This window comes from Bradyrhizobium sp. P3_C3 (assembly GCF_056402655.1).
Genome location: NZ_JBFUGY010000039.1, coordinates 1 through 57,504, shown reverse-complemented (window position 1 = coordinate 57,504; position 57,504 = coordinate 1). Strand labels below are relative to the sequence as shown.

52 protein-coding genes and 3 pseudogenes are annotated in these 57,504 nt (G+C 60.6%); 31 read left to right on the top strand and 24 right to left on the bottom strand.

Going from position 1 to position 57,504, the window contains the following annotated elements; translation table 11 throughout:
- Positions 1–143: 143 nt before the first annotated feature.
- The 14 genes from AC1DW2_RS33595 (at position 144) to eutC (ending at position 15,395) form a co-directional block, all read left to right on the top strand.
- Complete coding sequence (locus AC1DW2_RS33595) at positions 144–1,124, top strand: phosphotransferase (protein WP_477008104.1); 981 nt, start codon at positions 144–146, stop codon at positions 1,122–1,124.
- A gap of 9 nt (positions 1,125–1,133) precedes the next feature.
- A complete protein-coding gene (locus tag AC1DW2_RS33590; protein ID WP_477008103.1) occupies positions 1,134–2,063 on the top strand; it encodes a phosphotransferase in 930 nt (309 codons plus the stop codon).
- A 61-nt stretch (positions 2,064–2,124) separates the two neighbouring features.
- Positions 2,125–2,889 (top strand): DeoR/GlpR family DNA-binding transcription regulator, encoded by a 765-nt coding sequence (locus tag AC1DW2_RS33585; RefSeq protein ID WP_477008102.1) that lies wholly within the window; start codon positions 2,125–2,127, stop codon positions 2,887–2,889.
- Positions 2,890–3,080: 191 nt separating this feature from the next.
- On the top strand, positions 3,081–4,661 hold the full coding sequence (locus tag AC1DW2_RS33580) for an ABC transporter substrate-binding protein (protein WP_477008101.1): 1,581 nt from the start codon (positions 3,081–3,083) through the stop codon (positions 4,659–4,661).
- 60 nt (positions 4,662–4,721) lie between these two features.
- The gene (locus tag AC1DW2_RS33575; protein WP_477008100.1) at positions 4,722–5,702 is read left to right on the top strand and encodes an ABC transporter permease; all 981 of its coding nucleotides are present in this window, start codon (positions 4,722–4,724) and stop codon (positions 5,700–5,702) included.
- Between the two features lie 22 nt (positions 5,703–5,724).
- The gene (locus AC1DW2_RS33570; protein WP_477008099.1) at positions 5,725–6,642 is read left to right on the top strand and encodes an ABC transporter permease; all 918 of its coding nucleotides are present in this window, start codon (positions 5,725–5,727) and stop codon (positions 6,640–6,642) included.
- The gene (locus AC1DW2_RS33565) at positions 6,642–8,477 is read left to right on the top strand and encodes a dipeptide ABC transporter ATP-binding protein (RefSeq protein ID WP_477008098.1); all 1,836 of its coding nucleotides are present in this window, start codon (positions 6,642–6,644) and stop codon (positions 8,475–8,477) included. Before AC1DW2_RS33570 ends, AC1DW2_RS33565 begins: the two co-directional genes overlap by 1 nt.
- Positions 8,474–9,235 carry a DeoR/GlpR family DNA-binding transcription regulator gene (locus tag AC1DW2_RS33560; protein ID WP_477008097.1) on the top strand — a complete coding sequence of 254 codons (762 nt, stop codon included), beginning with the start codon at positions 8,474–8,476 and terminating at the stop codon, positions 9,233–9,235. The genes AC1DW2_RS33565 and AC1DW2_RS33560 overlap by 4 nt, the downstream gene beginning before the upstream one ends.
- On the top strand, positions 9,228–10,514 hold the full coding sequence (locus AC1DW2_RS33555) for an allantoate amidohydrolase (RefSeq protein WP_477008096.1): 1,287 nt from the start codon (positions 9,228–9,230) through the stop codon (positions 10,512–10,514). The genes AC1DW2_RS33560 and AC1DW2_RS33555 overlap by 8 nt, the downstream gene beginning before the upstream one ends.
- Positions 10,511–11,476 carry a phosphotransferase family protein gene (locus AC1DW2_RS33550; RefSeq protein ID WP_477008095.1) on the top strand — a complete coding sequence of 322 codons (966 nt, stop codon included), beginning with the start codon at positions 10,511–10,513 and terminating at the stop codon, positions 11,474–11,476. The genes AC1DW2_RS33555 and AC1DW2_RS33550 overlap by 4 nt, the downstream gene beginning before the upstream one ends.
- A gap of 13 nt (positions 11,477–11,489) precedes the next feature.
- Entirely contained in the window at positions 11,490–12,425 is a 936-nt protein-coding gene (locus AC1DW2_RS33545; protein WP_477008094.1) for a phosphotransferase, read from the top strand.
- Positions 12,425–13,213 carry a histidinol-phosphatase gene (gene hisN / locus AC1DW2_RS33540; RefSeq protein ID WP_477008093.1) on the top strand — a complete coding sequence of 263 codons (789 nt, stop codon included), beginning with the start codon at positions 12,425–12,427 and terminating at the stop codon, positions 13,211–13,213. Before AC1DW2_RS33545 ends, hisN begins: the two co-directional genes overlap by 1 nt.
- 8 nt (positions 13,214–13,221) lie before the next feature.
- Positions 13,222–14,622, top strand: a complete 1,401-nt coding sequence (locus tag AC1DW2_RS33535) for an ethanolamine ammonia-lyase subunit EutB (protein ID WP_477008092.1) — start codon at positions 13,222–13,224, stop codon at positions 14,620–14,622.
- Positions 14,619–15,395: an ethanolamine ammonia-lyase subunit EutC gene (eutC, locus tag AC1DW2_RS33530; protein ID WP_477008091.1), complete on the top strand. Its 777-nt coding sequence runs from the start codon at positions 14,619–14,621 to the stop codon at positions 15,393–15,395. The genes AC1DW2_RS33535 and eutC overlap by 4 nt, the downstream gene beginning before the upstream one ends.
- Before the next feature lie 468 nt (positions 15,396–15,863).
- On the opposite strand, the pseudogene AC1DW2_RS33525 reads toward eutC, so the two are convergent.
- The 4 genes and pseudogenes from AC1DW2_RS33525 to AC1DW2_RS33510 form a co-directional block, all read right to left on the bottom strand.
- Positions 15,864–16,064 (bottom strand): annotated as a pseudogene (locus tag AC1DW2_RS33525) (DSD1 family PLP-dependent enzyme); the annotation flags it as partial.
- Positions 16,065–16,187: 123 nt separating this feature from the next.
- Positions 16,188–16,313 (bottom strand): annotated as a pseudogene (locus AC1DW2_RS33520) (transposase); the annotation flags it as partial.
- Positions 16,314–16,444: 131 nt separating this feature from the next.
- On the bottom strand, positions 16,445–16,867 hold the full coding sequence (locus AC1DW2_RS33515; protein WP_477008090.1) for a PaaI family thioesterase: 423 nt from the start codon (positions 16,865–16,867) through the stop codon (positions 16,445–16,447).
- Between the two features lie 369 nt (positions 16,868–17,236).
- Positions 17,237–17,767, bottom strand: coding sequence for a MarR family winged helix-turn-helix transcriptional regulator (locus AC1DW2_RS33510; RefSeq protein ID WP_477008089.1), 531 nt, complete (start codon positions 17,765–17,767; stop codon positions 17,237–17,239).
- Positions 17,768–17,954: 187 nt separating this feature from the next.
- On the opposite strand from AC1DW2_RS33510, the gene AC1DW2_RS33505 reads away from it, so the two are divergent.
- The 3 genes from AC1DW2_RS33505 to AC1DW2_RS33495 all read left to right on the top strand — a co-directional run bounded on the left by AC1DW2_RS33505 (position 17,955) and on the right by AC1DW2_RS33495 (position 22,103).
- A complete protein-coding gene (locus AC1DW2_RS33505; protein ID WP_477008088.1) occupies positions 17,955–19,166 on the top strand; it encodes an ABC transporter substrate-binding protein in 1,212 nt (403 codons plus the stop codon).
- 65 nt (positions 19,167–19,231) lie between these two features.
- Positions 19,232–20,488 (top strand): thiolase family protein, encoded by a 1,257-nt coding sequence (locus AC1DW2_RS33500; RefSeq protein ID WP_477008087.1) that lies wholly within the window; start codon positions 19,232–19,234, stop codon positions 20,486–20,488.
- Between the two features lie 28 nt (positions 20,489–20,516).
- Positions 20,517–22,103: an AMP-binding protein gene (locus tag AC1DW2_RS33495; RefSeq protein WP_477008086.1), complete on the top strand. Its 1,587-nt coding sequence runs from the start codon at positions 20,517–20,519 to the stop codon at positions 22,101–22,103.
- 324 nt (positions 22,104–22,427) lie between these two features.
- Here AC1DW2_RS33495 and AC1DW2_RS33490 read toward each other — a convergent pair whose 3' ends face one another.
- Entirely contained in the window at positions 22,428–23,621 is a 1,194-nt protein-coding gene (locus AC1DW2_RS33490) for an iron-containing alcohol dehydrogenase (RefSeq protein ID WP_477008129.1), read from the bottom strand.
- A 328-nt stretch (positions 23,622–23,949) separates the two neighbouring features.
- Positions 23,950–24,225, bottom strand: a pseudogene (locus AC1DW2_RS33485) (helix-turn-helix domain-containing protein); the annotation flags it as partial.
- A 405-nt stretch (positions 24,226–24,630) separates the two neighbouring features.
- Here AC1DW2_RS33485 and AC1DW2_RS33480 point away from each other — a divergent pair.
- The 4 genes from AC1DW2_RS33480 to AC1DW2_RS33465 all read left to right on the top strand — a co-directional run bounded on the left by AC1DW2_RS33480 (position 24,631) and on the right by AC1DW2_RS33465 (position 29,123).
- Entirely contained in the window at positions 24,631–25,383 is a 753-nt protein-coding gene (locus tag AC1DW2_RS33480; protein ID WP_477008085.1) for an IclR family transcriptional regulator, read from the top strand.
- A 171-nt stretch (positions 25,384–25,554) separates the two neighbouring features.
- Positions 25,555–26,757: an ABC transporter substrate-binding protein gene (locus AC1DW2_RS33475; RefSeq protein ID WP_477008128.1), complete on the top strand. Its 1,203-nt coding sequence runs from the start codon at positions 25,555–25,557 to the stop codon at positions 26,755–26,757.
- Between the two features lie 61 nt (positions 26,758–26,818).
- Positions 26,819–28,015, top strand: coding sequence for a CaiB/BaiF CoA transferase family protein (locus AC1DW2_RS33470; protein WP_477008084.1), 1,197 nt, complete (start codon positions 26,819–26,821; stop codon positions 28,013–28,015).
- Positions 28,008–29,123: an iron-containing alcohol dehydrogenase gene (locus tag AC1DW2_RS33465; RefSeq protein WP_477008083.1), complete on the top strand. Its 1,116-nt coding sequence runs from the start codon at positions 28,008–28,010 to the stop codon at positions 29,121–29,123. The genes AC1DW2_RS33470 and AC1DW2_RS33465 overlap by 8 nt, the downstream gene beginning before the upstream one ends.
- A 166-nt stretch (positions 29,124–29,289) precedes the next feature.
- Here AC1DW2_RS33465 and AC1DW2_RS33460 read toward each other — a convergent pair whose 3' ends face one another.
- Both AC1DW2_RS33460 and AC1DW2_RS33455 read right to left on the bottom strand, forming a co-directional pair.
- Positions 29,290–30,159: an MBL fold metallo-hydrolase gene (locus AC1DW2_RS33460; protein ID WP_477008082.1), complete on the bottom strand. Its 870-nt coding sequence runs from the start codon at positions 30,157–30,159 to the stop codon at positions 29,290–29,292.
- Between the two features lie 721 nt (positions 30,160–30,880).
- Positions 30,881–31,756, bottom strand: coding sequence for an SDR family oxidoreductase (locus AC1DW2_RS33455; RefSeq protein WP_477008081.1), 876 nt, complete (start codon positions 31,754–31,756; stop codon positions 30,881–30,883).
- Here AC1DW2_RS33455 and AC1DW2_RS33450 point away from each other — a divergent pair.
- The gene (locus tag AC1DW2_RS33450) at positions 31,725–32,843 is read left to right on the top strand and encodes a LysR family transcriptional regulator (protein ID WP_477008080.1); all 1,119 of its coding nucleotides are present in this window, start codon (positions 31,725–31,727) and stop codon (positions 32,841–32,843) included. The genes AC1DW2_RS33455 and AC1DW2_RS33450 overlap by 32 nt on opposite strands.
- 260 nt (positions 32,844–33,103) lie before the next feature.
- On the opposite strand, the gene AC1DW2_RS33445 is transcribed toward AC1DW2_RS33450, so the two are convergent.
- The 5 genes from AC1DW2_RS33445 to AC1DW2_RS33425 all read right to left on the bottom strand — a co-directional run bounded on the left by AC1DW2_RS33445 (position 33,104) and on the right by AC1DW2_RS33425 (position 38,063).
- Complete coding sequence (locus AC1DW2_RS33445) at positions 33,104–33,367, bottom strand: helix-turn-helix domain-containing protein (RefSeq protein ID WP_477008079.1); 264 nt, start codon at positions 33,365–33,367, stop codon at positions 33,104–33,106.
- A 72-nt stretch (positions 33,368–33,439) separates the two neighbouring features.
- Positions 33,440–33,679 (bottom strand): DUF1612 domain-containing protein, encoded by a 240-nt coding sequence (locus AC1DW2_RS33440; RefSeq protein WP_477008127.1) that lies wholly within the window; start codon positions 33,677–33,679, stop codon positions 33,440–33,442.
- 716 nt (positions 33,680–34,395) lie between these two features.
- On the bottom strand, positions 34,396–35,436 hold the full coding sequence (locus tag AC1DW2_RS33435; RefSeq protein ID WP_477008078.1) for an esterase: 1,041 nt from the start codon (positions 35,434–35,436) through the stop codon (positions 34,396–34,398).
- A gap of 51 nt (positions 35,437–35,487) precedes the next feature.
- Positions 35,488–36,636, bottom strand: a complete 1,149-nt coding sequence (locus tag AC1DW2_RS33430; RefSeq protein ID WP_477008077.1) for a mandelate racemase/muconate lactonizing enzyme family protein — start codon at positions 36,634–36,636, stop codon at positions 35,488–35,490.
- A gap of 119 nt (positions 36,637–36,755) precedes the next feature.
- Positions 36,756–38,063 (bottom strand): MFS transporter, encoded by a 1,308-nt coding sequence (locus AC1DW2_RS33425; RefSeq protein ID WP_477008076.1) that lies wholly within the window; start codon positions 38,061–38,063, stop codon positions 36,756–36,758.
- A 301-nt stretch (positions 38,064–38,364) separates the two neighbouring features.
- Here AC1DW2_RS33425 and AC1DW2_RS33420 point away from each other — a divergent pair, with 301 nt between their 5' ends.
- The gene (locus AC1DW2_RS33420; protein ID WP_477008075.1) at positions 38,365–38,970 is read left to right on the top strand and encodes a glutathione S-transferase family protein; all 606 of its coding nucleotides are present in this window, start codon (positions 38,365–38,367) and stop codon (positions 38,968–38,970) included.
- Between the two features lie 8 nt (positions 38,971–38,978).
- On the opposite strand, the gene AC1DW2_RS33415 is transcribed toward AC1DW2_RS33420, so the two are convergent.
- Positions 38,979–39,923 (bottom strand): LysR substrate-binding domain-containing protein, encoded by a 945-nt coding sequence (locus AC1DW2_RS33415; protein ID WP_477008074.1) that lies wholly within the window; start codon positions 39,921–39,923, stop codon positions 38,979–38,981.
- Positions 39,924–40,028: 105 nt separating this feature from the next.
- A complete protein-coding gene (locus tag AC1DW2_RS33410) occupies positions 40,029–40,181 on the bottom strand; it encodes a hypothetical protein (RefSeq protein ID WP_477008073.1) in 153 nt (50 codons plus the stop codon).
- Here AC1DW2_RS33410 and AC1DW2_RS33405 point away from each other — a divergent pair.
- Entirely contained in the window at positions 40,180–40,926 is a 747-nt protein-coding gene (locus tag AC1DW2_RS33405; protein WP_477008072.1) for a TSUP family transporter, read from the top strand. The two genes, AC1DW2_RS33410 and AC1DW2_RS33405, sit on opposite strands and share 2 nt — an antisense overlap.
- 51 nt (positions 40,927–40,977) lie before the next feature.
- Positions 40,978–41,868, top strand: coding sequence for a LysR family transcriptional regulator (locus tag AC1DW2_RS33400; protein WP_477008071.1), 891 nt, complete (start codon positions 40,978–40,980; stop codon positions 41,866–41,868).
- A 129-nt stretch (positions 41,869–41,997) separates the two neighbouring features.
- Here the strand turns inward: AC1DW2_RS33400 and AC1DW2_RS33395 are convergent, their stop codons facing one another.
- Positions 41,998–42,486, bottom strand: a complete 489-nt coding sequence (locus tag AC1DW2_RS33395) for a cupin domain-containing protein (protein WP_477008070.1) — start codon at positions 42,484–42,486, stop codon at positions 41,998–42,000.
- A 393-nt stretch (positions 42,487–42,879) separates the two neighbouring features.
- Between AC1DW2_RS33395 and AC1DW2_RS33390 the strand changes: the two genes are divergently transcribed.
- Both AC1DW2_RS33390 and AC1DW2_RS33385 read left to right on the top strand, forming a co-directional pair.
- The gene (locus tag AC1DW2_RS33390; RefSeq protein ID WP_477008069.1) at positions 42,880–43,299 is read left to right on the top strand and encodes a VOC family protein; all 420 of its coding nucleotides are present in this window, start codon (positions 42,880–42,882) and stop codon (positions 43,297–43,299) included.
- A 184-nt stretch (positions 43,300–43,483) separates the two neighbouring features.
- Positions 43,484–44,374 (top strand): LysR family transcriptional regulator, encoded by an 891-nt coding sequence (locus tag AC1DW2_RS33385; RefSeq protein WP_477008068.1) that lies wholly within the window; start codon positions 43,484–43,486, stop codon positions 44,372–44,374.
- 141 nt (positions 44,375–44,515) lie between these two features.
- On the opposite strand, the gene AC1DW2_RS33380 is transcribed toward AC1DW2_RS33385, so the two are convergent.
- Positions 44,516–45,454 (bottom strand): RNA polymerase factor sigma-32, encoded by a 939-nt coding sequence (locus AC1DW2_RS33380; RefSeq protein ID WP_477008126.1) that lies wholly within the window; start codon positions 45,452–45,454, stop codon positions 44,516–44,518.
- 260 nt (positions 45,455–45,714) lie between these two features.
- Positions 45,715–47,214: a CoA-acylating methylmalonate-semialdehyde dehydrogenase gene (locus AC1DW2_RS33375; RefSeq protein ID WP_477008067.1), complete on the bottom strand. Its 1,500-nt coding sequence runs from the start codon at positions 47,212–47,214 to the stop codon at positions 45,715–45,717.
- A 103-nt stretch (positions 47,215–47,317) separates the two neighbouring features.
- Here AC1DW2_RS33375 and AC1DW2_RS33370 point away from each other — a divergent pair, with 103 nt between their 5' ends.
- The 4 genes from AC1DW2_RS33370 to AC1DW2_RS33355 all read left to right on the top strand — a co-directional run bounded on the left by AC1DW2_RS33370 (position 47,318) and on the right by AC1DW2_RS33355 (position 50,363).
- The gene (locus AC1DW2_RS33370; RefSeq protein ID WP_477008066.1) at positions 47,318–48,205 is read left to right on the top strand and encodes a LysR family transcriptional regulator; all 888 of its coding nucleotides are present in this window, start codon (positions 47,318–47,320) and stop codon (positions 48,203–48,205) included.
- A gap of 246 nt (positions 48,206–48,451) precedes the next feature.
- Positions 48,452–49,876, top strand: coding sequence for an MmgE/PrpD family protein (locus AC1DW2_RS33365; RefSeq protein WP_477008065.1), 1,425 nt, complete (start codon positions 48,452–48,454; stop codon positions 49,874–49,876).
- Entirely contained in the window at positions 49,860–50,132 is a 273-nt protein-coding gene (locus AC1DW2_RS33360) for a tautomerase family protein (RefSeq protein ID WP_477008125.1), read from the top strand. Before AC1DW2_RS33365 ends, AC1DW2_RS33360 begins: the two co-directional genes overlap by 17 nt.
- A gap of 18 nt (positions 50,133–50,150) precedes the next feature.
- Positions 50,151–50,363, top strand: a complete 213-nt coding sequence (locus tag AC1DW2_RS33355) for a tautomerase family protein (protein ID WP_477008064.1) — start codon at positions 50,151–50,153, stop codon at positions 50,361–50,363.
- Positions 50,364–50,505: 142 nt separating this feature from the next.
- On the opposite strand, the gene sdhA is transcribed toward AC1DW2_RS33355, so the two are convergent.
- The 6 genes from sdhA to AC1DW2_RS33325 all read right to left on the bottom strand — a co-directional run.
- Positions 50,506–52,302 carry a succinate dehydrogenase flavoprotein subunit gene (gene sdhA / locus AC1DW2_RS33350; protein WP_477008124.1) on the bottom strand — a complete coding sequence of 599 codons (1,797 nt, stop codon included), beginning with the start codon at positions 52,300–52,302 and terminating at the stop codon, positions 50,506–50,508.
- A 268-nt stretch (positions 52,303–52,570) separates the two neighbouring features.
- Positions 52,571–53,536, bottom strand: coding sequence for an efflux RND transporter periplasmic adaptor subunit (locus AC1DW2_RS33345; protein WP_477008063.1), 966 nt, complete (start codon positions 53,534–53,536; stop codon positions 52,571–52,573).
- An 8-nt stretch (positions 53,537–53,544) separates the two neighbouring features.
- Positions 53,545–53,748, bottom strand: coding sequence for a DUF1656 domain-containing protein (locus AC1DW2_RS33340; RefSeq protein WP_477008062.1), 204 nt, complete (start codon positions 53,746–53,748; stop codon positions 53,545–53,547).
- Entirely contained in the window at positions 53,745–55,799 is a 2,055-nt protein-coding gene (locus AC1DW2_RS33335; RefSeq protein WP_477008061.1) for an FUSC family protein, read from the bottom strand. The genes AC1DW2_RS33340 and AC1DW2_RS33335 overlap by 4 nt, the downstream gene beginning before the upstream one ends.
- Complete coding sequence (locus AC1DW2_RS33330) at positions 55,796–57,058, bottom strand: YbfB/YjiJ family MFS transporter (protein ID WP_477008060.1); 1,263 nt, start codon at positions 57,056–57,058, stop codon at positions 55,796–55,798. Before AC1DW2_RS33330 ends, AC1DW2_RS33335 begins: the two co-directional genes overlap by 4 nt.
- A gap of 121 nt (positions 57,059–57,179) precedes the next feature.
- Positions 57,180–57,504: hypothetical protein (locus AC1DW2_RS33325; protein ID WP_477008059.1), on the bottom strand; the 325-nt coding region annotated here is incomplete at its 5' end.

Sequence of the window (57,504 nt, the reverse complement as noted above, 5' to 3'; positions counted from 1 at the left end):
TGTATATTTGCGGCAAACTAGATCCGCATGAAGAATGCTGCAATTAGCGGATTGGCGATCTTTTATGCATGAGAGATCAAATTGTCGTCTTGTGCATTTGGGCGCTCTCAACAAAGGTTGGCCGTGTGAGGAACGGAGCGCGTATGCAGCTTGTTCAGAACATGGATCAGCGCAGAGCCGCAGCGCTCGACGTCCTCAGCGCGCGCAGGGGCGCGGTCCTGGCAGCAACGCGCGTCCTGCCGAGCATCGCCATGCCGCTGCATCTGGCTCTCGATGCCGAACCTTGCGCTGTCGCAGAGGGAGGCGAGAAGGAGCCATTTGGCTTTCTCAAGATCTACGAAGCCGAAGCCGCGCCGTTCATTGATTTCTCTGCCACCGTGGCGGCCAGCCAGCAGGCTGCAAAACTGCAATTGGCACCAACTCTCCTCGACAGCGATGAGGCCTCGGGCACGCTGCTCTATTCCTGGCTGCCCCCGGGCCAGTGGCGAATGGCCCGCCGGGAAGATCTGGACGCCGAGGATATTCTTTCCGCGATCGTCAGCGCGAAACGATCCTGGAACAGAAGTCCGAAGCTTGCGGTCACGCGTAGCCCGTTCGACGTGATTTCGAATTATCTTGTGGTGATGGCAGCCGTTCGTCTTCCGGATGGGCAAGCGCTCTCGGACATGCGTGTCGTGCGCGAGCTTCGGCCCTGGATTGATCGGATCGGGGCGGCATTCGTTGCTGCCGGTGCGGATCGTGGGCCCGTTCACGGTGAGGCCACGTTGTCCAACATCATGCTCGACGACGCGGGCCATGTGCAGCTGGTTGATTTCGATCGATCGGTGAATGCCGATCCTCACTACGATGTGGCCGGCTTCTGCCTCGAAGCCTGTGGCTTCAGGGAGGATGTCGATCGGATCGTCGAACTCTATCTCGGGGCGCCGGATGCCGCCGTCGCTGCGCGGGTTTGTCTCTATATGGCCGTCGACGATTTCCTGTGGGGCTGCTGGGCTGCCATAGGCCATTTTTCCTCGCCGCGGAGCGGCTCGGTCGAGTTCTATAAATATGCCCAGAATCGTTTCCTGCGCTGTCGATACTGGCTTTCGCGCTGGGACATCAATGCCCTGGCGCGGCAAATGTGAGTCCTCGTCATGAGCGCGCCATCTCCCGTGGGACCAGAAGCCGAGCTCGAACGTCACCTCGATGCGATACCCGCCTGGCAGGGCCGGGCCAAGACGTTCGACCGCATCCACGCAGGCATCACCAATCTCAACTGGTTCGTCAGGCTACAAGGTGAGGACAAGCGCTATTTCGCCAAGATGCCAGGGCCGAACACAGACGTCTTCATCGATCGGGCGCTCGCGCATGAGGCCGCCAGGAAGGCCGCCGACACTGGTTATGCCCCCGGGATCGTCTATCTTGCCGAGGATGGCGCCGTCGAAGTTCACGAAGTCCTGGAAGGATTCCGCAGCTGCAACGTCGGTGACCTGCTTGACGGCGAAGTAAGGCGGAACATCGCGACGGCCTATCGCGCCATTCATTCCACTCAGAGCCTGTCGCGAACCAAGACCGGTTTCGAGCAACTGCGGGAGCGGCTGGCTCAGGTGCGCCAATATGGCGGCCGGCTGCCACGGGATCTCGATTATCTGCTCTGGCAGGCCGATCGCGCCGAGCGGGCGGTCAACGCTGCCGGCATGAATCTGTGCATGTGCTTCAATGACGCCTATGTCACCAATTACATGATCGATTCCAGCCGTAACGTCAGGATCATCGACTGGGAGTATGCCTCGAACAACGACCCCTACTGGGATCTGGCGATGTTTGCCGGTGAGACGTTCCTCGATGGTCGGGCACTCCAGGAACTCGTCGAAGTCCATGACGGCGCGTGGACGCTCGAGGCCGGTGCGCGCATTTCGCTCTATGGCGGCGTGGGCCTTCTGACATGGGCATTTTGGGCGGCATTGCAGGCTAGGATTTCGGTCATTCCGTTCGACTTCGCCAAATATTCCGAACTCCTTTTGATGCGTGTTCGCGCGCACATGTCGTCGCCGCGATGGGAAGAGGCGCTGCTCGGATTGTAGGAGGGCGGCAGGTGCGCGTTGGGTCGCCTCGCGAGAGGCGTGTTTACCGGGGACGAAGACGATGCGGGCCAGGGATCGCCATCATCTGATTCTTGCAAAGCTCGCCGCGAGCGAACACGTCGATATCGAGACGCTTCCGAAGGAGCTCGGCGTATCGCGCGAGACCATCCGTCGCGACGTGCTCGAGCTGGAGGCCCAGAGCAAGCTGCGACGGCTGCACGGCGGCATCGCGCGGGTTGAGCCGAATGCAGAATCGCCCTTCGAGGACCGTCTCAGGGTCAACGCCACGCACAAGCGCCGCATTGCGCTTCGCGCGGCGCGCCTCGTACAGCCCGGCATGTTGATCGCCATCGATTCCGGAACGACGACGCTGGCCTTTGCGGCGGCGATCGCCGGGCTGCCGGACATCTGCGTCGTGACGAATTCCGTCGAGATCGCGCGCGTGCTGCTCGCGGCGCRGCGCGAGGCCGACGTGATCCTGCTGGGAGGCCGTGTCAGCGGTGACGTTCCCGGGACTTTCGGGGAGCTGGCGTTATCGCAGATGCGCCGCTTTTCGCCGGATCTCGGCGTATTCTCCCCGGTCGGCATCAGCGGCCGCGAGGGTGCGACGAATTTTCATCTGGTTGAAGCGGAATTCGCCGCGGTGATGATCGAGCGATCGCGTCACACCGTGTTGCTGGCGGACCATAGCAAGCTCGGCGTCACGAGCCGCGTGCATGTCTGCGACTGCACCCAGATCGACACGCTCGTGACTGACCGCGCGGCCCGGAAGGATGACCTGCGGGAGCTGAGCTCCGGCGGAATCCGCGACGTGATCACGGACTGAACTTCCCATCCTGTGGTCGCAGAAGAGGCGGTGTTTGCCCGGTCGGGCACCAATCGCCTGCAAATCGGTCAAAAACAACAGCCCTTGTCCGGATAGTTTTTGCTGAAAGAATTACATTTTTTGCGTTGGCACGTCCTCTGCATGACCGTTTTGACCGATTGTCGGTCTTGTTCGTAAAAAAGGGGATATCGATGCCTTCAGAACTCAGCCGCCGTCACTTGCTGCAAGGTGCCGCGGCGGCCGCCGCTGCGGGTTACATGCAGATCGATCCGGACTTTTTCATCTCCAAGGCTCATGCCCAGGCCGGAAAGACGCTGACGTTCCTGTCGGCGGAAAACATCACCGGCAACTGGGATCCGACCGCGCACACCACGCTGTCACAAGCCAACATTCAGGGCTTCGTGATGGGCTTCTTGTCCCGTACGCCCATGAAGCTCGATAAGCCGGACGAGGTGGTCTACGAGCTTGCGACCGAGATCAAGCTGCTCGATCCCAACCGTCTGCAGATCAAACTGCGCGAGGGCGTGCTGTTCCATGACGGCAAGCCGTTCAAGGCCGAGGACGTCAAGGCTACGTTCGAATACGGCTCGCGGCCAGATCGCCCCGCGCAATGGTATCCCGGCCCGACCGAGACACTGAAGATCGAGACGCCCGACGATTACACCGTCATCGTCGATACGTCCAAGGGCGGCTATCCCGCGCATCTCTTCATTTTCCTGGCGTCGTTCCTTCCGATCATGTCTGCGAAGGACATTGCCGCCGGCCCCGGCGGTGTGTTGTCCCAGCGCCTCAACGGCACCGGTCCGTTCAAGTTCGTCGAGCAGCGCGGCAATACCACGGTGATGACCGTCAACGACGGCTACTTCAAGGGCAAGCCGGTGATCGCCGGCATCAACTTCACTTTTGTCGGCGACTCGACCACGCGCATGCTGTCGCTGATGAACGGCCAGGCCTCGATCGTCGAGCGGCTCGAGCCCGAGCAGGTCGATACCGTCAAAGCCAACCCCAATATTCACATCAACCGGGTGGTTTCGGTCGAGAACAAATATCTGTGGTTCCGCTGCTCGAAGCCGCCCTTCAACGACGTGCGCGTCCGCATGGCGGCCTGCCACGCCATCAATCGCGACGTCATTCTCGAGGTCCTCGGAAGTGCCGGCCATCCCTCGGCCAACTTCATCTCGCCGGTGAAGTTTGGATATTTCGACCTGCCGAACTATCCGAAGTTCGACCCTGAGAAATGCCAGGCGCTTCTTGCGGAGGCCGGTTTTCCGAAGGGCAAGGGCTTGCCGCCGCTCGAATACATCACGTCTGTCGGCTTCTATCCGAAGACCAAGGAGTACGGCGAAATTCTCACCGCCATGCTCAACGAGCAGGGCTTCAACGTCAGCCTGACCGTGCTTGAGCCTGCGGCATGGAACGAGCGGCTGTATCATCGCCCCGGTGGCGGCCCGGGCCATATGGTGGACTGCGGATGGTCGACCGGTTCGCCGGAGCCGGATCTGATTCTGCGCACGCATTTCCATTCGACCTCGCACCGCATCTGCGGGATCGAGGACCCCGCGATCGACGCCTCACTCGACAAGGAACGCAGCGCGCCGACGCTGGAGGATCGCAAGAAGATCCTGCAGACCGAGACGATGCCGCTCATTGCGTCCAAGATGCCGGCCCTCGCACTCTTCACCTCGGTGATGATCCACGCCATGCAGAAGGACTTCGCGGGCCTGTTCATCTATCCGGACGGATCGATGGATGCCTCGAAGAGTGCGGCCTGACATACGCCAGCCTGCACCTCCCTACGGAGGTGCAGCTCCCTTCGACTGTAGAGCTAACGAATGTTCACGCTGAATTTCCTGATCCGCCGCCTCGCACAGGGGGTCGTCATCATCGGCCTCGTGTCGCTGCTCATCTTCACGCTGCTGCGCGTCGTGCCGGGCGATCCCGTGCGGCTGATGGCGGGCGGCATGGCGCCGGAAGCGCTGATCGAGAAGATCGCAAAGGATATGGGGCTGCGGGATCCGATCATCGTGCAATTCGGCCGCTACATGAGTTCGGTGGTGCGCGGAGATCTCGGTCAGTCGTTCGTTCGTCCCGCAAACGGCGCAGCGACCGGCGGTTCGAGCTTCAACGACTCGACCCGGGGTGAACGCGCGAAGGTCCTGACATTGATCTTCGAGGCGCTGCCGATGACGCTTCAGCTCGCGGGTGTCACGCTCGCGATCACGCTGGTCTTCTCCGGCATTGTCGGAATCGCCGGTGGCCTCTACCCGGGGCGCTGGCCGGACAAGGTCGCGTTCTATGTCTCGTCGGTCTTCATCTCGCTCCCGAACTTCTGGCTCGGGATCGTGTTGGCGCTGCTGTTGTCCGTCAAGCTCGGCTGGTTGCCGGCGATCGGTTACAACGGCTTTGCCTACACCATCCTGCCCGCCATCGTCCTGGCGGTGGAGCTGTCGCCGGTCCTGATCCGTACGCTGGTGGGCTCCGTCTCGGGGCAGATGACCGAAGCGTATGTGTCGGTCGGACGCGTGCGCGGCCTGGGGCGCACCCGCATCGTCGCCAACCATGTGCTGCGCAACGCATCCGTGCCACTTCTGAATTTGCTCGGCATCCAGTTCTCCAGCCTGCTCGGGGGCGTCATCATCGTCGAATACATCTTCGACTATCCGGGGCTGGGCCTGCTGACCATCAACGCGGTTCTGCAACGCGACTTTCCGCTCATCCAGGGAATCGCGATCGTCACGAGTGCGATCTTCGTCGTGATCAACATCATCGTCGATCTCGCCGCCACGACTATCGATCCCAGGCTCGAATACTGAGCCGCGACGAGGTTTCATTCCGATGTCGATCACGTCAGTCATACCTTCTCCGTCGGCGATGCCGCTCGCGTCCCGCTCGGTCGCGCGCCGCGTCTTCGACAGAGCTCTCGCGACGCCAGGTTTCCGCGTCGGTGCCGGCATATTCGTCATCCTGGCCATTGCGACGGCGCTTTATCCCGAACTGAGTGGCATCGATCCGACCAAGATGGACGTCAAGGCACGGCTGCTTCCTCCGCTGTTCGAAGGCGTCAAATGGAGCTGGGCACATCCGCTGGGGACCGATCAGATCGGTCGCGACATGCTGGTGCGGTCCCTGGTCGGTCTGCGATACTCCTTCCTGATCGGAGTGGCGTCCGTCGTCGTGATGCTCATCGTCGGTTGCGCGCTCGGCACGATTGCCGGCTATTTCGGCGGCCGGACGGATGCGATCATCATGCGCCTGACCGATGCGCAGCTCTCGATACCCATGATCATCCTGGCGATCGCCGTGCTCGGCGTATCGCGGCCGACAATCCCCGCGATCGTGCTGGTGCTCGGCATGTCGAACTGGCCGGTCTACGCCCGTGTCATGCGCAGCGTGGTCATGACGGAGCGGCAACGTGAATTCGTCAGGGCCGCCAAGATCGGCGGCTCCGGCGATTGGCGGATCATCGTCACGCTGCTGTTGCCCCTGCTGCTGCCGTCGGTGTTGTTCACGTCGGTCCTGGATGTGGCGCGGATGATGATTTTCGAGTCGACGCTCGGCTTTCTCGGCCTCGGCGTGCAGCCGCCGACACCGACATTCGGCAACATCATCGCCGACGGTCGAAAATATCTCCTCAATGCTTGGTGGATCGCGACCATGCCCGGGGTTTTTCTCGGCCTGACCCTGACCAGCATCAATCTGATGGGCGCCGCCCTCGAACGTGCGCGGGATACCGTTCACATGGGAGGCGAGTGATGGCGGCCCTTCTCGAACTGAGAAACATGACGGTCGCCGTCGGCCGCTCGGAATCCGCCAAAATCATCCTCGAAGACGTGTCGTTTTCGTTGGCACCGAGAGAAATCGTCGGTGTCGTCGGCGCCAGTGCCGCCGGCAAGACCGTTCTGTCCCGCGCCGCGGTGAACTGGCTCGAACCGCCGCTGGTGCGTCGTGCCGGAACGGTCCTGTTCGAGGGGCGCGACATCTATGCGATGAAGGAGGCCGACATGCGCGCGCTGCGTCAGCGCGTATCCTATGTCGGCGCAAACCCGATGGGCGCGCTGGATCCGACGATCCCCGTAGGGGCCCAGATCGTCGAGAAGATGCGCGCGGTGATGCCGGGAACGTCGCGCAAGCAAGCCCAGGCGCGCGTCATCGAGCTGCTGGATGCGGTGCGGATTCCATCTGCCCGGAACCGGTTTCACGACTATCCGTCGCAATTCTCAGGCGGCATGATGCAGCGCGCGCTCATCGTCGATGCGCTGGTGACCAACCCGGCGCTTCTGGTGGCGGACAACGTTACGCAACCGCTCGACGTGACCGTCGCGGCCCAGGTCATCCGCCTGATCAAGGAGCTGACGGATCAGTTCGATACCGCGGTGCTGTTCATCTCCTCGTCTCTCCCGATGGTCCGGGAGGCGAGTTCGCGGACGCTGGTCATCGATCGCGGCCGGATCGTGGAAGAACAGGGGACCGAAGCGCTGATAGATAGGCCGATCCATCCCTACACGCGGGAGCTCGTCTCGCAGACCCCGAAGATCTGGCGCAATACCCAGGCGTTGCCTTCATTGCCGGCCGAACGGGAGGTCGTGCTCAGCCTGCGCGACGCCTCGCAGACTTACAAGGTCAAGAAGAAAAGCGGGTTCGGCGGTGTCAATCTGGTGCGGGCGGTCCGCAACGTGACGTTCGACGTCCGCCGCGGCGACAGTTTTGCGATCGTCGGCGAATCCGGTTGCGGCAAATCGACGTTGATGCGGCTGCTGTCGCGGCTCGAACTGCCGAGCTCCGGTGCAATTCTCTGCGAAGGAAAGGACATCGCGCGGCTCAGGGGGCGCGAACTTCTTGCATTTCGAGCCCAGTTACAAATGGTGCTGCAGGACCCGTTTGGATCGTTGCCGCCGCGGACCGCGATCGGGCGGATGATCGAGGAGCCGCTCCGGACCCACGGTTGGCGCGACAAGGACAAGATGCGCGCCCGCGTCCTGAAAGTGATGGGGGAAGTCGGGCTCGCGGCAGACCTGTACAACGAGCTTCCATTGGGCCTGAGCGCCGGCCAGCGGCAGCGCGTCAACGTTGCGCGGGCGCTCGTGCTCGAGCCGACCATCCTGATCATGGACGAGACGCTGTCCGCGCTCGACCAAGCCGAACAATTCAAGCTTCTCGATCTCTTCCAGAAGTTGCAGAAGGAATATAACCTCACTTACATATTCATCTCGCATGACCTCGCCATGGTGAGAAAGGTCTGCAATCGGGTTGCTGTGATGTATCTGGGCGAAGTGTTCGAATTGGCGGAGAACGAGCGTCTTTTCTTCGATCCCGGGCATCCCTACACGATGGCGTTGCTGAGCGCGATGCCGACCCTGGAAGAGAAGCGATATCGGCCCGAGGATTGCCTGCTCGAAGGCGAGCCGCCGAGCCCGCTCTCCATCCCCAGCGGCTGCAGCTTCAAGTCGCGGTGCCCCCGGGCGATGGATATTTGCAACGGCGTGCACCCGACGCTGACCGTCCGCGACGACCAGGACTTCGCCGCCTGCCATCTCGTCGGCCGAGGGGCGTCGGAAGCTGCAGCGCCAGGCGAGAGCCGCTCGTCATGAGCTTCACCGAGAGCCGCCTGGAGATGATCCGGACGCTGCTGCGGCAGCAGCAGCGCGTGCATGTCAAGGAACTCGTGGACCAGCTCAAGGTCAGTCAGGAATCGATTCGGCGCGACCTGCGTGAATTGGAGACACAAGGTTTCGCCCGGCGCGTTTATGGCGGCGCGGTGCTCGATCGGCAGGAGAGCGATCAGCCCTTTGCCGAGCGCCTTCGTCTCAGCGGACGCGAGAAGATGCGTATCGGAGAAGCAGCGGGCGCCCTGGTCAAGGACGGCATGAAGATCTTCGTGGACGAAGGCACTACGGCGCTTGCCTGCCTGAAGTACATCGAGCCGCGCAAGGACGTCACCATCGTCACCAACTCGCTCGCTGTGGCCTCCCACTTCTTCTATCAGGGGACTGTCAATGTCCGGGTCTTGGGAGGGCGACTGCGCCCCGTCTACCAGGCGACGTTCGGTCCCGAGGCCGTTGCCGCGATCAAGGAACATTTCTTCGATCTGGCCATCATCGCCATCAGCGCCGTCCATGCCGAACGCGGCTTCATGGACTACGGCGAGGACGAGGCCATTCTGCGCCGTGCCGCGCGCGCGCAGGCTAAGCGCTCCGTCATCGTGGCCGACAGCTCCAAGTTCGGCAGGCTCGGCTCGATCCATACTTTCGGGCTCGGCGATATCGATGCCGTGATCACAGGCGGCACGCTCGCGCCCGAGTTCGTCAACCAATTCCGTGATTTGAAAGTGGACGTGATTCATGCCTGAAGCCGTGTCGCCCGACGCCCCCATCAATCCAACCCGCCTGCAGGCCATGATGGAGAAAGTATCGACGTTTGGTGGCAAGCCGAACGGCGCCATGAACCGGCTGACGTTGTCGAAGACCGACGGCCAGGCGCGCGACTGGCTTGGAGAATGGTTCAGGGGTCATCAATTCGAGCAGCAGGTCGATGCGATCGGCAATCAATTCGGCAAGCTATCGCTCGCGGGTGCCAATGCGCCTACGGTGATGGTCGGATCGCACATTGACAGCCAGCCGAACGGCGGCCGGTTTGACGGTGCGCTTGGCGTGATATCGGCATGTGAAGCCGTACTCGCTGTCTCCGAGCGGCTCAGGGCGGAAGGGCGCCTGGCCGCCTGCAATTTTCAGGTCGTGAACTGGACCAACGAGGAAGGGGCGCGGTTTCAACCGAGCCTGCTCGGGAGCAGCGTGTTTGCCGGAACGGCGGAGCTGGAATGGGCGCTTGATCGGAGGGATGGCGACGGCATCACGGTGCGCCAGTCGCTTGCCGAGATCGGCTACGCCGGCACCGCCAAGGTCGCGCGTCCCGACGCGCTGATCGAGCTACATATCGAAGGCGATGGCAAGCTGTTCGGCGCCGGAGAGAAGTTCGGCGTCTTCACGCGTTTCTGGGGAGCGACGAAGTACCGGCTCGCCTTCCTCGGCGAGCAGGCCCACACCGGCCCGACACCGATGGCGCAACGCAAGGATGCCTTGCTCGCCGCCGCCTATCTGATGGCGGATCTCAGGCAACTCGCGGGCGAATACGGGCTTGACCTTCACACATCGGTCGGCCGGCTCGAGGTGTTTCCGAACTCGCCGAATACGGTGCCCTCGGAAGCCGTGCTGTTCATCGAACTGCGATCGGGCTCGCCCGACATCCTTGCGCAGGCGGAAAGCAGGATGAAGGCGGATATCGAGGCCGCCGCAAGCCGGGCGGCCGTCGGCTATGAGGTGCGATCGATCGATCGCCGCCGGGCCGGCGGTTTTGCGTCMGGCCTTGTCAAGCTGGCCGAGCGGGTCGCAGCGAGACGGGGCGAGACGGCACGTCATCTCGATACGATCGGCGGCCACGATGCCGTCGCGATGTCGGAAGTTTGCCCGTCAGTGGTCATGGCGGTCAGGTCGAAGGACGGCGTGATCCACCATCCCACGGAGTACACCAGCCCCGAAGACCACGCCGCCGGCACGCAGATCCTGGCAGACATGCTGTACGCGCTTGCACGCGATGGGCTCAAGGTCATTTCGGAGGATGCAGCCGAATGAAGACTCTGGGCAAGCCCGAGAACGGCGGCGAGCTTCGCGCCGAACGCGCGCTGCGAAGCCTGCTGCCAGGTGAGGTAAGCCGTGTTGTCTACGAGCCGGCCATGTTCCCGGTCGCTTCGCCGTCCTACCAGGCCGTGGAATCGATCTCGTATCACGTCGCCCCTGATTGCACCGACATGACGCTTTTTCTTCGCCTCGGCGTGCCTGAAGTGGCGGAGCTGGTCGACGACGAGATCGCGCGCGCGGCGGCGCGCCGGGCCGCGGCTCTCGGCCTTGGCCCGGAGCTTGTTGCAAGCGATGCGACCGAGCGGGCGATGCTGTTCATGCGCCTTGGTGCAGGCTGGAAAGTCGCCAAGATCGACGATCTCATCGGCCTGGACGCAGCGTCGCGCCTCGTCACGATGCAGAAGACGATGGCGGCGGGGGATGCGCTGGGGAAGAAATGGTCTGTGTTCGATGGCATCGAAGTGATCTGGTCTCTCCTGTCGCAAACCGGTGCACCATTGCCCGGCGATGCCGGTTGGATGCGCGGTTGGACGCTGAAGATGTCCGCGGCCATCATGGCCGCCGGCATCGACTATCGGCCGGCCCATGGCGACCCCCATTCTTCGAATGTCATGCTGGGACCCAATGGCGCGATGGCGCTGGTCGATTTCGACATGGCGGGCGATATCGACCCCTATTATCAGCTCGGGGCGCAGATGAACGAGCTCTATCAGTTCGAGAGCCAAATGAAGCCCCTGCTCGAGATGCATGATGGTCGCTTCGATGAAGCCGCGTTCAGTCGCTGCCGAATCTATGCCGCGGCGGACGATTTCTACTGGGCGCTGCGAAGTCTGCTGCTCGCTGCCCGTTCGCAATTGCAGGGCGTCGAATTCCTCAAATATGCAGCGTGGCGGTTCCTGAGATGCCGGATGTTGCTCGGGCAGCCGGGCTTCGAAGAGCGCTTGCGCACACTCTAGGGCGGGCTCGCACATGAAGGAAATGGGAACGGCTCGGAACGAAGCGGAGCGCCTGCTGGAAGATGCGATTGTCCAGGTCGAGGCCTGGACGGGTCGGAGCATGCGCTATCGTCCGGTCTCGGGCGGCATCAGCAACACGAATTTTCGCGTCGAGGTGCAGGGGTCCTCGCACGACTTCTTCGTCAAGATCCCTGGTCGTGGAACCGAGAGGTTCATCGATCGCAACGCCGCCCGCGCCGCAAGCCGGCAGGCGGAGGTGATCGGCGTCGGGCCGAAGACGTTCGACTACCTGGATCACGCCGGTATCGAGATCGCGGAATTTGTCGAGGACCGGCGCGCCTCCACTCATCTGGACTTCATCGATCCGGCGGTCCGGGCCGAGACGGTTCGCCTCTACCGGATGTTTCACCAGGCGCCGCCTTTGCCGCTGACCAAGACCGTGTTCGACATGATCGACGAGCATTACGACCAGGTCAGACAGCTCAACGGCTTTCTCCCGGAAGACCACGATTGGCTGACATGGCAGTACCAGCAGGCCCGGGCGGCGCTTGAAGCGGCTGGGCTTGATCTCGTGCCCTGCTTCAACGATCCGATGCCCGGCAATTTTCTCCTGGGTGAAGACAAATCGATCATGCTGATCGATTTCGAATATGCTTCCAATAACGACCGTCTCTATGACCTCGCGATCTGGAGCAGCGAGCACTTCTTCTCCGAGGAGGTCGAACGGGAAATCATCGAGGAATATCTCGGTCGCTACGACCTGCGCGCCCACGCCCGCTTCATCGTCCACAAGGCCCTGGCGGACATCAAATGGAGCACCTGGGCGATGGTGCAGAACCGGATCTCGACGCTCGATTTCGATTTCTACAAGTACGGGATCTGGAAACATATGCGAGCGCGCTCGATCATCTACGATCCGCGCTGGCCACTTTTTCTGAAGGCGTTGTGATGGCTGTTTCCAGTATCGGAGCCGATGAAGCAGATGCGTATCTGTCGTTCGCGGCCGAGCTTGCGGACGAAGTGCGTCCGATCGCACTGTCGTATTTCCGCACCCCGATGGAGATTGCCGCGAAGCAGGACGAGAGCCCCGTCACCGTGGCCGACCGCCTGATCGAGGCACGGCTGCGAGAGCGGATTTCGGCCCGTTTTCCCACGCATGGAATCTATGGCGAGGAGATGGGTATCAAGGCCGGAGATGCCTTCACCTGGGTCATCGACCCCATTGACGGCACCAAGAGCTTCATCACAGGCTTTCCCCTTTTTGGCACGCTGATCGGCCTGACTCACGAACAGCGGCCATTCTGCGGGCTCATCGACGTCCCGGTGACAGGCGAGCGGTGGATGGCGCGTCCGGGTGTCTCGACGTTCGCAGGCCGGCAAGCCCGTGCCAGCGATTGCCGGCGTCTGGGCGATGCCCGGTTCTACACGACGTCGCCCGATACGTTCGCGACTGCCGATCGCGATCGGTTCGAGCGTCTGTCACGCGCGGCGCGATTGCGCAGGTTTGGCGGCGACTGCTATATCTACGGGCTGTTGGCATCCGGGCATTGCGATCTGGTCCTCGAGGCCGGTCTCCAACCCTATGACTACATGGCCCTGGTGCCGATCATCGAGGAAGCCGGTGGCCGGATCACGGATTGGCGTGGGGCACCCTTGTCGGCGGATTCGGACGGGCAGGTTCTGGCATCGGCAACGCCGGCCCTGCACGACGAGGCGCTGACCCTCATCGGCAGCTAGGCGGGACCATGGCGTACAGCAGAACTGTCGAACAGACAGTCTATCGCTTCTCGGACCTGAAGGAACTGATGGCCAAGGCGACGCCGCAGCGGTCCGGCGATGAGCTCGCGGGCCTTGCCGCCGACGGTCCCGTCGAACGGCTGGCGGCACAGATGGCGCTTGCCGACGTGCCATTGAAGACCTTCCTGTCCGAGGAACTCATTCCGTCGGACGAAGACGAGGTGTCGCGCCTGATCGCAGAGCGCCATGATGCGCAGGCATTTGCGGCGATCGCCTCGCAGACGGTCGGCGAGTTTCGCGAATGGCTGCTGAGGCCCGAGACGGGGCAGGTGGAACTCGACGCAATAACCTTCGGGCTCACGCCGGAAATGGTTGCGGCCGTCTCGAAGATCATGCGGCTGCAGGATCTCATTGCAGTCTCCGCAAAGCGCGAGGTCGTGACGCGGTTTCGCTCGACCATCGGGCTGCGCGGGCGGCTTTCGACACGAAACCAGCCGAACCACCCGACCGACGATTCCGTGGGAATTTTTGCGTCCGCTGTCGATGGGCTGCTCCTGGGGTCGGGGGATGCGGTCATCGGAGTCAACCCCGCCACGGACAGTGTCGCCGATTACATCCGGATCGTGGAACTGCTCGACGATCTCAGAGCGCGGCTCGCAATTCCGACGCAGACCTGCTGCCTCGGCCATGTAACGACGGCGATTGCAGCCATTGCCGCGCGCGCCCCCGTCGATCTGGTTTTTCAATCGATCGCCGGATCAGAGAAGGCCAACGCAGGCTTCGGTGTCAGTCTTGCGCTGCTGGAAGAGGCGCACGACGCCGTTCGCAGTCTGGGGCGCGGTCCGCTCGGGGCAAACCTGATGTATTTCGAGACGGGCCAGGGCGCAGCTCTTTCGGCGGATGCTCATTTCGGTGTTGATCAGCAGACGATGGAAGCGCGCGCCTATGCCGTTGCAAGAGAGTTCAGGCCGCTGCTCGTGAACACGGTGGTCGGCTTCATCGGGCCGGAATATCTGTTCAACGGCAAGCAGATCATTCGTGCCGGGCTCGAGGATCATTTCTGCGGCAAGCTGCTCGGCTTACCGATGGGCGTCGACGTCTGCTACACAAATCATGCCGATGCCGACCAGGAGGACATGGACGCGCTGCTGACGCTGCTCTGCGCGGCCAACGTCAACTTTGTCATCACGGTGCCCGGCTCGGACGATATCATGCTGAATTATCAGTCCCTGGCGCATCATGACGCGGTCTTCTGCCGGGAGACCCTGGGCCGGCCGCCAGCCCCGGAATTTGAGCAATGGCTGACGGAGGTCGGCCTGACCGACCGGTCGGGCAAGCTGCTGCCACCGCCTCCGCAACTCGTCAACGGCATGGCGAGCGTCCCGTTGCTGCAGGGAGCGGCGCATTGAGCGATATCGACCGTGATCGCTCCAGGCGCGAACTGCCGGATCTCCGCGAACTGACACAGGCGCGGGTCTTGCTCGGCCGATCCGGCGCGGGACTTCCCACGCGGGCCGTGCAGTCGTTTCTGCTCGATCACGCGCGGGCGCGACAGGCGGTGTGGTCGGAGGTCGACAGGGCCGCGTTGCGCAACCAACTGTCCGATCTGGCCGTCGACACGGCCGATGTGGAAAGCACGGCAGGAAATCGCGAGGTGTTCGTTCGGCGGCCCGATCTCGGACGGAAATTGTCTCCCGGGTTCGCCTCCCACCTGGAAACCCTTCCGCAGCAACGCGACGTCGTGATCGTCCTGGCCGATGGCCTGTCGGCCAGCGCGGTGATGACGAACGGCGCACCCGTGACGCGCGCGATCATCGAACGGCTCGAAGAGGCATCGATATCCCTTGCTGCCGTGATTTTCGCCGCCCAGGCCCGCGTGGCGCTGGCGGATCCTGTTGGAGAACTGCTCAAGGCCCGCGTCTCGATCATGTTGATCGGCGAACGCCCTGGCCTCTCTGCGGCGGACAGCCTTGGCGCTTACCTGACCTATCGGCCGGAAACGGGAACGCCGGACTCACGACGCAATTGCGTATCGAACATCAGGAACGGCGGCCTCGCCATCGCAGACGCCGCCGACACCATTGTGGCTCTGACGATTGCAATGTTGAAGACCGGAATCAGCGGGATCGGACTGCACTCCGCAGCCGCGAAGTTGCCAAAGGACGAACGGCATCAATCGTAGTCAATGTTTCCCGTCGAGCCGCTGCAACGGAGCGGGATCGGCATCAGCGCGAAGATGCAGGCTTAATACCGTTCGTGTTTTGAGGATTTGAAACGCCAAGGCTAAACTTTGATTCCTCATATGATCGAGTGGCTTCCCAAGCTGTAGGTCGGATATCGACGAATTGTCGACCCAGCCTCTTTCTGGTAACGAGTTCCGCAGAAAACACCCAGTCTTCGCGGGCTCCTCGCGAGTTACCGATCAGCACGGGCACCGGAATGTGAATCACCGTCGAAGGGTCGTATTTCCTGCCGTCCCGCGAGCTGCGTACGCCGTAAACTGCGCGCCTTTAGAGCCGCGATGATCTCTGTTCCGATAAGAACCGCCGCGAGGAACAACTTTCTCCCGTGAGCTTATGCATGTCAAACCGGACGCAAGACGGCGGATGCTGTAAGCCAACTCGACTTTCAAAACGATCTTCCGTTATGGCTAGGTGATAGCTCCGCGGCCGGCAACAGGCCAAATGCTTTCCACATGCGCTTTCGAAGTTCCAATGTCGCGGACGCAAATATACCAGTCGTGTAGATTGACAGTCGGATCGCAGTGGCCAGGGATGAGCAAGACCTTATCTCCGACTCTGGGAGACCAGGCGCTTTTGCTCAGGTCAAGAACGCCATGTTCGTCCGAAGGACGAGAATATTCAACTTATGTCGTCAGAATGGTCGTCCATTGTGAGCACCCTTGCAGAAGATGACTCTTCTAGCGGTGCTCCCAAGACTCCGCACAAATAATCCGAAGGGCATCGGCGCTACGCTTACGCTTGATCTCGCCGTTGAGGCGCTTGATCGGATTGGTCGAGTGCAGCTTGGCTCGATGCTGCTGCGGGAATGTCATGTAGGCGAGCACATCGGTCTCTGCCTCGTCCAGGAATCCCGCAAGTTACTTCTAGAACGCGTCTCCGAAAACTGCCCGGCAAGTGCCGAAATAAGCCGCTGAATCGCTGACTACCAGTAGCGGCCGCCGAAGCTCGGTCGCTAATGACCTAAAGCTACGCGAGACGCGGGTCAGCGTCATGCCAGACACCCCCCGGCGCCGGCGTGACCTTCACGCCGGTTTCGCGTATCGCCGATCGACTTGCTCTGCGCTGTAGCCAAGTCACGTCGAGATCGTCGCAAGGCGCTTCTGTCCCGCAGCGCCGCTGTGGAACTGGCTGTCGCGATGAGCACATCGTTCGAATCTCGCAACTCCGCTTCCATAAAGCCGATGCTGCGCCCGCGGCGCATCACCGTGCCGTAGGCGCGGTAGGATCCGGGATGAGCGGCCAGCAGAAACGTCTCCTTGATCTCGAGGCTCGCGACCGCCAAGCCGTCTTCGCCGTCCACCAGACATGCCGTCGCCATCGCGACGTCGAGCCAACCGGTGACGATCCCGCCCTGGATGATGCCGCCTTTTTTGATGTCCTGCAATCGAATGGCAATGACGTTGTTCGGCATTCACATCGATCGTGACACGCTGCGACATCTCGTCGTAAGCGATGGCCGAGACTCCCAAAAGCGTCCATGCTGGCGACCGGTTTGCGTCGAGTTGCTTGATGCGTTCTGAAGGTGACATCCGCTGGCGCTTGCTCGAGGGGACCGTTTCCGGCCTGGGAAATCACAGGCCACTCAGATGTTCAACCCAAGCCTCGTCTCTCCGCAACTCTTCCGCATGCCGTAAGGGCATGGCTGGGACTCAGCCCTTGGACCCAGCAGGTTCGGTCTGCCTGAAGACGACAGGTCAAGGAGGGGGATACTCGTCGGTATCGCTGCGGCTTTCAAGCTCTCAGCTGACGGCATATATCTCGACGCCAACCGGATACCAACTTAGAAGGACGTCAGTCCGGATGGATCTTCCGCCAAGCGCTCTGCCCATTTGAGATCGTCTCGATCGACCAGCCGCTCGTGCACGGCGAGAAAGCCGCTGGTCGCTTCGGCGCCGCTGTTTGCCAGCGTCGCTTCCAGCCGGGCGAGTTGCCGATTGAGGACGGCTTGGACCAATTTCCGGCCCTTTGCCGTCAGATAAAGCTGCTTTTGTCTTCGATCCTTTTCGCCGATCTTGGCGACAAGGAGGCCATCTTTGATAAGCTGCCGCATAGGGGAGTTCAGGTTCTGATGCGTGACGCGCATCGCCCGCAGCAAATCGCTCACGGTTGCCCCGGGGTTCATAGCGGTAAGAATAAGCACACGATTGTGCAATCGCGTTAGACCGTAAGGCTCGAGCGCGGCTTCTGCGTCCGCAGCCAGCAGAACGTTGGCGAAGAAATGTAGCAGAAAAGCCTTCAGGGCCGTCTTGCGTAGCGTGTTGGGTGCAGCGGGGGCAGCCGGTGCTTTCGCCGACGAGAGTTTCTGCTTCATATCAAACCGTTCCCTCGTACTAACTTTGCGCCCTCCATCAAACTAGAGGCTGTCGTCACACCGCACAATATTAATTAGTGCAAGTATATTGCACTATACAATAGTGTGAGGTATCCTTCTCATCAAGCTGCCCGGTGAGCCCGCGAATCCGCGAAATTCAGAGGCAGCATCTCAGTGGGAGGCAATTATGAAGCGGGGACTTCAAGCGGTTTCGATTGCCATCGCCGCCATCGCTATGTCCGCGATGCCGGTCGAGGCTGGGCCGGACCAAATTACGATTGGCGTCCTTAACGACCAAAGTGGTCCCTATGCCGACACGACCGGCAAGGGATCTGTAATCGCAGCCCAAATGGCGATCGATGATTTCGGGGGCACGGTGCTTGGCAAGCCGGTGAAATTACTTTCGTCGGACCACCAGAACAAGGTGGACATCGCAACCGCGACCTCGCGAAAATGGCTCGATGTCGACAAAGTTGACCTCATAGTCGACGTGCCAAACTCGGGAATCCTGCTCGCCTTGCAGGAAATCGTCCGCAATAAGTCCGGCATTTTGATTGCGGCGGGAGGCGGAACGTCTCGGTTCACGGCTGAAGCCTGCTCACCCTATGGGTTCATGTGGGTGTACGACAGCTATGCGCTCGCCAATTCGATGGGCCGAGCCGTCACGCAGAGCGGCGGAAAGTCATGGTTCTTTCTGCCCGTAGACTACGCTTGGGGTGAACAGTTGTCCGTCGACTTGACCGCCGCGATCACGGCGAGCGGAGGCAAGGTCGTTGGTTCGGTTAAAACCCCTCTCAATACTTCGGACTTTTCGTCGTTTTTGCTACAAGCCCAGGCTTCGAAGGCCGACGTGGTCGCCTTGCTCAACGCAGGCCAGGATACGATCACTTCGGTTAAGCAAGCGAACGAGTTCGGCATCCCGCAAACGCAGCGGCTGGCGACCGGACTTTTCTACCTAACAGATGCCCATGCCGTCGGGCTGCAGCTTGCACAGGGTCTCATCGTGTCCGACGGCTACTACTGGGACCGCACGCCGGAAACTCGTGCCTGGGCGGAGCAGTTCAAGAAACGTCATAACAAGATGCCATCGTCGCCCCAGATGGGCGTCTACTCCGCTGTTCTGCATTACCTCAAGAGTGTGGCAGCCGCGGGTACCGATGATCGCAACGTGGTCGCGGACAAGATCCGTGAACTCCCGGTCCGGGATCCGATGGTGCCCGATGGACGTGTTCGAGTCGACGGGACCATGCTGCACGACATCCTCTTGCTCCAGGTCAAAAAGCCATCGGAATCAAAAGGCGAGTGGGATCTCTTCAATGTTCTTTCAGCAACGCCCGGCGAGATCGCGTTCCGGCCCATCGACCGAAGCCCCTGTCCGCTGATCTCCAAGCGCGGCTAACTGCGCTTCGGCTGTCAAGGTGAGATAAGGCGGCATCTAACCTACTGTACCCGGAGGAAAAACCCGTGACCAACGATGTGTATATCCTTGGCGTTCATTCGACGCCGTTCAAACGATGGGCCGATAAGTCGTTCAAGCAACTGACGCGGGAGGCCTATCTCGGCGCGCTTTCTGATGCCGGCCTTGGCAAGTGCCCTCCCATCGAAGCGGCCTGGTTCGGCAACTGTCTTATGCACTATTGGGGACAGGTATCCGCGCGGGGGAATGTGTGCTTCATTCCTCTCGTTCGGGAGGGGTTATTTCCGGAACGGGCGCCAATCGTCAACGTGGAGGGTGGCTGCGCTACCGCCAGCCTTGCGCTCGCGGCCGCCTTTAAGGAAATCCGCGCCGGCGATGCCGACCTCACTCTCGCTCTCGGTGTCGAGAAGTTATACGATCCAGACAACCAACCTGCGATGCTCGCAGAGTTCGAACGCGGACTGGATACGTTCGATCCGCGCGAGTGGGAAGAGCACTATAGCCAGGTCGGCCGCGACGTCGGCAAGCCGTTCGAGAAGTCGGTCGACCGGACGGTGGCCATGGATACATACGCGATGCAGGCCAGTCTGCACATGAAGCTCTACGGCACCACGGCCGAGCAGATCGCGATTGGCGCCGCCAAGAATCATAGCAATGGTGCCCTCAATCCAAACGCTCAATACCGCTTTGAAATGACTCCCGAGCAGGTCTTGCAGGACAGGATGGTCTCGGATCCGCTGACCCGCTCGATGTGCGCGCCGATCGGGGATGGTGCTGCTGCCGCGGTGCTGTGCTCGGAATCATTCCTGCGCGCTCAACCCGAAACAGTGCAGCGTCGCGCGATCCTGATCCGGGGACTGGCGGTGACGGGCGGCAAGTACCGCTTGCCCGACGAGCCCAGCCTTTCCCGCACGGCGGCTGATCGCGCCTACAAGATGGCAGGCATCGGCCCGCGGGACATCGATGTGGCGGAGGTGCACGATGCGACCTCGTTCTGCGAAATCTACCAAAGTGAGATGATGCGCTTTTGTGGTACCGGCGAGGGCGGCGAATTCATCGCCAGCGGTGCCACCAAACTCGGCGGCTCCCTCCCCATCAACACATCCGGCGGGCTGGTCTCCAAGGGGCACCCCATCGGCGCCACAGGCCTGTCGATGTGCTTCGAACTGGCGATGCAACTGCGCGGTGAAGCAGGGACGCGCCAAGTAGCCAACGCTCAGATCGCTCTTCAGGAGAATGGTGGCGGCGTGATCGGGCTGGAAGAAGCGCTTGCCGCCGTTATCCTCTACGAACGTGCGTCCTGATCGGACCGCCATGTCGGAAAGAACGCCGATGGATCAACTTCACGTCGAGACCACGATGGGAGACCTCCTGATCCGCGCGATCAAGCGCGGCGGCGCCCGAACCGCTTTCATCTCGGACGGCCGACGGACGACCTATCACGAGTTCGGTGTGCACTTGTCCCGCATGTCACAGTTCTTCGAACGTCAGGGTATCGGCCGTGGCGATGGCGTTGTCTGCCTATCGCGAAACAGTATGGAAGCCTTCCTGATCGGGGCGGCCTGTTATCTCGCAGGCGTTCGCCTGACCAATCTTCATCCTCTCGCCTCGGAGGACGACCAGGTCTTCATGCTGGAGGACAGCGGCGCAAAGACCTTCTTCTTTGATCCTTCCGCCTATGCCGAACGAGCGTATGCCGTTGCGAGGCGAGTGCCTTCGGCCAAGATGCTTTCTCTGGGACCGTCCTCCTTGACGATCGACGCGATTGCGGAGGCCGCCGTACTAACACCGCGCGATCTGGTTTCGAACGCGCTCTCGACCGATCTCTGCTGGCTGATCTACACCGGCGGAACCACGGGCCGTCCGAAGGGGGTGATGCACACCCACCGCACGCATGTAACAATGACCTTGACGGAAATGGCGGAATGGGACTGGCCGGTCGCACCGGTCTTTCTCGCGACGACGCCAATCAGCCACGGCGCCGGAGGCTGTTTGCTGCCGGTGCTGATGCTGGGGGGCACGGTCGTCATGACCAATGGCTTCTCGCCAGAAAGCTTCTTCGATGCCGTTCGGTCGTACGGAGTGTCTTCGACCTTCCTGGTGCCGACGATGATCTACAAGTTGCTCGACTACGCCGAGCTTCACGACATCCGTAAGACCACCCTCGAACTGATCATCTATGGTGCGGCGCCGATGACGCCGACCCGCCTGCACGAGGCCATCGACCGCTTCGGCCCGATCTTCATGCAGTTGTACGGCCAGTCGGAAGCGCCCAACTGCGCCACTACGCTTCGGTGCGCCGAACATATTGCCACCGACGAGCGACGGCTGACGTCCTGCGGCGCGCCAATCGGCTCCAGTCAGGTGGCGCTGCTCGATGAAGCCGGAGCCCCGGTCGCGACGGGCGAACTCGGCGAGATCTGCATCCGTGGGCCATTAGTCATGGAGGGTTACTGGAACCGCTCGGAAGAAACTGCGCACGCCTTCCGCCACGGCTGGCTGCATACCGGCGACCTTGCCCGCTGTGATGAAGAAGGTTTCATCTACATCGTTGGCCGATCCAAGGACATGATCATTACCGGCGGTTTCAATGTCTATCCTTCCGAGGTCGAAGACGCGCTGACGGCGCATGAGGCTGTCTCGGCGGCAGCCGTCATCGGATTGCCGGATGAGCTATGGGGGGAAGCGGTGACTGCCGTCGTTGTGCTGCGCGAGGGCAGGCAGGCGACGGCTGCGGAGTTGATTGCGTGGGTGAGGCAGGCAAAGGGGCCAGTGTCGACGCCGAAAACGGTTCATTTTGTTCAGGAAATCGCAGTGACCTCACTTGGAAAGCCCGACAAGAAAGAATTGCGACAACGTTATCAGACCTTAGTGGGCCGCGACTCTGTCGACATTACTCTGGCGGGCGCTGCAGACTAGTGTCTCCCAGCAACTTCAAGCTTAATACAGCAACACTGTCTGCCCCCAAGTCGATCGTGGCAATGAGGGCTAACACCAACGCGACAAGCGCACAGGCCTGCCTCAGGGATCGCCATCCAAGTTTGGCCCGACCCGATCGCCTCCCGCTACAGCGACCCCATAGCTCGACTTCGGCACGAAGGAACAGCGCGCAAGAGTGTCAAGGCCAACCTCGCGTCGACCTCCGGAAGCGAGCCAACGGAGTCGGCGAGGAGGCCGATGAAGATGTCACGTCGCAGATGTAGCTAGGTGGCGAGGCTTAAAAGAAGGTTCAGTAAGTCGTTGTTACCAAGCTCCTTCTAGAATCGCTAAAACGTCTGCTTCGCTCCTCACCCTCCTTAGGTTTCCGCTGACGCTCGGGTGCTGAAGCATAATCATGGAGTCTTGAGCGATCTTTGCAAACTGGTCCTTTCGGATTCCAACGGACGATAGTCGCCTGGGCTGGTCGAGAGCAGCAATACAGTCGCCGATCACTTGCGGTAATTCGCCTTCGATTCCGACTTCGCGAAGCAATTGTCGTTGCCGGTTCGCCGCGACGACGTCTCCTTCATTCCAAGCAAGAACAAACGGCAAGAGCACCGCAGAGGTCTGCCCATGCGGCACCCCGGCGACCGCTCCGAGAACCCGCCCAATGGCATGGCTTGCGCCGACGGGGACTCCCGCGTTGACCGCATTCATTGACATCCATGACGCGAGCTGGAGCTGTCCATAGGCCTCTGGAGCAGCTCGCTTCTGGTGCACTTCAATCAGATGGCGAAGCAGCACCTTGAGGGCGCCAACTGCCAGCGCGTCAGAGTAGGCCTGAGCACGATTGGAGCAAAACCTCTCGACGCAGTGATCAATCGTCCGCACCCCGGTGGACACGATCAGTTGCTCGGGAGACTGAGCAAGCGCAGCTGGATCCGCAACGACTGCAATAGGCACGAACAACGGATGGTCGAATGGCTCCTTCCTGCCAGTAGTAGGATTGTAGGAGCCCCCGAGGCTGGCGAATTCAGCGGCAGAGAGCGTTGTCGGAACTGCGATCGTCCGGATAGCGTCCGCCCTGGGCCTGAGGTTTCTCAAAGCGTCGCCTCGATAGCGATCGAGTTCCTCGTCTCCGACGACGCCTTCCCAAACGCAAAGCTGGACGAGTTTCGCTGCATCAACGACAGAGCCGCCACCAATAGCAATGAGCAAGTCCGCTGAGACCTCGCGTGCGACGGCAGCCGCCGCGACTATCTCCGATCTTGGTGAACCTGCTGAGATCTGGGCGTACGTCGCACAGTGAGAGTTGCCGAGCGCACTCGCTACCGAAAAGACGAGCTCGCTCTGACGCAGCGAGGACGAGGTAAGAACCAGGATACGGCGCTTTCCCCGCTTCTCCACCTCGCTCGCGACCGCTTTCGATGCTGGCTCGCCAAATATGATCTTTTCGATGGAGGGGAACTCGTATCGAAATCCAAGCGGCTTGAGTGCGGCGAGGCGCTCTTCTTCCATCACGCGTTCTTTCCAGCTGTTTGGCGCTCGACATCGACGTCAATGCTGCTTTGTACTTTTGGAAAAAATCGAGCGATCAACATGCGTCCGCTCGAACACCGTTTCCCACCGTCAACATGGTCCTCACGACGACGAGCGTCCACTATATTCATCCATTCTACGTTTTTTCACATACGTGAACAATGATCGCCGAGTGCGGTTTGGGAGTTGTCGTATTGACAGGCAGGGCGCCTTGGTGCCGGGAGCAGGGATCTCGCTATGGTCTGGTCACGTGCTCTGAGGTATGCAATCGATCGCCAGGCGGGTAGGCGCATTCGGCGTTATCACGCAAAGCGTCGGCTAAAGAGAGCGCCTGCGGCCCAACACGATATTTTTGATCCGCTGGCAAGTATATCAGCTGTCCGATGTTGGTAAGAGTGAGCGTCAAGCGTGACACCGTCGACCGCGGAAGATTGCACCGCTCGGCGATTTCTCGGTTGCCGAGACGGATCGTCCTCGAGTTGAAACAACGCAGGATGTCGAACGCTCGAGAAATCACTTGAATAACCTCGGAAGCCGATGAGTCGGTGGAGGCGTTATATAAGTGCCTGGATCTCTGCACGATGGCCTGCTCACTTTCCTGTAAAGCATGATCGGCGCTTCTCAACGAGATGACCTATTTCTTCCGTAAGATCCGTCGTGCTGGGGCAGAGCGCTGGACCCCACTTGAAGCGGAGCAGCCTCGCCGCATGCAAGGCCGGAAACTCGTCTCTTATCAGCCCCCGCGCAAAGGCTCTGGCCGCGCCAGTAATTACGAGAGCTCTTACGTGATCGACAGAGGCGTCCGCGCGGAGTGGACGATCAATCATGATGGTGGTAACGCGCGCGGAGCTTCGAAAGTCTTCTCTTCTGCGAAATGATCCATTGGGCCCTCCCTGTCCGGCAATCCCCCTTACCATGGCAGCCACCTCGAAAAATGGCTTTCGCCGATGTGAAACTGTTTTTATCTATATGAAAACCGGAGGGAGACATGTCCAGAGAGGCTATCAAGACTGCAAAGCGGTTGTTCGAGATTCTGGAATACTTCGACGAAGTGCAGCGCCCTTTGAGTCTGAGAGAGGTTGCTCACCGTTTCGACTATCCGGTTTCGAGCGCATCGGCCGTCCTGAAGAGCATGGTCATGCTCGGATATGTGGACTTCGATCGCTATTCCCGCACGTATATGCCAACGATGCGGATCGTCCAATTGGGGCAATGGGTCCAAGGTGCTCTATTTGGGGAGCGCGGCATCCTAGCGTTGGCCCATCACCTCAATCGGGAAACCGAAGAGACGGTCAACATAGCAACGCAGAGCGATTTGTACCTTCAGTACATTCATATTCAGCCGTCGCCACAAACGATCCAGGCTGCGATCAAGCCCGGAACCATTCGTCCCCTTGCCCGATCGGGACTTGGCTGGATGCTGCTCAGCGCTCGATCCGACGAAACGATCGAGAAACTCGTGCGGCGCATAAACTTCGAGGAAGAGGATCGGAAGAAGAAGATCGACGTCAAGGAGCTGATGAAAAGGGTGCGGAAGATACGGAAGGACGGCTACGTCGTTTCGCTTCATACGGTAACGGAAGGCGCCGGTATCATCGGCATGTTGCTTCCTGTGCGTCGGCACGGCCGGATACTTGCAGTCGGTGTCGCCGGGCCGGCAGATCGTCTCGTTGCCAACCGAGCTCATATCGTTAGATGCCTTCGCGAGGGGATCGATAAGTTCGTGTCGAAAGAAAGCTAGTTACGCAGGACTTGGATGGTTTTCACATATCTATAAATGCTTTTGTCTATCTGTAATTGCTGGATTTAGCGTCGCATCGAGATCATGCTCCGCCGTATTCCGTGGTGCGATGCCACGGAAAATAAGAAGACTTAGTAGGGCGCGAAATGATCGAGGAGGGACGCCGTGGCAATGAAGGCGTACATCACAGCCGTTGGTTTCTCAGTACTTGGGGTCTTCGTCGGTGCGCCTGCCGAGGCCGGCGGAAGCTACGACATGGGCGCAAACGACACGTCGATCAAGCTCGGGCAGACTATGCCGTACTCGGGACCTGCATCGGCTTATTCGGCGGTCGGCCGAGCCGAAGAAGCCTATTTTCGGATGCTGAACGCTAAGAACGGAGTCAACGGGCGAAAGGTCGAATTGATAAGCCTGGATGATGGCTACTCGCCGCCGAAGACAGTCGAGCAAGTGCGACGTCTGGCAGAAAGCGAGGAGGTCTTCGCCTTATTCTCTATCCTGGGCACCGCGCCAAACATAGCGGTCCAGAGGTATCTCAACGCAAAGAAAATTCCTCAGCTGTTTCCATCCAGCGGCGCAAGTCGGTGGAATGACGTCAAGAAGTTTCCGTGGACGACGGGTTCGCTGCCGACCTACCGGACGGAGGGGCGGATCTATGCCAAATGGATCGTGACGACGAAACCGGATGCCAAGATCGCAGTCATAACTCCGAATGATGATTCCGGTCGCGACTATCTCGCGGGCTTCAAGGAGGGGCTCGGCGAGCGCGTGAACCAGATCGTGGCGGAGGCGGTCTACGAGACGACCGATCCGACCATCGAATCTCAAATTGTGAAGTTCAAGACGGCCGGCGCCGACGTACTTTTCAACGAATGCACTCCGAAGTTCGCTGCCCAAACGATACGCAGGGCTGCCGAGCTTGGTTGGAAGCCGCAGATGATACTGCCGAGCGTCTCCAATTCCGTAGGAGCGGTCCTAACACCGGCTGGCCTGGAGAACTCGATCGGTATCGTCACAGGAACTTACCTGAAGGATCCGACGGACCCTCGTTGGGCGGACGATAACGGTATGACGGAGTGGCGCAATTGGATGAAGACCTACAATCCGAGCGCCGATCCCGCGGATACACTCAACGTCTTGGGATATACGCTCGCTCAAATGATGGAGATTGTCTTGCGACAGGCCGGCGACGACCTCACGAGGTCGAACCTCATGCGGCAGGCCCTATCTCTAGATCAAGTAGAGCTGCCGATGCTGCTGCCCGGGATAACGCTCAACACCTCGCAGGAGCAGGTGACGCCAATCAAACAACTGCAAATGGCTCGTTTCGATGGCAAATCGTGGGTGCTCTTCGGCGACGTCATCAACGAGTAACGAGCCTGAGGGCGAGCCACAAGCAGCTCGCCTGCGACCGGGAAATAATCAGGGTTTGACAATGGACGAGGCGACCGGCCCGCTCAAGGGCATACGAGTTATCGATCTTACCAGCGTTCTCTTCGGTCCATATGCAACCCAAATCCTTGGCGACTGGGGAGCTGAAGTCGTCAAGGTTGAGCCGCTGTCAGGCGATGTGTGGCGGTACGCAGGGCATTTTCGCAACCGCGGCATGAGCGGACAGTTCATGGCCGTGAACCGAAACAAGCGTAGCCTGGCTCTGGATCTGAAGCACAGCGGGGGCAAGGACGTACTGCGTAGGATGATCTCCAGGTCCGACGTGTTGGTCACCAACGTACGGCCTGCTGCCTTGGTGCGACTAGGATTTGGCTACGCGGGTTGCCAAAAGACCAACCCTCGCCTGGTGTACGCGGTGGCCACCGGGTTCGGGCAGAACGGCCCATGGGCGAAGCGGCCGGCTTTCGACGAGATCGTGCAGGCGGCCTCTGGGTTGGCATCATCAGTCGGAACGGACGATGAGCCGACGTTCGTGCCAAGCCTGATCGGCGACAAGGTCTGCGGAATGATGCTTGCAGCCGCCGTATCCGCCGCGCTCTTTCGTCGCGAACGAGCCGGACATGGGCAGTTGGTCGAGGTGCCCATGCTCGAGACGGTGGCGGCATTCAACAGCATCGAAATGCTCGGCGGCCACGCGTTCGAACCTCCGATCGGTCCGGTCGGCTACAAGCGCATGAAAGAGCGACGTCCAATGCGCACCAAGGATGGTTGGCTGACGATGTTGCCCTATTCGGGAGATAATTGGTGCGACTTCTTCAAGGCAGTCGGGCGGCCGGAGCTAATCGAAGAGCTGTCGGTTCGCGATCCGGTGCTACTATCCGCCAATATCGACAAGATCTACGCGAGCATGAGTGAGATCGCTCCGTCTCGTACGACGGCTGAATGGGAGGAGTTGCTTCTGGAGCTCGATGTGCCACACGCGGCCTTTACCAGACTGACCGCGCTCGGGGAGCAACCGCATCTACGGGCGGTCGACATGTTTCCGGATTTGGATCATCCGAGCGAGGGAAGGATCCGGCAGGCGCGTCCGTCCGCAATGTTTTCCGAGAATCCCCCAGGCATTTACCGCGCGGCTCCGCGCCTAGGCGAGCATTCGCACGAAGTCCTGCGTGAGCTTGGTTACAACGATTCCGAAATCGAGGTCTTGGCCGACTGCAAGGCGATAGCCATCAATGGTTGAATTCAATTTCGGGACACGCGTGATCTTCGAGAACGGGGCGCGAGCGCGACTTCAGCAGGAGCTTCGCGCGGCTTCGATCGATCGTCCACTGATTGCCACCGACGAGGGATTGGTTCGCGCCGGGATTGTGGCCGAGGTGATCGCAGGTCTCGACAACGAGATATCTCCGATCGTCTTCGATGCTGTGCCCGAGAATCCCACCGAATTCGCCATCGAACAGGCGGCCAACCTATTCGCGGATCAGGGTTGCAATGGCATCGTCGGTCTGGGTGGTGGCTCTCCGATGGATTTGGCCAAGGCGTTGGCGGTACGCGTTGGAGATGGTCAATCACTCGCGCGTCGCGCATTTCACGTTTGCGGTTGGAATCCGCCCGGGTTACCTTCCGTACCTCCCTTGATCCTCATGCCCACCACTTCGGGAACGGGCAGCGAGGTCAGCCGTGGCGCGGTATTGACCTTCAAGGACGGTAGAAAGTCCGGGATTCTCTGCATCGGCATTGTTAGGCTTGCGTTGTGTGACCCAGAATTGACTTACGACTTGCCTGCTCACCTGACCGCTGCGACCGGTATGGATGCAATCAGCCACTGCGTGGAGGCGTTTAGCTCTCCTACGGTCAATCCGGTTGCGGACGCGATCGCGCTCGACGGTTTGCAAAGGCTGGTCGCCAGTATCGAGACAGCAACGTTTGGGCGCAGTGCCGCAGCCCGCTGGGATATGATGCTCGGATCGCTCGAAGGGGGGATGGTGCTTCAAAAGGGAATCGGGGCAATACATGCGCTGTCTCATCCTCTGGGTGCCAGTGGCATCCATCATGGATTATTGAATGCGGTGCTTCTGCCTCACGTCCTGAGTTGGAACGCGACTGCCCTTACCGATAAATTGCCGCGTTTGCGACAGGCGGTTGGACTGCAGCCGGATGCCGAACTCGCGACGTATTTTCACAGTTTGCGAGAGAGGGTCGGCTTGCCTGGGAAGCTGCGCGATCTCGGTCTCGATCGCTCTGCGCTATCGACGTACGCCGAGCAGTCAGTGGCCGACTCGTCGCAAAGCAACCCGCGTCCGATGCGTGCGGAGGACTATCTCTCCATCTTGTCGGCCGCGTGGTGACAGACGGCAAAAAGGAAGCGACGAACGACGGTTCATTTCGACCTACCGGCGGCGAATGGCTGACGGACGTCAATCGATAGCCGCGAGAAAGTCAATCCCTCGGGCCTGAGCAATCGGATCATCGCGAGCGCGAACACGCTGTGCGCTCCTTTTGCCGGTCCGCTGTCTAAGTCATTTCGCAAATAAATCCCGTTTTTCTCCGCCGAATTCGACCATAAGAGGGGGATGGGAAATGAGCCGTGCAGCAGAGCGTGTCGGTGTCGCAGTAGCGTTCGAGAAATGCGCGTCGTGTCCGAGCAGCTTGGATCGGATCGAAGTCAAATCTTGGAGACAGATCGGGGTGCAGTGTTTGTAGGGGCGAGTGCATTAGGTCTCCGCTAAAGACCGCCTCGTCCTTGTTGCGGCCCACCATCAGCGCAATATGCCCAGGCGTATGGCCGGGAGTAGGCAATATGCGGAGATGATCCCCCACTTGAAAATCGTCCCCAACGACATCCGCGCGACCTGCCTCGACGATCGGCAACACGCTGTCTTCGAAGACTGGTTCAGGCGTCTTGGCGTTCATTGTCGTCCAGTGATCAAGCTCGGCTTTGGAAAACACGTACTTCGCATTGGGGAAAGTCGGCTTCCATCGCCCACCGTCGAGCCGAGTATTCCAACCGACGTGGTCGACATGCAGATGGGTGCACACGACGATGTCGATGTCCTCGACATCGAGGCCTGCCTGGCGCAACGCCGTCATATAGGTGTTGTCGGTCTTCATGTGCCAAGTTGGGTACTTCGGCCGCGGCTTGTCGTTACCCACGCAGGTGTCCACGAGAATGTTGTGATGAGGCGTCTTGATGACGTAGGACTGAATGCAGACCCGGACCGCATCTTGATCGTCTAGTGCGCCTACTTGCCGCATCCAGGAACGGCTCTCGTCAAGCATCTCTGATGTTAATTCGGGAAACATTGCGAGCGCCGGCAGGAACGATCCTTCAGATTCAATGATGCGGTAGATCGTCAAATCTGCGGATCTAAATACGGGGCTCATGGCTCTTTCCTTCTTAGGCAGCGCTGAGGGTGGCATTGCCCTTTGGGAGGTCGGTTATTCGGGCGCGACTGGTAACGTTTGAGCACCGAGGAGCTATCTCAGCGCGCTCGTAGCTTTTCGTGGTTGCCCACCGTTGCTCATTCGGACGGCTTAATCACTGGCTCCCAAGAGGTCCGCATGCAAACACCGAAGCAATCTTGGGATCCGTTCCGGAACCCTAATTTTTGAAAATTTTACCTTCAACTGTTTTCAAAGAGGGCGGGCATTTTCAAGAATATAAATTTCATCGGAGGATCCGGCGCCATTTCCGTTTTGGTAGGAGAGCGAGTTTTTTCGGCTACCGGGTCAGAATGGATCCGCACAAGAGAGGTAACCAGGACTGCGCCTCTGCAGCGCGAGGACCGGTGCAGGTGTTTAGGGATTCCGGCCCCAGGCGCTGCGGTTGCTACCGGCTGAATTGCGACTTGGCCGCGTCGGCAGCGGCAACGGAGCTGAGAGGCATGGAGCGGCGGGGACAACATGAGAGGCATCTCCAGGGGCACATCATGACTGATGAGGGCGGCATTGTTTCCGGCCTACACCGGCCGGCCCGCAAGCTCGCGACGTGTCGCGGACCCCCGAAGCCGACTTTTCGCAGATCCTTCGAAGACACGTCCGCGAACGCTTTCGTGTCGGGAATGCCGTAGCGCAACGACGTCTGGCGCTCGATCAGACGTAGATGTTACTCTACCTTGAGCGTCAGCAGCCCATCGATTCCGAAAGTCTGATAGAGGCCTGCGGTAACCTGTGCGAGTTGCTGGTTCATCATGGTGACCGGTTCGGCCATGCCGACGAAGTCAACTACGGTCCGCGCCGGGCGGGCTCCCGCGGGCGTCTCGATCAGCGAGACGATAGCAGCAGCCACTTTGGCCGGGTCTTGCTCCGGTTTCGCATCGAGAAACGCCCGGTACTCTGCCAGTGCCTGTGCGGGGAGGTTGGCGAACTCGCCGTAGCCCTCCAGGCAGTCGGCATCATCGGGATGGATCAAATTGCCGATCCAGCTTGTCTTGAAGCCACCGGGTTCGACCAGCACGACATCCACACCGAGCTGTGACAACTCCGCACGATAGGTATCGCTGAGAGTTTCCACGGCATATTTCGTCGCGCTGTAAGGGCCGTAGAACGGCATCGACAATCTTCCGAGAAGGCTGGAGATGTTGATGACGAGGCCGGCGCCTTGTCTGCGGAAAGTCGGCAGAGCAGCGCGCATCATCCGGTGGAGACCCACGACATTTATATTGAAGAGGCGCAACATCTGATCTGCAGTAAACCCCTCGCTCAGCCCGTGTGTTCCTGTCCCGGCTACGTTGACCAGCACATCGAGACCGCCCAACGTCGCGATAGCGGCCTCGACGCTCTTTGAGACGCTTTTGTCGTCGGTTACGTCGATCTCCATCACAATCGCTCCGCAGCTGCGCAGTGCGGCCGCCGCATCGGCGTTGCGTCCATCGGGATCGCGCATGGTCGCGACCAGCCGATGTCCCTGCGTCAGCAAAGCTCTCGCCGTGAGATCCCCGAAAGCGCCGTTGGCGCCAGTCATTAAAACTTTCATGTGCATCACATCTTTCCACGAGTGCCCCTCGTCAGCTCAAATAGCGCTGTTGCTTAAGCCCGAACAATGGACCAACGTAGAACGCATGGTTTTCGATGGTAGAACGATCGATTTCATGGAGCTGCAGGTCTTCGCCGCCGTCGCTCGTCACGGTGGTGTCACTGCCGCCGCAGATGCCCTGGGAATCTCGAAATCGACTGTGTCACTCCAAATCACGCGGCTTGAAGATCGATTGGGCACGCGCCTTCTCGTGAGGAGTTCGCGTAGGGTTGCCCTGACTCGGGAAGGGGAGCAGGTGCTACCCCGCGTCCAGTCACTTTTGGCGGAAGCAGAGAACCTTCTAGAGGAGGCCAGCCGAGCGAGCGCTGCTCCACGTGGAATTGTTCGTATCGCAGTGTCGCCGCCTTTGGGCGGTGCGATGCTCGAGTTGCTAGTACCTGCGCTTCGAGATCGTTACCCCGATGTTTCGCTGATCGTGGTTCCAAGCTATGAAATGGACGATCTCCAAGATCCATCATTTGATTTTGCGATCCGCGTTGGACGGATACAGGACGACACCCTGATCGCGAACAAGATAGGCGAGTTTTCGCGAATCCTCGTTTGTGCACCCTCGTACCCGCTGGCTGGGGCAAATTCCGTTGAATTGTTGAGAAAGGAGGATCTTTTGGCATTTGGAGGTCGGGTCAACCAGCGGAAGTTCGCAGCGCAAGAGATCGCACTTGACTCAGATCCGCAGTTCTCAGTCGCTGACTTCGACATGCTCGTCCGATTATCTCGGGCCGGATATGGCATCGTTGAAGTTCCGGACTTTATGGTTCGCACCGATATCGCCGAGGGCCGACTGGTGCGAGTCCTGCCCGATTGGCGGTCGGCCCCTCTCGACGTCATACTTGCTTATCGTGTTGGCGTATCGCGGATCAACAGAGTAGCGGCAGTCCTCAATGAAGTCGAATGGGCTGTGACAGCTGTGCTTCAGGGTGAGACCCAAACTCTGGGGGATCGGGTAACGCTAGACAATCAGAGCGTAAACGAGGCTCCAGCGGCCCGGTTTAGAAAGGCTTCTAAAGTTCCGTATCCGGCGCGCCGAAAATAATAGCCGCGGTGCCAATGAGCCAATGCTGCGTTGTCCTAGTGGGCGGATCGATCAGTGCGAGTCCTTACCCGTTGATCGGCGATTGTACTCGCGATCGATTCGAGCGGCGGCGTGTGAATTCGGCGCCTATCCACCGCGCTACGCCGGTCGCGAGGCCCGCCGATCGGCTGGCGGCATTGCTTCCGCTGCCTGGCAAGAGCGGGCTTGGCAAGCCCAATTCAGCGCGCTTATGGATGTCCCCAGCTACAGGGCGTACCGTCTCAAAATGGTGTCTTACCGGCATTCCGGTACGAGAAATCATCGAACGCGTCGAAAAGCACGAGGTAGAAGGATAAAACGTCGCGTAGCCCTACGCCCTTCAGATAACTGTCCCATCGATCGTGTTTTAATCCCGCGCTCGCCTCACGCAATCCGCGCTTGCTGACGAGCTCCTTTGCGGCGCGGGGGGTGATCTCCAGTGCCTCGGCGCCCATTGTCGCCGATACGATCGGACGCGTCAGCACATAATCGAGCAGGGCCGGCAACCGAGACGTTGAGCGGCGCCCGTCGAGCTTGTGCTCGAGGAGGGCACGCAGTCAACCAGCGGTCATGGTCTTTCAAGCCGGCTTCGGCCGCTGCGGTGATCGATTCGAGCTATACGGMCGTTGGGCCGCGTGATCGTGCAGCCGGCGCCTCTCGCGGGGGATCGTTTTAAGGCCGGCGTGCAGACACGGGAGGTAGCGACGCGTCTTGCCGCGCTCGCGCAGCACGGCCGCTCCAAGCAGTCGACCGAGCAAGGGCATGCGTCGCAAAGATTCGATCGTAGCCCAAGCTGCGGCAGCGAGGGCCGGCGGCAGTATTATAAAGTAATTTCAATGATATAAAAGTTCGTAGTTTTATTCTGAATGGGGCGCCAGTTCTTTCATATTCCACAGCGCGATGCGCACCCGCGCGCTGAAACTCCAGCTATGTCTTGTTTGGGAAAGTGAGCAATCGGCAGGAAATGCCTCAATTCCGCTGAGCGATCGATGGTGGCGCTTCCAAGCAGATAACTCGCGACCAATCTGATCTTCCCAAGTACTCAACGGCGTTCGGCAGGTCCTACCCGAAGGCGCAGACTTCGTCATCGGCGAAATTGTGCACGTTGATGGCGGCCAGAGTGCCGGTCGTTAGAAGGGGAGTTTTGAAGGAGGATTATAGCATGCGTCTCCCTTGCTCAGGCCGGCCAATCTCGATGCCGAACAGACGGCGCCCATGATGGCATTCGCAACGTCACCGACGTCGAAGTGACGTTTAGCCGGCCGTTAACCTGAAGCCTCCGAAATAGACATAAAGATTCCGCTTGATACACCAACCAGCAATTTGGCAGGCGCGAGGCGCTCGCTGGCATAGTCCGTTGCCATAACGAAGTATCTTTGTGGCTGGCTCGTTCGCCTTAGCGCGCTCAATCCGGCAGTCCAGAACGATCGCAAGTATTCCGATTTCAGATCGAGCCGCCCTAGCACTGGGTCGGCCTCTTGAGTTCCGGATCGCAGCGCGTCAGATCGAATCCAAAATGCGCCATCAAGTACGGTCAAATCTTTCGGTGAACGTGGTGACGCAACCACTTCACCAGCCAGCCGGCGACTTGCAGGCTGTTCTTATCCTGCATCATCATGTGAGAATTGCCGTGGATCCCGACATCGGGAAGAGACACTAGCTCTGCGCTGACGCCCGCCGCCTTAGCAGCTTTAATGAATTGCTCACAACCCTTGTATCGATTCGTCCATGCTTCCGACTTGTCTACGAAGTCGCCGAACAGCACGAGGACCGGGATATCCTTCAATGCTTTCAGGTCGTAGTCAGCCGCAGGACAAGCTCCCGGTTCCAGCGAGATGATCGCCGCGATACCTTGTGGATTGATCGTGGCCGTCTGAAACGGATAGATGCCTGATTGCGAATGGCTGATCAGAACCGTCGTTCCGGCCTTGCGAGCAAGTTCTGAGAGCGCAGACACAGTCGGGACCGGCGGTTTCATCGAGTATCCCCAGTCAGGCACCATTTGCTTCCAGAACTCTTGCCGCGCTTCGAGCGGAAATTGCATGCCCGGAAAAACCTTCGGGTATTCCGGACCAAAGCGGAAGATCGTCCAGGCCGATTCGTGCCCCGCAGAAATGAAGGCCGGCAACGTATCCGCGGCAGCTTTGCCGGTTTTAACAACATTGACCGCGGTCGGATTCGCTGCGGACCTGCCCCGCCACGCCTGATCGATGACATAAACAGTAAAGTTCTGCCTTAGAAAATATTCATCCCAGCCCATCCGCCCGTCAGGGGTCGTTTCCCAGCTCTTCCCGGACAGGCAGCAGCCGTGAACAAGCGTGATGGAATAATTCTCAGGGCGAACGGGCGATTGGTACCGGACATAAACCTGGTCTACGCTGATCGTACCACTCGACGCAAAATTCGGTACCGTCGACAAGGCATCGCTCTGGACATCGTGCCCCCCGACAAAAAAGCTACCTTGCTTTGCGATTCTGAACGGCCGGTCTGCTCCATCTGCCGCAGCCCACGAGCTTGAACTTGCCAGAGCGCCGGCGAGGATCGCTGTTATGGTCAGACAGCTTCGCAACATCATGCTTGCCCTTCTTTCTGTTGATGAGAAAAAGCGGTCGATCCTGCCGCGATCCTAGTTGGACGAACGATACTCTGCCCGATTCAATAGCCAGCCAGCACTCGCTTTGAGGTCCGGCTCGACCCCCAGCCCCGGGCCGTTAGGCATCGGAAACATTCCGTCCTTGACCCGGGGGAACGGCTGGCCGAGCACCTCTCTCAGCGGATTTTCCATAACGTCATGTTCCAGCATGCCGGGACCACCAACCGCCGCCAGAACCTGAGCGGCCGCCAACAGACCTATTCCGCTGCCCAACCAGTGCGGACAGTAGGAGTGTCCCTTCATCACGGCTTTTCGGCCAACGGCATAGGCGCCGGTGACACCGCCCCATTTGAGCATGTCAGGTTGCACGACGCCGTGGTGTCCCCTTTCGATCAGCCCCGCAAAGGCATCATAACCCATGACATTCTCTCCGCCCGCAAGCGGGACTGGCGACAAAAGCGCAAGCTCCGCCCATTCGGAAGCTGGGCGGTCCGCCGCAATGGGCTCTTCGATCCAGCCCAGCCCATACTCGCCGAGACGGCGAACCGACCGACGCGCCTCGACCAGATCCCATCCCTGATTGGCATCAACCATCAGTCGCTCGCCATCGCGAAGGTCGCGGGCAAGACCGGACACGACCCGGGTATCAATCTCCGACCCAAATGCAACCTTGACCTTGAAAGCCCGGAAGCCCGCTTCGCGGCAGCGCACGACGGTATCCTTAGCGGTGTCGGGATTGAGGCCGCTGGCATAGGCAGGAATTGAGTCCACCGTTGCCTTGCCGTGCAGCATCGACCGGAGCGTCTTGTTCTCGCGGCGCGCTGCAAGGTCCCACAACGCCAGATCAAGCCCACCAATGCATGCGGCAAAGGGGCCAGGTTCAGCGCTCTGGATTGCCCATCGGTGCACGCGCGCGGACAGCGCGTGCCATGCATCGGAAGGATCGAGATAGCTCCCGGACAGTGCCGCTGGGCAAATCACGGTCTCGAGCAGCCGCATTTTATTGTCAGCGCTGAAGGGTGGGAAATTGCACCAGATTTCGCCCCAACCGTGAGCTCCGTCCTTGTCTTCGACACGCAGCAGTAACGCGCTGCGGCGCGGAATACTGCCGAACGAGGTTTTGACCGGCTCCTGCACTTCGGCTCGAAAGAGAAACGCCTCGATACGCGCGATCTTGATCATGATGGTCCTTTTAGAAAAGCGAGCTCAGGCGGCCACCCTCACGACGCACGGTTGCGTACGACGACGTACAGCCAACCTTGCCGAACTCTGACGGCCGATACCTTTGCGGAATCCTTCACCTATGCCTGCTTCAGACTCGAACTCGCCTTTCGTTCAGTCACGAAGCGCGCATTCACTACGATCGGCGTGACCACGGCACCAAGCAATGTGAGGACCGCAAGGAAATAAAGACCTGCCTCGAAACTCTGCGTCGAGTCTCTGATCCAGCCGATTACGTACGGTCCGGCAAAACCGCCGAGATTTCCGATCGCATTGATGAGTGCAATACCCGCAGCCGCGGTTCGCCCCGCAAGGAACGTCGAGGGAAGGGGCCAAAATGGCGGCTTCGCTCCGTAAATTCCGATCGCAGCCACCGCCATGAACGCAACTGCCATCAGCGAGCCGTGGAGAAGGCCTGCCACGAGCAAGCCGGCCGCGGTCATCGTAAGTGCAACGAACAGCGTCCAGCGTCTCTCGTTGTACCTGTCCGATATGTAACCGAATCCCAGGATACCGAGCGTTCCAAAAACGTACGGAATGGAGGTTGTGAATCCGGTCTGCATGTCGGTCAGGCCCAGCCCCTTCAGGATCTGTGGCAGGAAAAATGCCAGTCCGAGGTTGGCGGTCGTGTTGGCAAACCAGATGAACGCCAGAGCCAGCACGCGACTGTCCGAAAGCGCCTGGAAGACGGTCAATCCATGGGCCTGCGTAACGGCGTGGTCATCGTCGTCGATCGCACTTTGCAGAGCTGTACGCTCCTCAGGGCTCAACCATTTTGCGTCTCGGGGCTTGTCCGGCATGACGGCGAGGAAGACGAAGCCGAACAGGACAGTGGGGATACCCTCGAGCAGGAACAGCCACTGCCAGCCCTTTAAGCCGGCAAAACCGTGCATGCCGAGAATTGCTGTTGAGATCGGACCTCCGATCGCGAGCGACACCGGCACAGCAACGATAAAGAGAGCCACGATGCGCGCACGATAGGCCTGCGGAAACCAATATGTCAGGTACAGAATGACGCCCGGAAAAAAGCCGGCCTCTGCCGCTCCGAGCAGGAAACGAATAACGACGAAGCTGGTTGGTCCCTGCACCAGCGCCATGGCGGCCGAAATGATGCCCCATGAGATCATGATGCGCGAGATCCACCGTCTCGCACCGATCCGCGCCAGGGCAAGATTACTGGGAATCTCGAAGATGAAATAGCTCAGGAAGAAGACCCCGGCACCAAGGCCGAAGATGTACGGAGAGATGCCGACATCCGCGTTCATCTTAAGCGCGGCAAACCCGACATTGATCCGGTCGATATAGGCCAGCACGTACCCCACAAACAGCATGGGCATCAGCCGAATCGAGACCTTCTTGATAGTAGCTCCCGAAACCGCGTTTGACATGCTCACTCCCGATCGCCCCGCTGTTGCAGGATTTCGTGCCGAAACGTGTCCGGCTTCCCCTTCTGCGGAGCGGCACCAATGAGAGCCGGGCGACCAGGCGCGGCGCGATCGATCCGCAACGCTGCGAAGACGCGACTAGCATCCGCGCGTCCACATGAACTTACAGCGACGTTGTAGGCGCTCGGGTAATGAATCTTTTCGATACCGGTATCTAGTCTTTCAATTACGTGCGGTCTTGCTCCCGCGCATTCTGGATGCGATGAGCGACGTCGACTAAGAACGCTCGCTCGGTAGCCCGCGAATGATGATTCTGCGCATTTCCGCCACGTCGCCCTACGCCCGCAAAGTCCGGATCGCCATCTCTGTACTGGAGCTCGACCAGCAGTTCGAGATCAGCATGGCCGACACTTACGATCCCAACGACGCGATAAGGTCGCAGAATCCGCTCGGGAAAGTGCCTAGCCTCCTGCTGGAAGATAGCCGGGCATTGTACGATTCACTGGTCATTCTCGAATATCTTAACGAGCTGGCCGGCGGCAACGCGATCATCCCAAGCGGCGGCGAGCGCATCGACGTGTTGCATTCGCACGCTCTCGCATCTGGCCTCACGGACGCAGCCTTGCTTCAAGTTTACGAACGTCGATGGCGGAAGCCGGAAATGCTGAGCGAACCGTGGCTTGAACATCAGGCCGGAAAAGTTAATCGGGCTCTCGATCTTTTTGAAGCTACGCCGATAGAGTGGCGCGACCGTCCCCATATCGGCGCAATTGCTCTTGCGGCCGGTCTTGGCTTTCTCGATCTCAGATTCGACGGAAACTGGCGTGAGAGCCGGCCAAAACTGGTTAGCTGGCTGGAGGCTTTTTCCAGCGCCGTGCCCGCCTATGTGGCTACTGCGTTCAAGGGGTGATTTCGGCGCTAAGCCGTCTCGCCCGAATTTGCGGCTCTTCGCCTCGCACGGTCATCCGCAGCCTCCTGCGCGATACTCTCGTCCCGCAGCCACTTCCTGAATATCTGTAGGCTTGCATCGTGTTCCCTCGCCGGCCGGCGGATCAAATACCAAGCTTCGATCTTTGGTATGGACAGCGAAAAAGGCGCCACAAGCCGCCCTGCAGCGAGATCTGCCTCAACGTACGCACTCATCGCCAGTACAGCGCCAAGGCCGTCCACCGCAGCCTGAAGCGCAAGGCCGTAATGGTCGAAAACCGGCCCTGGCGTCAGCCGCGCGAACGTCTCTTCCGGCAACCCCGCGGCTATCCACCAACGTGACCAATCCTTAGGGGCATGCCGGACACGCAGCAGAGAGACGTTCGCCAGATCGGCCGGCCGGCGGAGGCGACGCGCTACGTCGGGTGAACACACCAATACAAGGTCCATAGTGAATAAGCGGTCGGCTATGAACCCTGGCCACGGATCCTGTCCAAGCCGTACCGCACATGTCCACTCCTCGTTGAATGGCGCCACGGCGCCACCAGTTGCTATCCGAATTTCGATATGAGGATGGGCCGCGGCAAACCGGCCCAGCCTCGGGATCAGCCACCTTGTGGCGAGCGTAGGGCCGATCCCAACCGTCAGAACGTTGGTCTTCCGTCCGCGCGCTTTCGTCTCCTGCATCAGGTGCTCGATTCGAGAAAATGTCGCGCCGAGTTCGGGCGCCAATGATGAGCCGGCCTCGGTCAGCTCTAGTTTGTTGCGCTGACGTTCGAACAACTGGATGCCGAGGTGCTCCTCCAAAATCCGGACGAACCGGCTGACGGCGGCCTGGGACACGCCGAGCTCGCTGGCTGCCGCGGTGAAGCTGACATGGCGCGCGGAAGCCTCAAACGCACGCAGGGCGTTCAAGGGTGGCAACGAACGAGACATCCATACCACCGGGTCGCTGAGAAGCTCGAAGTCAAAGCGGAAGTGTGAGCGAACGAAAAGATGCTCTGCCCCATACCATGGATTTGAGGCCTAGGTCAGGTTGGTCTACTTCGCCTTTACCAGGGGCTGAAATGCAAGGATCTCGTCATTTTTGCTGGAAATTTCGGCTCCGCCGGTACGCTGGGCCAGTTTTTTTAGGCCAAGCCCCAGCTTTCTCTGTTTGCGCCACCGACCCTCCCTGGGCCAGATGAGCGCCATGTCAGCCCTCGCAACTTTAAGCTTGGCGGCCCTAATGGTCGCTACGGCGTTCCTTTCGGGTATCTTTGGGATGGCCGGGGGCCTCATCCTGATAGGCGTTCTGCTGGCCATCATGCCGGTTCCTGCAGCGATGGCGCTGCATGCAGTGACGCAAATGGCGTCGAACGGATGGCGAGCTCTGCTGTGGCGCCGCCACGTGGTTTGGCGGCAGCTTGGCTACTACTCGCTCGGTTGCGTCGTTGCCCTGATCATCTGGTCGGTCATTTTCTTCGTGCCCGGCAAACCCGTCGCACTGCTTTGCCTCGGCGTGACGCCTTTCATCGCCAGACTCTTGCCTAAGGGCCTGCAACCTGATCCCGAGAAGCCGCTACACGGTGCCTCATACGGTCTTGTCTGCATGTCCCTGATGTTGCTGACCGGTGTGACGGGGCCGCTGCTGGACACATTCTTCCTCGGCTCAAAGACCAATGATCGACGTGGGATCGTTGCGACGAAGGCGACGGCCCAAGTATTGGCGCACGGCTTCAAGCTCGCATATTTCGGTGGCCTTGCCGCGGGCGTGTCAGGTCTTGATCCGAAGTTGCTCGTCTATGCGATCATTGCATCGATAGCGGGCACCACGCTGGCTCGACGCGTCTTGGAATCCCTTAGCGATACTCAGTTCCGGCTCTGGGCGAATCGACTGATCACAGGAGTTGCCGCTTGGTACCTTCTGCAAGGAGGCTGGCTTTTCATCACCCGGTAAGGGATGGCGGAGCGCTCGCGACCTCGATATCAAATACGGCTGCACCCGGACATGGATGTCGGCGACCTGAAAGCGTTTGAGGCTGTTGCCCGACTCGGGAGCATGAACCGTGCTGCCGCGGAGCTGAACACCGTTCAGAGCAACATCACGACGAAAATCCGCAACCTCGAATTTGAATTGAAAGTTCGGCTGTTCCAGCGCAGCGCCCGCGGCGTCGAACTTACGCCGGCCGGTCGGCGTCTCTTGCCGTTCCCGCCCCGTCTCGGAAAGCTGCTGTCGGATGCCAAAGCTGCGGCGCGCGACGACGGACCGCCAACAGGACAATTGAGGATAGGAGCCCTTGAAACAACTGCGGCGCTTCGATTGCCACATGTTCTCGCCAGCTTCGCCCGGTCCTATCCCACCGTGAAACTTGCACTTACAACCGGGACGACATGCAGTCTGATCTCTGACGTTATCGATGGCCGACTGGATGGGGCGCTGGTGAATGGCCCGGTCGAGCGCGGCGAACTGGATCATGTTCCGATGTTCCGCGAAGAACTCGCGTTGGTGACGCCGGCATCAATCCGTTCACTCGACGATCTCGCATCCATACATATTCTCCAGACTGTCGTTTTCGGTCCGGGGTGCGTTTACAGGAATAGGCTGAACCGCTTTTTGGCCGATCGAGGGCTGTCGGCGGCCTTAGAACTCGAATTCGGCTCGATCGACGCGATCATCGGCTGCATCGAAGCAGGTGTCGGGCTATCGCTCCTGCCGGTCGGCGTTCTAGACCGTGCCAACCGTGATGGCTCCATCACAATCCTTCGGCTGCCGCCGGAGCAGGCCATTGCCCAGACCGAATTCATCCATAGACGGGACACTTATCTTTCCACCGCCATGTCCGCGTTCATCCAATTGATGCGCGACTACAACTCCGTCCGTCTCGACGCCGCCGAGTAGTCCGCCATGGTAGAGCCGAGCACTTCGACCAGCAAATTACCGGCACCGGTACGACCTTGGCGAGCTCTCCAATGCCGCATCCCACCCGATCTTCGTAAGCAGGGCCGGTCACACCGGTCCGACGGCACCTCATCTTAGAATTGTCGTTTTCGCCCCTTTTTCAGCAAGATCAATTACGAGCAATCTTAGCGGCGTCCTGCCGGGGTTGTCGCCTTCGTGCCATTGATTGACCGACTCCAGTACGAACTGTCCTTCGCCATATGTTTCGGCCTTGCCGCTCTCCAGATTCCGGACCCTCAGCGTGCCCGACAGCACATACCCCATGCGGGGAAACGGATGGAGATGGGCTGGCAACGCCACGCCGGGTGGTATCTCGAAGATCGATACATCGACGTGTCCGGATTTGTTCGGAAAAACGATGGGCTGACCGGCCGAATTGACATCGGCTGACAGGACCTTCTCGACGGATACCCGCAGCGGTTCCGATGATCCGATCTCTTCTTTGCCGGCGAGCCGAAGAGGATGCCGGGAGGATGCATGGCTGTTTCGGCCTACGACGGCGAACCCGAGCACGGTCGCGGCAACCAGAGTAGTCAACATGAGCTTGGATTTGGACACTGAGCACCCGGTGATCTAGCAAGCTTGATCAGTCATTAGTTGCGCCGCGTCTTGCTCGGCAAAAGGCAGCAACTCTCACACTTGTTCACGCATCGGTGAGCGCGACCCGGACCACGACAACGACGCGTACCGATCCTGATTAGCCGGACTACAGCACACGCCCGAGCCTTATCCATAGATCGTCTAAATAGCGATCCGTTGCATGACAGATCGCAGAATTGTTGCGCGCGGCAGTCCTGCGAGGTCGATTACCGCCGGCGGCTGAAACACACTCTTTCGTATCTCGACACAGTGATCGGGTTGATAGCTGCTATACGGTCCGTAGGTTGTTTTGATGGACGGAAATGCAAATCGCCGGGTGCCGTCGGAAGGGCGTTAATACGGAGAGATGCAGTGACGGAAGTGGTTCGGCCAAGAACGCTTGGCATCGATCATGTCGGTCTGGCGGTCCGGGACCTCGCGTTGTCCCGACGGTTCTTCTGCGAGTGTCTTGGATGGTCGGTCGTCGGAGACTTGCCCGCCTATCCGGCAAGCTTCGTCAGCGACGGGCATGCCGTGTTGACGCTCTGGCAGGTCAAGGATCCGGAGCGAGCGATCACGTTCGACCGTCGCCAGAACGTCGGTCTGCATCACCTTGCGTTGAGGGTCGAGAGCCTGCAGGAGTTGGAAGCGCTGCACTCACATCTGCAGCGGTGGCCGGACGTGACCACGGAGTTTGGCCCGGAGCAATCCGGCAAAGGACCGAAAATTCACTTTATGATCCGCGAACCGTCGGGCATTCGATTGGAGTTCACTTACGATCCGCGGCGCTAGTGTCTTTCCATCTGAAAGCCTGGGTCGACAGCGTTCGGTGAGGATGGCGCGTGACGGAGCTATCTTTAGCGCCGATTGCGGTATCTCGCATCACGATAGGTGGTTGACGTCTATACGATTTGCAGATTGTCCGTTCCGTGCTTAAATTCGGATTTGCCGGGGGTGACTCTGACAGGAGTTCGCGATGGATGCTGGCGACCTGAAGGTGTTCGAAGCAGTTGCGCGCCTGGGCAGTATGAACCGGGCGGCGATCGAGCTGAATACGGTGCAATCAAACGTCACCGCGAAGATCCGAAACCTCGAGCTGGAATTGGGAGTTCAGTTGTTTCAGCGTCTGGCCCGCGGCGTGCAGCTCACGCCTGCCGGCCGGCGAATCCTTCCTTTCCCTGTCAAGATCTCCAAGCTGCTCTCTGATACGAAGGCCGCAGCGCGGGATGACGGCATGCCGAACGGACAACTCGAAATCGGCACACTCGAGACGACGGCCGCGCTGCGGTTGCCAACGGTGCTCGCGAATTTCGCCCGCACGTACCCCCAGGTGCGATTGGTGCTCACGACTGGGACGACCTGCAGCCTGATCGCGGATGTGCTGGAGTGCCGGCTGGACTCTGCCTTCGTCGCAGGCCCGGTCGATCATCCCGATCTCCAGCACATTCCGGTTTTTCGCGAGGAATTGGTCCTGGTCACGCCAAGATCAGTGTGCTCGCTGGACGAGCTCGGCGAGATCGAGCACCTGCAGACCATTGTATTCCGGATCGGCTGTTCCTACAGGCAACGGCTGGAGTCGTTTCTCGCCCAGCGGGGGCTTCTGGTGAGCCAGCCGCTGGAACTCGGCTCAATCGACGCCATCCTCGGATGCATTGCTGCTGGCGTCGGGATTTCCCTGCTGCCAAAGGGTGTCGTTGCCGCTGCCTGGCGTGATGGTCGCGTCTCCATCCATGAGCTTCCCGCCCGCGAGGCGACGGCCCAGACCGAGTTCATCCGCCGCAGCGATACCTATCTGTCGAGCGCGATGTCGGCCTTCATGCAATCCGTAACATCAGACGGCTTTCCGAAGCTCCAGGCCGCAGAATAGTACGCGCGGAAACAGTCCGGCCTCTGCGGCGCCGAGCAGGCCACGCTCGGCAATGAAGCTTGCTCGCCTTCCTTCAGGAGAGCGGCCACGCTGGATAGCCGCGCTCCACCGGGCGACGCAAGGCTCCGATCGGTGCTCCGATCATCCGGCCGCGTCCAGCTCGGCCGAAAGCGGCCTCGCGCCCTCCTTCCGCTTCAATTTCGCTTTGGCTGCGCGCCTCACCTTCTCGAAAGCGGACTTCTCGATCTGCCGCACCCGCTCGCCAGAAATGGCCAGTTCACGCCCCAACTGTTCGAGGCTGAGGGGCTCATCGGCGAGCCGGCGGGCCTCGAATACGCGGCGCTCGCGCTCGCTGAGCACGTCCAGGGCCCCGTAAAGTGCCTTCGCGCGCTGAGCATTTTCATCGTGTTCGGCAATGATCGCCTCGGCGTTCGGCGAACCGTCGATCAGGATGGCCTCCCACTCGATCGCCTCCCGGTCGCCGGAAGGCGGCATGTTCAGGGACAAATCGCCATTGAGACGGGAATTCATCTCGGTCACCTCGCGCGGGGTGACCTCGAGTTCGTGCGCGACCGCTTCCGCCATCTCCGGCGTGAGCGGCATCGTCCCGCCGGCGAATTTCCTCATCTCTCGCCGCAGGCCAAAGAACAGCTTTCTCTGGTTGTGGGTCGTCCCGATCCTGACCAGAGACCATGAGCGCAGGATGTAGTCGTGGATTTTGGCCCTGATCCACCACAGCGCATAGGTCGAGAACCGCGAGCCGTGGTTCGGCTCGAAGTGCGAGGCGGCAATGACGAGCCCGAGATTGGCTTCCGCGACGAGATCCGCGAGCGGCAGACCGTATCCGCGATAGCGGCGCGCCGTCTTTGCCGCAAGCCGCAGATGGCTGGTAACCAGCATGTCGGTTGCGCGCTGGTCTCGGTGCTGCTGCCAGCGCGTCGCGAGTTGCTGTTCCTGCTCCTGCTCGAGCAAATCGAACCGCCTGATGGCCGAGGCGTATTCGCGCTCGTAGGCTTGCGATCGCGTAGCGTCGAGCGCGTTCCGGTCCTGCCGGATGACGGGCGTGGCGTAATCTAGCATGTGCTGCTCCGACGATTTGAAACTAGACGGGTGGGCGCCGAAAGCGCCGCCAAGCCGACACATTGAGCTTCAGGAGCCGGCGCACCCCGTCACGCACGAAGGGGAGCATCATGTTGAGCGCGATACACGCTGTCCAAACGGCTGAAAGGAACACTTCCGATCCTCCAGATCGACAAGCGCGCACGTTGATGCATGTGGGCGCTATCGGCGGCGAGTGATCGGAGGGCGCGCGGTTCTGCCCGCTCTCCGATCCACGAGTGTCAATTCATGGTCGGCATCACGAACTCCGCGCCGGCGCGAATTCCGGTCGGCCACCGGGTCGTGATGGTCTTGAGCTTGGTGTAGAACCGCACGCCCTCCGGGCCGTGCATGTTATGATCGCCGAACAGGGACGATTTCCACCCACCGAAGGAATGAAAGGCCATGGGGATCGGAATGGGCACGTTGACCCCGACCATGCCGACCTGAATCTGGTGGGCAAATTCCCTCGCGGCGTCGCCATCGCGTGTGAAAATCGCTGTGCCGTTTGCGAGCTCGTGGCTATTGATCAGCTCGGCGGCCTCGTCATAGGTCTTGGCACGCACGATCGCCAGAACCGGCCCGAATATCTCCTCACGGTAGATTTTCATGCTCCGGGTCACATCGTCGAACAGGGTGCCGCCGATAAAGTAGCCCGTTTCGCAGCCCTGACGCCTGAAGTCTCGACCGTCCACGACCAGCTTGGCGCCCTCAGCGACGCCCAAGTCGATATAGCTGCGGACCTTCTCCAGATGCTGCCTTGTCACGAGCGGCCCCATCTCGGCATCGGGATCCGTTCCGGGTCCGATGTTCAGTGCGCGGACCTTTGGCACCAACCTCTCGATCAGTCGCTCGGCAGTGTCATGCCCGACCGGAACAGCGACCGAGATCGCCATGCAGCGCTCACCCGCAGAACCGTAGGCTGCTCCCATCAAAGCGTCGACCACCTGATCCAGGTCCGCATCCGGCATCACGATCATGTGGTTCTTCGCTCCTCCGAGCGCCTGGCACCGCTTGCCGTACCGAGTTGCGGTCTCATGGATGTGGCGGGCGATCGGCGTCGATCCGACGAAGCTCACGGCCGAGACATCGGGGTGCGTAATGAGGGCTTCGACGACGTGCTTACCACCGTGAACGACGTTGAAAACGCCGTCGGGAAGTCCGGCCTCCTTCAACCAATCGGCCAGGATCAGCGAAGCCGATGGGTCCCGCTCCGACGGCTTGAGCACGAAGCTGTTGCCGCAAGCGAGCGCGACCGGGAACATCCACATCGGGACCATCGCTGGAAAGTTGAACGGCGTGATGCCCGCGACAACGCCGAGAGGCTGCCGCACAGCGTAGCTGTCGACCCGTGTGCCGACATTCTCGGTCACCTCGCCCTTCAGAAGTTGCGGAGCGGCTGTGGCAAATTCTACGACCTCCATGCCGCGCAGGATCTCGCCCCGCGCGTCCGAAAGGACCTTGCCGTGCTCGGCAGTAATGACCTCCGCGAGCTGATCGATTCTGTCTTCCAGGATCCGGAGGAAGCGATTGAGGACACGGGCGCGCCGAAGCGGCGTCGTGTTGGCCCAGGCGGGAAACGCCTTGCGCGCTGCGGCAACTGCGGCATCGACGTCCGCCACCGAAGCCAAGACCAGTGCACCTGTTTGCTCACCCGTAGCAGGATTGAATACGGGCGACGTACGGCAGCTTCCGTTTCCCAACCGCCTACCATCGATGAAGCCTGGAATTGTCACGGTCATGAACTCTTCTCCCTTGTCGGCGACCTTGATCCTCCCGATATCGTTCCTCTAGATTGCGCATCAACAAACGAAAGTGCGCCTCCGTTGTGCGGAAAGTAGAGCGATGGATTGGGAGCGGGTTCGGATATTTCTTGAGGTGGCGCGGGCGGGGCAGATCCTAAAAGCCTCGAAGCATTTGAAGCTCAACCACGCGACGGTGGCCCGTCAGCTCACGGCGCTGGAGAGCAGCCTGAACTCAACGCTGCTGGAGCGGCACACATCCGGCTGCACGCTAACGCCCGCGGGGGAGGCGCTGGTGAAGGCGGCGGAACGTGCGGAGAGCGAGTTTCTCAAGGTCGGCGCCAGCATCGGTGCCGGAGCCGAAGCCATAACCGGCACGGTTCGAGTCGGCGCGCCGGACGGCATCGGCAACTATTTCCTTGCGGAGCGGCTGGGTGAGTTGGCAGACCGTCATCCCGAACTTGTGATCCAGCTGGTGCCGCTGCCGCGCACATTTTCGCTGTCGCGCCGCGAGGCTGATGTCGCCATCACGCTCGAGCAGCCAAAGCACGGCAAGCTCATTTTGTCTAAACTTACCGACTACACCCTCAGTGTCTACGCAGCTCAGAACTACATCCTGCGCCAAGGCGCTATCACCCGTCAGGCCGATCTGGCGGGTCGGCTATTCGTTACCCACGTTGATGACTTCGTCTATAGTCCCGCACTGGACTACGCCACAGTCCTCGGACGTCTCATGTCACGTCGATACGAGTGCGGAAGCGTGATGGCGCAAATGGAGGCCGTTCGCAGCGGCCACGGCATCGGTATCCTGCATGACTATGCCGCCGTCCGCTTTCCGGAGTTGACGCGCGTGCTTCCCGACGTCCGCTTTGTCCGAAGCTACTGGATGACATCGCATCCCGATACGCACAAGACGCGTCGGGTTCAGGAAGTGCAGCGTTTCATCGCCAGCTCCGTCAAAGCGGCCAAATCCTCATTCGAGGCCCGCTAACCTATCGGCTTGCTCGCGCGAGACGACCAGATCGCTGCGTGCTATCACCGAACGAGATTGCCATCTTCTTTCATTTCGTTTGTCGCACACCCCGAGCAGACCTAATATCTCCAATAGAGGTCGGGTTTCCTTGCGAGATTCCCGCTGCTGACCGTGACCACGCATCGGTCTGTCGAATTAGGCACTCTCCACATCTGTCGTCGCCGGCCTCGCAAACCGAAAACCGTGGACAACGCAAGCACAAACATGCACGCCAAGAGCCCAGTGAAAACTCGAACTGTCGCTGCGATCGCCGCATTCGCTGGTCGCGCATCGAGCCGATCACTGAACGACGACGTTCGCAAGCTGCTCAAGCGCAACATCCTGGATAGCATCGGCTGCGCCATCGCCGCACTTCCCGCAGCACCCTTCGCGGCGCTTCGAGACCAATTCGACGAATACCGGTCCGACGGCACCTGCACGCTGATCGGCGGCGGCAGGACCGCTCCAGATCAGGCCGCGCTCTACAACTCCGCCCTCGTCCGCTACGTCGACCTCCTGGACAGCTACATGTCGCCGGGCGGTCTCTGCCATCCCAGTGATAATTTCGGCACCATTCTCGCCGCCGCGGAGCACGGCAGAGCCTCGGGCGAAGAGTTCTTGCTGGCGCTCGCGGTGGCCTACGAAATCCAGTGCCGCATCACAGCTGCGGTGCCCGTCATGGCCAGAGGCTTCAACCATGCGATCCAACTCGCCATATCGTGCGCGGCCGGAGCCGGCAAGCTGCTCGATCGGTCGAACGAACAGATTGCCAATGCGATCGCGATAGCAGCTGTCGACAATATCTCGCTTGCTTGCGTTCATGCCGAGCCGGTTTCACAGTGGAAGGGGTTCTCACCAGGCATGACGGGTATGCGAGCCATCTATGCTGCCTCGCTGGCAAAACGGGGCTTTGCCGGTCCAGCAGGCTTGTTCGAGGGCCCGAGCGGTCTTGCGCAGATGCTCGGCCAGAGCATCGATATCGATTGGTCGGATGATTCTTTGGAGGCCGTCAAATCGACAGTTCTGAAGCGATTCTGCGCGCTCATTCACGGGCAGCCGGTTCTGGAGGCGGTGCTCAGGCTGAAGCGCGAGCACCGATTGATGGCAAAAGACATCAAGAGCGTCCGCTGCGATGTGTTCCAAACAGGCTACGATATTGCAGGCGGCGGCGCTTTCGGATCGAAGAACGCCCCCCGCACCAAGGAGCAGGCGGACTACAATCTCAAATACCTCATCGCGGCTGCGATGCTCGATGATAAGGTCGGGCCAAACCAACTCGAGCCGGAGCGCATAGGCTCCGCCGATGCGCAGCTGCTGCTGCGGCGCGTCGAAATCCATCCTGACGACGACTTAACCGCAAGCTATCCCGACCATCTCAACGCGCGGATCACGATCGAAATGCGAGACGGGCGGACTTTTGCACGCGAACAGCTCGGCTACGAGGGCGGGCTCAGTCACCCGTTGTCGTGGAACAGGACCGTGGAGAAGTTCAACTGGCTGAGCGAGCCGTTCGCGGGCACCGACCTGAGGAATTCGATCGTCGAAGCCGTCGCGAGAATCGATGAGGATCCGATCAGTCGTTTGATGACATTGCTCGAGATGGTCAGCCCAAAGGCGGTGTTCCAGGCCAGCCATCCCGGCATCCAATAATGATCCCCGTGAAAGGAGAAAACAGATGTCGATGATCTCATGCGATATGCGGGCCGGTCGGAGCGACCAGCAGAAACGAGCGCTGTCCGCTGGGTTGCTCCGCGTCATAAGCGAGGCAACCGGCGAGCGTCGTGACGATATCTTCTTCGTAATCCGTGAAGGCAGCGGAATCAATTTCGTCGAGCACGGGCAGCACCTTCCCGAGTTCGTGGAGGGCGCGGCCAACGACAAGGAACTCATCGCAACGCTCAAGTGAGATCGGAGGACAAGAAAAATGCCGTTCATTCAGTGCCACATTCCAAGCGGCTTGACCAAGGCCCGCAAGTCGCGACTGGTTCGCGACATTGTCAAGGTGACCAACCAGTCCATTGGCTCTGATCCCAAGATCATCAACGTCCTGCTCGTTGAACACCCGCCGGAGAACATGAGCATATCGGGACGCATCCACGGCGAGGACGTCGGCGATCCGCCCCTCGTTGGCGCCTAGGGGCGCTGAGGTCCAGAATTGAGCGAGCGACAATGCCACGTCGGCATGTCGCTTGCTGCGTCGGCTTAAGCCATAACCGGATATCGACGAAGGTCAGATCATCGCTTATCGCGGCAGGCGATCGGAGTCGGCCGCGGGCTCCTTAGTAAACTCGCGCCTTCGGCGGGATCGATTCGATCTCGTTCGACAGCGTGTTCAGATGAACGGGCCGGTAGTCGATCGTAACCGCGCCGTCCTCGCCCATCCAGGCGAGCGTGTGCTTCAGCCAGTTCGCATCATCGCGCGCCGGGTAATCCTCCCGTGCGTGCGCACCACGGCTCTCCGTGCGGGCTACCGCCGAATGCAGGCTGACGGTTGCCTGCGTCATCATGTTGTCGAGCTCGAGGGCTTCTGCAAGATCGGTATTCCACGCCAGCGAATGGTCTGACAGGCCGAGGTCGTCGCGCAGGCCGGCGGCGAGGCGTTCGATGATCGTCACACCCTCGGCAAGGAGCGGTCCATCGCGAAACACGGCACAATGCCGCTGCATTGTCCGTTGCATCTCCAGCCGGAACTCACCGCACTTGCGTGGCCCTTTCGCCCAACGGATCTGGTCGAAGCGCCCGAGCGCCCGCTCTTCGCTGTCACGTCCAAGCGACGGATGCCGCTCGCCATGCCTGACATCGAGGACGGCTCTTTGTGCGGCTGCACGGCCGAACACGATAAGATCTATCAGCGAATTCGAGCCGAGCCGGTTTGCTCCGTGCACCGAGACGCAGGCTGCCTCCCCGATCGCCATGAGCCCGGGGACCGAAGCGTCTGGATCGCCTTTGCGCAGTGTGAGCGCTTCGGCATGAAGACTGGTCGGGATTCCGCCCATGTTGTAGTGCACCGTCGGCAATACGGGAATCGGCTCCCGCGTCAGGTCGACGCCCGCAAAGATACGCGCGGTCTCCATGATGCCGGGCAGCCGCTCCTCGAGAACCTCCCGCGGCAGATGCGAGAGCTGAAGCTCGATGTAGTCCTTGTTCGGGCCGCAGCCGCGGCCCTCCAGGATTTCAACCGTCATCGCCCGACAGACGACGTCGCGGCCGGCGAGATCCTTCGCGGTCGGCGCGTACCGCTCCATGAAGCGCTCGCCATCGCCATTGGTGAAATAGCCGCCCTCTCCACGGGCGCCCTCGGTAATCAGACAACCGGCGCCATAGATGCCAGTCGGATGGAACTGGGTGAATTCCATATCCTGCAGTGGCAGCCCGGCTCGTAGCGCCATCGCATTTCCGTCGCCGGTGCAGGTGTGGGCCGCCGTGCATGAGAAGTAGACACGACCGTAACCGCCCGTGGCGATCACCGTTCTATGCGCGCGGAAGCGATGCAGGGTGCCATCCTCCATGCACCAAGCCAGCAATCCCCGGCAGCTGCCGTCCGTGTCCATCAGGAGGTCGAGTGCTACGTATTCGACGAAGAACTCCGCGCTATGCTTGACGCACTGCTGGTAAAGCGTGTGCAGGATCGCAAGGCCGGTGCGGTCCGCGGCCGCGCAGGTGCGATGAGCCATCTGCTTGCCAAAGTGCAAGGTCTGACCGCCGAACGGACGCTGATAAATGCGATCACCCTCCGTGCGCGAAAAGGGCACGCCAAAATGCTCAAGCTCCAGCACGGCCGCGGGCGCCTCGCGACACATATATTCGATCGCATCCTGATCGCCGAGCCAGTCGGATCCCTTGACCGTATCGTAGAAGTGGAATCGCCAGTCGTCGCCGTCTCCCATGTTGTTGAGCGCCGCCGCGATGCCGCCCTGCGCCGCGGCGGTGTGGCTGCGGGTCGGGAACACCTTGGTGATGCAAGCAGTCCGTAGACCGGCCGAGACCATTCCCATGGTCGCTCGAAGACCGGCGCCCCCACCACCGAGGACCACGACATCATAGCTGTGCTCGATTATCTCATAGGCTTGGGTCATGCCGTCCTCCAACCTCGAAGATCCAGGCAAGCCGGGACGGGAGCGGACCTTGGCCGGAACTTGACGGTCGAGCCGCGTCACTAGCGATCCCAATGCCAAAGCAGGCAGCGCTTGTACGCTGGATCATTCGAGTCAGAAGGTAGGTTCTGCGGGGGTGCCGGCGGTAACGAATTATCCAGAGGCCGGGTATCGCCAGGACAGATCACAGCGGCCTGCAATCGCAAATAGGGCACGCGATTACCGACGGAAACAGGTTGCGGCGGAGTCCCTATTGCGTCGGGAGCCGCGGATCGACCTGGACGGTTGCCGTCATCCCGGCGACAAGCCGAACGTCGCCGGGCACCTGATCGATGCGAATGCGGACGGGCACGCGCTGAGCAAGCCGCACCCATGTGAAGATCGGATTGACGGCAGCAAGCCCCTGGCCGTCCGGCTGTGCGTTTGCCACGGTGATCCCTCGTGCGATGCCACCGACTTCGCCTCTGACGATCTGCTTGTAGCCCATCAGCTTGATCCGGACCGGATCCCCTTCGCGCATCCGGGCAAGCTGCGTCTCCTCGAAATAGGCATCCACCCAGAAGGAGTCGGCATTGACGAGCGAGATCACATTCTGCCCGATCCTGACATAGTCACCCTGCTGTGACAGTAGATTTGTGACCCATCCGTTCACTGGAGACCGGATCTCGGTGCGACCTAGATCAATCTTGGCTTGATCGCGCCTCGCCACGGCCTGCTGATACTGTGCATCTGCGGCGAGAGACTGGGCTTCGAAAGTCTGCCTGTCCTCGATGGTCTCCGCGAGATCGCTCAACTTGCGACGCCGCTCGGCCTGGCCCCGAGCATTCTCCGCGGTGGCCTTGGACTGGTCGACGGTCGCCTCGGCAAGTCGGAGCGCGAGTCGATAGTTGGTGGGGTCGATCACCATCAGCAAATCGCCCCTGTGCACAAACTGATTATCAACCGCGTGCAGCTCGACGATACGACCCGCGACCTCCGGCGCCAGTGTGACGACATAGGCGCGCACCGTGGCATCGCGCGTCCACGGCGCCTCCATGTACACATGCCACATCGCCGCGCTCAGGACGATTGCAAGCGCGGCCGCAATGGCCGTGATCGAGAGCGGAAGCAATCGGATCGCCGCCCCGCCCATGGCGCGGGTTGGCCGCCCCGCGGACCGGCCGGCACCGAACCCCGTGCCGTCGATATCTCTCGAAACAGTCTCGACATCGACCATTTGGGACCTCAGCGCCCGATCGTCAGCACGATCGACGACAGCGCGATCATGTAAACTGAAAAGACAAACAGCGACGGATGCCAGACATGGCGCAACAACCCCAAACGGACCGCGGCCCTGCTGAACAGAATGGTGATCAGCCAGGCTGCGAGCATCGACAACGATATCGGTGCAACGTACACGCCGAGCAGGTCTATTTCGGTATACTTCACCGCACCGCCCTCCCGTCGAAATAGGAGCGATGCTGGTCCCAGGCGTCACAGATGGTCAAAATCGCGCTGCGCGCCCGCCCGACCAGCGGGGCCTGCTCGCCGCCCACGGTGAGCGTCGCGAGACGGCGATCGACCTCGGCGAGCCCGGCGATCGTGGTTCCACCGTCTCCAGCGGCCAGATCGGCGAGCGCCAGGTCCAGGTCCGGACCGATGCCGAGCTGGGGCGCAATGCCGCGAAGAACGATCATCTCGCTTCCCACCGCGAGCGCCATGATGAGCAGCGCCCGCTGCCGGGGCTCAGACGCATCGGGCATCGCCTCCAGCCGGCCGTACGTTCGCCCTTCCCAATCGGCCAATGACAACCCGGCCCGGTTGCCGCAGGAGAGCTCGCGGAGATCGCGCAATGTCGATGCCAGTAGTCGCCGGGCTCGAAAGGCCGGCGACAAGGGCGGGAGCAGGCGGAACGACAGCGCCGCAACAGCGCATCCGGCAATGATCGCCAGCGCGGTGTTGTAGAATTGCATGGGGTCGTAGACCATCTGATTAGTGGGCGAGAGCACCTGCACGAAGGTGCCGGCCATCGCGGCAAACGTCGCCGCCGGCCATGTCAGCGCCATCAAGGCACCTGCCGGCACAAGATAGAGTCCAATCATCAGGTCGAAGCCGACGAAAGTCTCCACCTTCGGCAGTACCGCAAATGCGATTACCGCAGCACAGACCGCTGCGAGACTGATGCCGATCGTGAAGCCGAGCGAATCCACGTGGGCCCCGTCGGCCTTCGGCGCGAACAGCAGGACAACAATGGCTGCCCAGGCCAGCGCCCCCGCGCCGTTCGGCCATGCGCTGATGATCCAGAACCCCTCGACTGCAACGATAGTGACGAACGCACGCCCGGCATTGACGAAGGGCGGCAGCCAGTCGGTCACGTGCAATTTGCGATGCAGAGGACGAATGCGGCGATCAGCATGATAGGCCGACAACGAGGCGAGTCCGTCGAGGGCACGGGACACGCCGGCCAGCACCGCGATCGTCTGTTCGGCAAGCAAACGCAGCGAGGCTGTGGGAGCCCGCAGGGTCACCAGCGCATCGACCGACGCCGCATAAAGCCGACGCAATTTAAGCGGGTTGCTCGGCCACTGTTGCGGATCGTCCTGCTGCAGCACGAGCCTAAGCTCGACCGGCAGGCGGTCCAGCATGAACTCTGCTTCGGACCGGGCAACGCAGCCGGACGATCGCGCAAGGCGTGCCGCCAGCGTCCGGCAGCCAGCGAGCGATGCGAACAGTCCCTCGACGGCCGACCGCAATCGTGGCGAGACATAGCGAAGTCCCGGCGCCTCCCCGATCGCAACGTCGATCACATCATGAAGCCCCACGACTTTTCGGAGAAGCGCGGCCTGCGTGAGCTGCGTCTCCGCAAAATCCGGCCCGGTCGACGTCAGCGTGGCGTAAAACCGATTTGCGATCTCGGCCGACAAGTTCGCAAGCAGCACGGCGAGGCGGCGGCGGGCGTTGCCCAGATCGGTGCCGGCGAGAACGAGGCCGGCACAGACGATGCCGATCCAGATCTCGCTCATGCGGGTAACGGCGAGATTGAAGGCCGCTCCATTGGTGCCGCCGGTCGCACCGAGCTCATCGCTCGCGATGACCACGGCCGTGTAGCCTGCGAGCGCGGCGGCATAAGGTGCGGAGTTGCGCAGCAATGTCGACACAAAGCCACAAGCCGCTGACCACAGGGCCAACCCGATGAGAAAGGCTGCCCGATTCTGCGGGAAGCATCCGCTCAGGACCACCGCCGCTACCGCGCCGACCAGCGTGCCAACCATGCGGAGCCATCCCTTGCGCAGCGATGCGCCAAGATGCGGTTGGCAGACCAGCGCGGCGGACGTGCCGGCCCAGAACGAATTGTCGAGCTCAAGACGAAACGCGACAAAGAGTGCGAGACAGATGGCAAGCCACAAGCGAAGCCCGAACAGCAGCGACGGCGCGGCAGCCCGGGCGGCCGACACTGCTCTCGCCGCCAGATTCGACCACGCGCGGCGCCAATGATTCATTGGATCCTGTCCCGCACGCCGGGCCTCCCCGCTGATTCGCTCCGCCTGCGGTCGGTGTCGTCGACGAGGAGCGGCATGCGCTCGTTCACGTGGAGCGGTTCATCGACAGGAGGCTCCGGTGCGACGATCACGGCGGCGACGAGATCAATCGCAAGCGCGAGCAGGATGGCGGCAGTCCCGCCGAGAAAGAGCAGGCGATAATTGCCGCCGGTCTGCGCGAAGATGAAAGAGTCGGCATAGGCGGCCCCGGCCTGGAATAGTGCAAAGGCGACTGTCGCGGTGATCCAGGCTTGCCTCTGTTGAAGTGGCCGATGCGGCAGCAATTCATGGATGCGCCCGAGGACCAGCGGAACCGTCCCGGTGACGAATGCGCCGACGACGACACTGGAGGCAATCAGCCATGCCTCGCCCAACCCGAACGCCGGCACTGCGACGGCGCAGGCCTGCAGAAAGAGGGCCAAGCGCAGCGCCGGACCGAAGCCCGCACGGTCGGCGAGGTGGCCTGAGAGGACCGGACCGACGGTGGCGCCGATTCCGAACAAAACCCAGTAATCCGCGCCAACGTCCACGCCTTTGCCGAGTCCGCGCGCGACGAAATCAACAAGGAAGACCATGTGCGGCACCCAGCCGGCCGCGTTCAGCGCGTAGACGGCTTGAAGGGCCCGCAGCGCTCCGCTCCGGGGCGGATGCGCATGCTTCAAGGCCTTGGCGTGCTGCGTGTGCGCGGCCTCGGCCGGCCAGCCTCGCCATGCGACGACGGTCAGGAGCAGCGCCAGTGCCCCCAGGCCGAGCCACGTCTCGCGCAGGCCTTGTTGCAGGAGCAGTGGCACCAATGTGCCGGACGCCGCGACGCCCGCCCCCACGCCCATGAAAATGACGCCGCTTGCAACACCGCGGCGCGCGGCCGGCACGTGTGCAAGGACCGTGGGCGCGGCGAGCACCATCAGCGCGCCACCTGAAAAGCCGGACGCGAATCGCCAGATGAAAAACCAGACGAAGGAGAGCGGTAAGGCACAGGCGAAGAACGACGCCGCAGCAATCAGCATCATCCCCCTGAGAGCCGCAGCTATCGGCACACGCGATGACAATGGCCTGCCGAGCAACGCACCGGCGAGATAGCCGGCCAAGTTCGCGGCGCCGAGATAAGCCGCAGCCGAAGCCTGAAACCAATGCGCGTCCACAACGGCCGGCAGCAGCGGCGTGTAGGCGAAACGGGCAAGCCCTATCCCAACCAGGCTCGCACAGAACGCCGAAATCACGGCCGGCCAGGCCCTTGTAGGAGGAAGGTCCGCCCCTTTCCTGCTACCCTGCGCAGCGACGCTTGCCATCGTTGTCCCTCACGTATCGGATACGAAGGGAGATAGGCACCGGTCACAGTCTTCAAATTGAAAAGAGCAGATAGGGATTATCTCGAAATGGGATATCGAGTGGCAAGCCTGCTAGGCGCCATTCATCCGGAAAGGGCGCCTGATTACAGCAGAATGGGCCAATCTCATTTTGGTTCTGGTTCGCTGCAATCGAATTGGTAGAGGCACTCTGTTCAAGGCTCTCGCCGAATCTTGGAAGAGCCCGCCAGGGACTTTGGGTCCGCACCAGGTTCGATTCCCGTCGGGACAACTGTCGCGACGGAGCGGCATTGGCATGGCCGCTACTGGGCGCCTGCTGAAATTTTTCTACCTGGTAATAGCGCGGCCATCTGCTGGTA

Bases quoted from the DNA above. Each gene is read 5' to 3' on its own strand.
- AC1DW2_RS33505 (WP_477008088.1), top strand. From the start codon at position 17,955: ATGAAGCGGGGACTTCAAGCGGTTTCGATTGCCATCGCCGCCATCGCT.
- AC1DW2_RS33375 (WP_477008067.1), bottom strand. From the start codon at position 47,214: ATGACCGTGACAATTCCAGGCTTCATCGATGGTAGGCGGTTGGGAAAC.
- AC1DW2_RS33345 (WP_477008063.1), bottom strand. From the start codon at position 53,536: ATGGTCGATGTCGAGACTGTTTCGAGAGATATCGACGGCACGGGGTTC.
- AC1DW2_RS33420 (WP_477008075.1), top strand. From the start codon at position 38,365: ATGATGATTCTGCGCATTTCCGCCACGTCGCCCTACGCCCGCAAAGTC.
- AC1DW2_RS33475 (WP_477008128.1), top strand. From the start codon at position 25,555: ATGAAGGCGTACATCACAGCCGTTGGTTTCTCAGTACTTGGGGTCTTC.
- AC1DW2_RS33550 (WP_477008095.1), top strand. From the start codon at position 10,511: ATGAAGACTCTGGGCAAGCCCGAGAACGGCGGCGAGCTTCGCGCCGAA.
- AC1DW2_RS33335 (WP_477008061.1), bottom strand. From the start codon at position 55,799: ATGAATCATTGGCGCCGCGCGTGGTCGAATCTGGCGGCGAGAGCAGTG.
- AC1DW2_RS33565 (WP_477008098.1), top strand. From the start codon at position 6,642: ATGGCGGCCCTTCTCGAACTGAGAAACATGACGGTCGCCGTCGGCCGC.
- AC1DW2_RS33515 (WP_477008090.1), bottom strand. From the start codon at position 16,867: ATGCCGAACAACGTCATTGCCATTCGATTGCAGGACATCAAAAAAGGC.
- AC1DW2_RS33400 (WP_477008071.1), top strand. From the start codon at position 40,978: ATGGATGTCGGCGACCTGAAAGCGTTTGAGGCTGTTGCCCGACTCGGG.
- AC1DW2_RS33380 (WP_477008126.1), bottom strand. From the start codon at position 45,454: ATGCTAGATTACGCCACGCCCGTCATCCGGCAGGACCGGAACGCGCTC.
- AC1DW2_RS33465 (WP_477008083.1), top strand. From the start codon at position 28,008: ATGGTTGAATTCAATTTCGGGACACGCGTGATCTTCGAGAACGGGGCG.
- AC1DW2_RS33370 (WP_477008066.1), top strand. From the start codon at position 47,318: ATGGATTGGGAGCGGGTTCGGATATTTCTTGAGGTGGCGCGGGCGGGG.
- hisN (WP_477008093.1), top strand. From the start codon at position 12,425: ATGGCTGTTTCCAGTATCGGAGCCGATGAAGCAGATGCGTATCTGTCG.
- AC1DW2_RS33355 (WP_477008064.1), top strand. From the start codon at position 50,151: ATGCCGTTCATTCAGTGCCACATTCCAAGCGGCTTGACCAAGGCCCGC.
- AC1DW2_RS33455 (WP_477008081.1), bottom strand. From the start codon at position 31,756: ATGCACATGAAAGTTTTAATGACTGGCGCCAACGGCGCTTTCGGGGAT.
- AC1DW2_RS33425 (WP_477008076.1), bottom strand. From the start codon at position 38,063: ATGTCAAACGCGGTTTCGGGAGCTACTATCAAGAAGGTCTCGATTCGG.
- AC1DW2_RS33575 (WP_477008100.1), top strand. From the start codon at position 4,722: ATGTTCACGCTGAATTTCCTGATCCGCCGCCTCGCACAGGGGGTCGTC.
- AC1DW2_RS33435 (WP_477008078.1), bottom strand. From the start codon at position 35,436: ATGATGTTGCGAAGCTGTCTGACCATAACAGCGATCCTCGCCGGCGCT.
- AC1DW2_RS33595 (WP_477008104.1), top strand. From the start codon at position 144: ATGCAGCTTGTTCAGAACATGGATCAGCGCAGAGCCGCAGCGCTCGAC.
- AC1DW2_RS33490 (WP_477008129.1), bottom strand. From the start codon at position 23,621: ATGGAAGAAGAGCGCCTCGCCGCACTCAAGCCGCTTGGATTTCGATAC.
- AC1DW2_RS33480 (WP_477008085.1), top strand. From the start codon at position 24,631: ATGTCCAGAGAGGCTATCAAGACTGCAAAGCGGTTGTTCGAGATTCTG.
- AC1DW2_RS33510 (WP_477008089.1), bottom strand. From the start codon at position 17,767: ATGAAGCAGAAACTCTCGTCGGCGAAAGCACCGGCTGCCCCCGCTGCA.
- AC1DW2_RS33415 (WP_477008074.1), bottom strand. From the start codon at position 39,923: ATGTCTCGTTCGTTGCCACCCTTGAACGCCCTGCGTGCGTTTGAGGCT.
- AC1DW2_RS33385 (WP_477008068.1), top strand. From the start codon at position 43,484: ATGGATGCTGGCGACCTGAAGGTGTTCGAAGCAGTTGCGCGCCTGGGC.
- AC1DW2_RS33365 (WP_477008065.1), top strand. From the start codon at position 48,452: ATGCACGCCAAGAGCCCAGTGAAAACTCGAACTGTCGCTGCGATCGCC.
- AC1DW2_RS33460 (WP_477008082.1), bottom strand. From the start codon at position 30,159: ATGAGCCCCGTATTTAGATCCGCAGATTTGACGATCTACCGCATCATT.
- AC1DW2_RS33470 (WP_477008084.1), top strand. From the start codon at position 26,819: ATGGACGAGGCGACCGGCCCGCTCAAGGGCATACGAGTTATCGATCTT.
- AC1DW2_RS33545 (WP_477008094.1), top strand. From the start codon at position 11,490: ATGAAGGAAATGGGAACGGCTCGGAACGAAGCGGAGCGCCTGCTGGAA.
- AC1DW2_RS33405 (WP_477008072.1), top strand. From the start codon at position 40,180: ATGTCAGCCCTCGCAACTTTAAGCTTGGCGGCCCTAATGGTCGCTACG.
- AC1DW2_RS33495 (WP_477008086.1), top strand. From the start codon at position 20,517: ATGGATCAACTTCACGTCGAGACCACGATGGGAGACCTCCTGATCCGC.
- sdhA (WP_477008124.1), bottom strand. From the start codon at position 52,302: ATGACCCAAGCCTATGAGATAATCGAGCACAGCTATGATGTCGTGGTC.
- AC1DW2_RS33570 (WP_477008099.1), top strand. From the start codon at position 5,725: ATGTCGATCACGTCAGTCATACCTTCTCCGTCGGCGATGCCGCTCGCG.
- AC1DW2_RS33535 (WP_477008092.1), top strand. From the start codon at position 13,222: ATGGCGTACAGCAGAACTGTCGAACAGACAGTCTATCGCTTCTCGGAC.
- AC1DW2_RS33590 (WP_477008103.1), top strand. From the start codon at position 1,134: ATGAGCGCGCCATCTCCCGTGGGACCAGAAGCCGAGCTCGAACGTCAC.
- AC1DW2_RS33560 (WP_477008097.1), top strand. From the start codon at position 8,474: ATGAGCTTCACCGAGAGCCGCCTGGAGATGATCCGGACGCTGCTGCGG.
- AC1DW2_RS33580 (WP_477008101.1), top strand. From the start codon at position 3,081: ATGCCTTCAGAACTCAGCCGCCGTCACTTGCTGCAAGGTGCCGCGGCG.
- AC1DW2_RS33430 (WP_477008077.1), bottom strand. From the start codon at position 36,636: ATGATCAAGATCGCGCGTATCGAGGCGTTTCTCTTTCGAGCCGAAGTG.
- AC1DW2_RS33410 (WP_477008073.1), bottom strand. From the start codon at position 40,181: ATGGCGCTCATCTGGCCCAGGGAGGGTCGGTGGCGCAAACAGAGAAAG.